Annotated in this window: 54 protein-coding genes (2 of these 54 running past the window's edge); 21 read left to right on the top strand and 33 right to left on the bottom strand. The window is 68.3% G+C overall.

What is annotated here, in order from left to right:
• A protein-coding gene (locus ACZK1G_RS16530; RefSeq protein ID WP_101765906.1) for an FAD-dependent oxidoreductase crosses the window boundary here: on the top strand, positions 1–124 show its 3' portion. It extends 1,145 nt beyond the left edge of the window; only the last 124 of its 1,269 coding nucleotides appear in the window; its start codon lies off the left edge, out of view; its stop codon occupies positions 122–124.
• A 180-nt stretch (positions 125–304) separates the two neighbouring features.
• Positions 305–574 (top strand): hypothetical protein, encoded by a 270-nt coding sequence (locus tag ACZK1G_RS16525; protein ID WP_014038076.1) that lies wholly within the window; start codon positions 305–307, stop codon positions 572–574.
• 1 nt (position 575) lies between these two features.
• On the opposite strand, the gene pdeM is transcribed toward ACZK1G_RS16525, so the two are convergent.
• From pdeM to ACZK1G_RS16505, 4 genes are read right to left on the bottom strand one after another with little or no spacing between them, the layout of a single operon-like run.
• Entirely contained in the window at positions 576–1,220 is a 645-nt protein-coding gene (gene pdeM, locus ACZK1G_RS16520) for a ligase-associated DNA damage response endonuclease PdeM (RefSeq protein ID WP_101765905.1), read from the bottom strand.
• Entirely contained in the window at positions 1,210–3,669 is a 2,460-nt protein-coding gene (locus tag ACZK1G_RS16515; RefSeq protein WP_101765904.1) for a ligase-associated DNA damage response DEXH box helicase, read from the bottom strand. The genes pdeM and ACZK1G_RS16515 overlap by 11 nt, the downstream gene beginning before the upstream one ends.
• Positions 3,666–5,273, bottom strand: a complete 1,608-nt coding sequence (locus tag ACZK1G_RS16510) for an ATP-dependent DNA ligase (RefSeq protein ID WP_049447092.1) — start codon at positions 5,271–5,273, stop codon at positions 3,666–3,668. Before ACZK1G_RS16510 ends, ACZK1G_RS16515 begins: the two co-directional genes overlap by 4 nt.
• The gene (locus tag ACZK1G_RS16505) at positions 5,270–6,268 is read right to left on the bottom strand and encodes a ligase-associated DNA damage response exonuclease (protein ID WP_197622205.1); all 999 of its coding nucleotides are present in this window, start codon (positions 6,266–6,268) and stop codon (positions 5,270–5,272) included. Before ACZK1G_RS16505 ends, ACZK1G_RS16510 begins: the two co-directional genes overlap by 4 nt.
• Before the next feature lie 113 nt (positions 6,269–6,381).
• On the opposite strand from ACZK1G_RS16505, the gene ACZK1G_RS16500 reads away from it, so the two are divergent.
• Positions 6,382–8,019 (top strand): acyl-CoA dehydrogenase family protein, encoded by a 1,638-nt coding sequence (locus ACZK1G_RS16500; protein WP_101765902.1) that lies wholly within the window; start codon positions 6,382–6,384, stop codon positions 8,017–8,019.
• 288 nt (positions 8,020–8,307) lie between these two features.
• Here the strand turns inward: ACZK1G_RS16500 and ACZK1G_RS16495 are convergent, their stop codons facing one another.
• From ACZK1G_RS16495 to ACZK1G_RS16485, 3 genes are all read right to left on the bottom strand, one after another.
• Positions 8,308–8,718, bottom strand: a complete 411-nt coding sequence (locus tag ACZK1G_RS16495; protein ID WP_049447096.1) for a hypothetical protein — start codon at positions 8,716–8,718, stop codon at positions 8,308–8,310.
• A gap of 156 nt (positions 8,719–8,874) precedes the next feature.
• Positions 8,875–9,216, bottom strand: coding sequence for a hypothetical protein (locus tag ACZK1G_RS16490; protein WP_014038070.1), 342 nt, complete (start codon positions 9,214–9,216; stop codon positions 8,875–8,877).
• A 124-nt stretch (positions 9,217–9,340) separates the two neighbouring features.
• Positions 9,341–10,516, bottom strand: coding sequence for a thiolase family protein (locus tag ACZK1G_RS16485; protein WP_049447097.1), 1,176 nt, complete (start codon positions 10,514–10,516; stop codon positions 9,341–9,343).
• Positions 10,517–10,698: 182 nt separating this feature from the next.
• Here ACZK1G_RS16485 and ACZK1G_RS16480 point away from each other — a divergent pair, with 182 nt between their 5' ends.
• Positions 10,699–13,542, top strand: coding sequence for a S8 family serine peptidase (locus ACZK1G_RS16480; RefSeq protein ID WP_101765901.1), 2,844 nt, complete (start codon positions 10,699–10,701; stop codon positions 13,540–13,542).
• 46 nt (positions 13,543–13,588) lie between these two features.
• Here ACZK1G_RS16480 and ACZK1G_RS16475 read toward each other — a convergent pair whose 3' ends face one another.
• Entirely contained in the window at positions 13,589–14,686 is a 1,098-nt protein-coding gene (locus ACZK1G_RS16475) for a Glu/Leu/Phe/Val dehydrogenase dimerization domain-containing protein (RefSeq protein ID WP_008264553.1), read from the bottom strand.
• A 278-nt stretch (positions 14,687–14,964) separates the two neighbouring features.
• Between ACZK1G_RS16475 and ACZK1G_RS16470 the strand changes: the two genes are divergently transcribed.
• Positions 14,965–16,041 carry an HDOD domain-containing protein gene (locus ACZK1G_RS16470; protein WP_049447102.1) on the top strand — a complete coding sequence of 359 codons (1,077 nt, stop codon included), beginning with the start codon at positions 14,965–14,967 and terminating at the stop codon, positions 16,039–16,041.
• A 3-nt stretch (positions 16,042–16,044) separates the two neighbouring features.
• On the opposite strand, the gene ACZK1G_RS16465 is transcribed toward ACZK1G_RS16470, so the two are convergent.
• The 3 genes from ACZK1G_RS16465 to ACZK1G_RS16455 all read right to left on the bottom strand — a co-directional run bounded on the left by ACZK1G_RS16465 (position 16,045) and on the right by ACZK1G_RS16455 (position 18,986).
• Positions 16,045–17,634 carry a phospholipase D family protein gene (locus tag ACZK1G_RS16465; RefSeq protein ID WP_101766435.1) on the bottom strand — a complete coding sequence of 530 codons (1,590 nt, stop codon included), beginning with the start codon at positions 17,632–17,634 and terminating at the stop codon, positions 16,045–16,047.
• Positions 17,635–17,739: 105 nt separating this feature from the next.
• Entirely contained in the window at positions 17,740–18,438 is a 699-nt protein-coding gene (locus ACZK1G_RS16460; RefSeq protein ID WP_014038065.1) for an RNA pseudouridine synthase, read from the bottom strand.
• A 47-nt stretch (positions 18,439–18,485) separates the two neighbouring features.
• Positions 18,486–18,986 carry a M48 metallopeptidase family protein gene (locus ACZK1G_RS16455; RefSeq protein WP_043035443.1) on the bottom strand — a complete coding sequence of 167 codons (501 nt, stop codon included), beginning with the start codon at positions 18,984–18,986 and terminating at the stop codon, positions 18,486–18,488.
• Between the two features lie 63 nt (positions 18,987–19,049).
• Here ACZK1G_RS16455 and ACZK1G_RS16450 point away from each other — a divergent pair, with 63 nt between their 5' ends.
• The gene (locus ACZK1G_RS16450; RefSeq protein ID WP_101765900.1) at positions 19,050–19,607 is read left to right on the top strand and encodes a DUF2058 domain-containing protein; all 558 of its coding nucleotides are present in this window, start codon (positions 19,050–19,052) and stop codon (positions 19,605–19,607) included.
• A gap of 170 nt (positions 19,608–19,777) precedes the next feature.
• Positions 19,778–20,044: a DksA/TraR family C4-type zinc finger protein gene (locus ACZK1G_RS16445; protein WP_010482865.1), complete on the top strand. Its 267-nt coding sequence runs from the start codon at positions 19,778–19,780 to the stop codon at positions 20,042–20,044.
• A 560-nt stretch (positions 20,045–20,604) separates the two neighbouring features.
• Here ACZK1G_RS16445 and ACZK1G_RS16440 read toward each other — a convergent pair.
• Together ACZK1G_RS16440 and ACZK1G_RS16435 are read right to left on the bottom strand one after the other, a co-directional pair.
• Complete coding sequence (locus tag ACZK1G_RS16440; protein WP_014038061.1) at positions 20,605–21,198, bottom strand: mechanosensitive ion channel domain-containing protein; 594 nt, start codon at positions 21,196–21,198, stop codon at positions 20,605–20,607.
• A 34-nt stretch (positions 21,199–21,232) separates the two neighbouring features.
• Entirely contained in the window at positions 21,233–21,412 is a 180-nt protein-coding gene (locus ACZK1G_RS16435) for a hypothetical protein (RefSeq protein ID WP_049447107.1), read from the bottom strand.
• 126 nt (positions 21,413–21,538) lie between these two features.
• Between ACZK1G_RS16435 and ACZK1G_RS16430 the strand changes: the two genes are divergently transcribed.
• From ACZK1G_RS16430 to ACZK1G_RS16420, 3 genes are read left to right on the top strand one after another with little or no spacing between them, the layout of a single operon-like run.
• Positions 21,539–22,117, top strand: a complete 579-nt coding sequence (locus ACZK1G_RS16430) for an RNA polymerase sigma factor (protein ID WP_014038059.1) — start codon at positions 21,539–21,541, stop codon at positions 22,115–22,117.
• Positions 22,114–22,647, top strand: a complete 534-nt coding sequence (locus ACZK1G_RS16425; RefSeq protein ID WP_101765899.1) for a hypothetical protein — start codon at positions 22,114–22,116, stop codon at positions 22,645–22,647. The genes ACZK1G_RS16430 and ACZK1G_RS16425 overlap by 4 nt, the downstream gene beginning before the upstream one ends.
• Before the next feature lie 11 nt (positions 22,648–22,658).
• On the top strand, positions 22,659–23,540 hold the full coding sequence (locus tag ACZK1G_RS16420; RefSeq protein ID WP_101765898.1) for a DUF4097 family beta strand repeat-containing protein: 882 nt from the start codon (positions 22,659–22,661) through the stop codon (positions 23,538–23,540).
• A 49-nt stretch (positions 23,541–23,589) separates the two neighbouring features.
• Here the strand turns inward: ACZK1G_RS16420 and ACZK1G_RS16415 are convergent, their stop codons facing one another.
• The 3 genes from ACZK1G_RS16415 to ACZK1G_RS16405 form a co-directional block, all read right to left on the bottom strand.
• On the bottom strand, positions 23,590–23,772 hold the full coding sequence (locus ACZK1G_RS16415) for a hypothetical protein (protein WP_005410566.1): 183 nt from the start codon (positions 23,770–23,772) through the stop codon (positions 23,590–23,592).
• Between the two features lie 11 nt (positions 23,773–23,783).
• On the bottom strand, positions 23,784–24,035 hold the full coding sequence (locus ACZK1G_RS16410; RefSeq protein ID WP_005410565.1) for a YkgJ family cysteine cluster protein: 252 nt from the start codon (positions 24,033–24,035) through the stop codon (positions 23,784–23,786).
• A 271-nt stretch (positions 24,036–24,306) separates the two neighbouring features.
• Complete coding sequence (locus ACZK1G_RS16405) at positions 24,307–25,668, bottom strand: Hsp70 family protein (RefSeq protein WP_049447114.1); 1,362 nt, start codon at positions 25,666–25,668, stop codon at positions 24,307–24,309.
• A gap of 192 nt (positions 25,669–25,860) precedes the next feature.
• Between ACZK1G_RS16405 and ACZK1G_RS16400 the strand changes: the two genes are divergently transcribed.
• Positions 25,861–26,196 carry a zinc ribbon domain-containing protein YjdM gene (locus ACZK1G_RS16400; RefSeq protein ID WP_014038055.1) on the top strand — a complete coding sequence of 112 codons (336 nt, stop codon included), beginning with the start codon at positions 25,861–25,863 and terminating at the stop codon, positions 26,194–26,196.
• 7 nt (positions 26,197–26,203) lie between these two features.
• Here ACZK1G_RS16400 and ACZK1G_RS16395 read toward each other — a convergent pair whose 3' ends face one another.
• Positions 26,204–27,355 (bottom strand): tetratricopeptide repeat protein, encoded by a 1,152-nt coding sequence (locus ACZK1G_RS16395; protein ID WP_101765897.1) that lies wholly within the window; start codon positions 27,353–27,355, stop codon positions 26,204–26,206.
• A 229-nt stretch (positions 27,356–27,584) separates the two neighbouring features.
• On the opposite strand from ACZK1G_RS16395, the gene ACZK1G_RS16390 reads away from it, so the two are divergent.
• From ACZK1G_RS16390 to ACZK1G_RS16375, 4 genes are all read left to right on the top strand, one after another.
• On the top strand, positions 27,585–28,187 hold the full coding sequence (locus ACZK1G_RS16390) for an HD domain-containing protein (protein ID WP_101765896.1): 603 nt from the start codon (positions 27,585–27,587) through the stop codon (positions 28,185–28,187).
• Positions 28,188–28,266: 79 nt separating this feature from the next.
• Positions 28,267–28,410: an oxidoreductase-like domain-containing protein gene (locus ACZK1G_RS16385; protein WP_087923267.1), complete on the top strand. Its 144-nt coding sequence runs from the start codon at positions 28,267–28,269 to the stop codon at positions 28,408–28,410.
• Positions 28,407–29,024, top strand: coding sequence for a DUF998 domain-containing protein (locus ACZK1G_RS16380; protein ID WP_101765895.1), 618 nt, complete (start codon positions 28,407–28,409; stop codon positions 29,022–29,024). Before ACZK1G_RS16385 ends, ACZK1G_RS16380 begins: the two co-directional genes overlap by 4 nt.
• A gap of 78 nt (positions 29,025–29,102) precedes the next feature.
• Positions 29,103–30,449, top strand: a complete 1,347-nt coding sequence (locus tag ACZK1G_RS16375; protein ID WP_310648410.1) for a virulence factor family protein — start codon at positions 29,103–29,105, stop codon at positions 30,447–30,449.
• Between the two features lie 83 nt (positions 30,450–30,532).
• Here the strand turns inward: ACZK1G_RS16375 and mprF are convergent, their stop codons facing one another.
• Positions 30,533–33,097 (bottom strand): bifunctional lysylphosphatidylglycerol flippase/synthetase MprF, encoded by a 2,565-nt coding sequence (mprF, locus tag ACZK1G_RS16370; RefSeq protein ID WP_101765894.1) that lies wholly within the window; start codon positions 33,095–33,097, stop codon positions 30,533–30,535.
• A gap of 193 nt (positions 33,098–33,290) precedes the next feature.
• Between mprF and ACZK1G_RS16365 the strand changes: the two genes are divergently transcribed.
• Positions 33,291–33,638, top strand: a complete 348-nt coding sequence (locus ACZK1G_RS16365; protein ID WP_005418155.1) for a RidA family protein — start codon at positions 33,291–33,293, stop codon at positions 33,636–33,638.
• A 52-nt stretch (positions 33,639–33,690) separates the two neighbouring features.
• Here the strand turns inward: ACZK1G_RS16365 and rnfB are convergent, their stop codons facing one another.
• The 9 genes from rnfB to ACZK1G_RS16320 form a co-directional block, all read right to left on the bottom strand.
• On the bottom strand, positions 33,691–34,104 hold the full coding sequence (rnfB, locus tag ACZK1G_RS16360) for an Rnf electron transport complex subunit RnfB (protein WP_101765893.1): 414 nt from the start codon (positions 34,102–34,104) through the stop codon (positions 33,691–33,693).
• Positions 34,105–34,129: 25 nt separating this feature from the next.
• Positions 34,130–34,720, bottom strand: a complete 591-nt coding sequence (locus tag ACZK1G_RS16355) for an HAD family hydrolase (RefSeq protein WP_049447126.1) — start codon at positions 34,718–34,720, stop codon at positions 34,130–34,132.
• A gap of 78 nt (positions 34,721–34,798) precedes the next feature.
• Positions 34,799–36,880 carry a methionine--tRNA ligase gene (gene metG, locus ACZK1G_RS16350; protein WP_101765892.1) on the bottom strand — a complete coding sequence of 694 codons (2,082 nt, stop codon included), beginning with the start codon at positions 36,878–36,880 and terminating at the stop codon, positions 34,799–34,801.
• 102 nt (positions 36,881–36,982) lie between these two features.
• Positions 36,983–37,426 carry a DUF2147 domain-containing protein gene (locus ACZK1G_RS16345; RefSeq protein WP_014038046.1) on the bottom strand — a complete coding sequence of 148 codons (444 nt, stop codon included), beginning with the start codon at positions 37,424–37,426 and terminating at the stop codon, positions 36,983–36,985.
• 413 nt (positions 37,427–37,839) lie between these two features.
• Positions 37,840–38,244 carry an SMU1112c/YaeR family gloxylase I-like metalloprotein gene (gene gloA2 / locus ACZK1G_RS16340; protein ID WP_049447129.1) on the bottom strand — a complete coding sequence of 135 codons (405 nt, stop codon included), beginning with the start codon at positions 38,242–38,244 and terminating at the stop codon, positions 37,840–37,842.
• Entirely contained in the window at positions 38,241–39,311 is a 1,071-nt protein-coding gene (locus tag ACZK1G_RS16335) for a serine hydrolase domain-containing protein (protein ID WP_049447132.1), read from the bottom strand. The genes gloA2 and ACZK1G_RS16335 overlap by 4 nt, the downstream gene beginning before the upstream one ends.
• 16 nt (positions 39,312–39,327) lie before the next feature.
• The gene (locus ACZK1G_RS16330; RefSeq protein ID WP_101765891.1) at positions 39,328–41,268 is read right to left on the bottom strand and encodes a DUF885 domain-containing protein; all 1,941 of its coding nucleotides are present in this window, start codon (positions 41,266–41,268) and stop codon (positions 39,328–39,330) included.
• 94 nt (positions 41,269–41,362) lie between these two features.
• Complete coding sequence (locus ACZK1G_RS16325; protein ID WP_014038042.1) at positions 41,363–42,148, bottom strand: queuosine precursor transporter; 786 nt, start codon at positions 42,146–42,148, stop codon at positions 41,363–41,365.
• Positions 42,145–42,828 (bottom strand): DUF502 domain-containing protein, encoded by a 684-nt coding sequence (locus ACZK1G_RS16320; protein ID WP_014038041.1) that lies wholly within the window; start codon positions 42,826–42,828, stop codon positions 42,145–42,147. Before ACZK1G_RS16320 ends, ACZK1G_RS16325 begins: the two co-directional genes overlap by 4 nt.
• A gap of 76 nt (positions 42,829–42,904) precedes the next feature.
• Here ACZK1G_RS16320 and ACZK1G_RS16315 point away from each other — a divergent pair, with 76 nt between their 5' ends.
• The gene (locus ACZK1G_RS16315) at positions 42,905–44,221 is read left to right on the top strand and encodes a hypothetical protein (RefSeq protein ID WP_101765890.1); all 1,317 of its coding nucleotides are present in this window, start codon (positions 42,905–42,907) and stop codon (positions 44,219–44,221) included.
• Between the two features lie 8 nt (positions 44,222–44,229).
• On the opposite strand, the gene ACZK1G_RS16310 is transcribed toward ACZK1G_RS16315, so the two are convergent.
• The 6 genes from ACZK1G_RS16310 to ACZK1G_RS16285 all read right to left on the bottom strand — a co-directional run bounded on the left by ACZK1G_RS16310 (position 44,230) and on the right by ACZK1G_RS16285 (position 50,179).
• Positions 44,230–44,946 (bottom strand): hypothetical protein, encoded by a 717-nt coding sequence (locus ACZK1G_RS16310; protein ID WP_049447240.1) that lies wholly within the window; start codon positions 44,944–44,946, stop codon positions 44,230–44,232.
• A gap of 47 nt (positions 44,947–44,993) precedes the next feature.
• Positions 44,994–45,446 carry a DUF4442 domain-containing protein gene (locus ACZK1G_RS16305; protein ID WP_049447139.1) on the bottom strand — a complete coding sequence of 151 codons (453 nt, stop codon included), beginning with the start codon at positions 45,444–45,446 and terminating at the stop codon, positions 44,994–44,996.
• Between the two features lie 66 nt (positions 45,447–45,512).
• Positions 45,513–47,138 (bottom strand): CHASE2 domain-containing protein, encoded by a 1,626-nt coding sequence (locus tag ACZK1G_RS16300; RefSeq protein ID WP_049447142.1) that lies wholly within the window; start codon positions 47,136–47,138, stop codon positions 45,513–45,515.
• The gene (locus ACZK1G_RS16295) at positions 47,135–48,835 is read right to left on the bottom strand and encodes a FecR family protein (RefSeq protein WP_049447144.1); all 1,701 of its coding nucleotides are present in this window, start codon (positions 48,833–48,835) and stop codon (positions 47,135–47,137) included. Before ACZK1G_RS16295 ends, ACZK1G_RS16300 begins: the two co-directional genes overlap by 4 nt.
• Before the next feature lie 107 nt (positions 48,836–48,942).
• The gene (gene trxA, locus ACZK1G_RS16290; protein WP_014038035.1) at positions 48,943–49,800 is read right to left on the bottom strand and encodes a thioredoxin; all 858 of its coding nucleotides are present in this window, start codon (positions 49,798–49,800) and stop codon (positions 48,943–48,945) included.
• 127 nt (positions 49,801–49,927) lie between these two features.
• Complete coding sequence (locus tag ACZK1G_RS16285; RefSeq protein ID WP_049447147.1) at positions 49,928–50,179, bottom strand: hypothetical protein; 252 nt, start codon at positions 50,177–50,179, stop codon at positions 49,928–49,930.
• 156 nt (positions 50,180–50,335) lie between these two features.
• Here ACZK1G_RS16285 and ACZK1G_RS16280 point away from each other — a divergent pair, with 156 nt between their 5' ends.
• From ACZK1G_RS16280 to holA, 4 genes are all read left to right on the top strand, one after another.
• Positions 50,336–50,935, top strand: coding sequence for a DUF998 domain-containing protein (locus tag ACZK1G_RS16280; protein ID WP_101765889.1), 600 nt, complete (start codon positions 50,336–50,338; stop codon positions 50,933–50,935).
• 105 nt (positions 50,936–51,040) lie between these two features.
• Positions 51,041–53,683 (top strand): leucine--tRNA ligase, encoded by a 2,643-nt coding sequence (leuS, locus tag ACZK1G_RS16275; RefSeq protein WP_101766434.1) that lies wholly within the window; start codon positions 51,041–51,043, stop codon positions 53,681–53,683.
• A 137-nt stretch (positions 53,684–53,820) separates the two neighbouring features.
• On the top strand, positions 53,821–54,405 hold the full coding sequence (locus ACZK1G_RS16270) for an LPS-assembly lipoprotein LptE (protein ID WP_014038032.1): 585 nt from the start codon (positions 53,821–53,823) through the stop codon (positions 54,403–54,405).
• Between the two features lie 12 nt (positions 54,406–54,417).
• A protein-coding gene (gene holA / locus ACZK1G_RS16265; RefSeq protein ID WP_049447154.1) for a DNA polymerase III subunit delta crosses the window boundary here: on the top strand, positions 54,418–54,589 show its start. The gene runs 866 nt beyond the window's last position; only the first 172 of its 1,038 coding nucleotides appear in the window; the start codon lies at positions 54,418–54,420; its stop codon lies beyond the right edge, outside the window.

The raw sequence follows: 54,589 nt of genomic DNA, 5'->3' as shown, positions 1-54,589 counted from the left end.
GCGCGTGCTCAGCGGTACCCAGCATGGCTGGTTCGGTTCGCTTGTGCTGGATCCGGCCTTCATCGATGCGCTGGCCACTGCGGCCGAACCGCCTCGCGCACACGTGGCTGCGGCAACGGCGTGAAGTACGCCGTCACGTGAATTAACGGTTGCCTCACCGCGGATATGCGAGAAGTAGGTTGCACGCGATTGCGCGTCGCCCGTTTTCCTTTCCGTGATCAATATCGCGCGTGGCCCGGGAGGCGCTGCCGTTGCGGCCTGTTGCGGCCCGGACGTGCCGCCTGTCGTTGAAGAGGAGGACGCCATGTTGTTCGCGGTCGAGGAGCTGGAATCGGAAATCTGCAAGCTGCGCGGACTGTTGCAGATGTTGCACGAGGACCAGCCCGACGTACTGGAGGATGTGTTCGAGTTCCATGTCGGCAGCCTGATCAGTCATGCGCCAGCGGAGCACCACGCACGCATCCGCACCTGCGCGCAGGAAATGCTGGCGGCGGTCCAGGCATTGCCGCGACGACGTGAAGATGACACGCCTGAGTTCCAGTTGATGCCGCAGCTGGGCGTTCGTCCGGCTTGATTCAAGCCACCGGCAGTTCCACCAGGCCGTTTTCCACGCAGGCGACCATCTGTTCGCCACCGTTGGGAACAGGCACGAGTCCGGCGGTGAACGCGGAAAAGGCCGGCAGCACCGTCATCCTGTCACGCAGCCAGAATGCGGGGAAGCGCCTTCGCAATGGCGTCAAGGCGACCTGCGGATGCAGATGTCCGGCGATCACATGCAGGTCTGCATCGGGTATCGGCTCATGGCGGAGCAGGAACGGCTGCAGCCGTACTTCGTCGTGGATCTGTACCTGCAGCTGGGCATGCGGCAGCTGCAGGTCATGATTTCCGCGCAGGACATGCACGTCCAGTGCGATGTTGCGTTCGCGCCAGCCGAGCCATTGCTGGTACCAGCAGGCGGCGCGATGCGCCGGCCCATGCAGGATGTCGCCCAGGATCCACAGCTCGCGGCAGGCATGCCTGTCCAGCAGACCCTGCAGGCGGTGCAGGTCTTCGCCGGTGCCGCCGGCGGGCAGCGCGATGCCGGCGCGGCGGAATACATCGGCTTTGCCCAGGTGCAGGTCGGCGATCAACAACGCCTGCCGCGCGGGCCAGTAAAGTGCACGCGCGCCAAGCAGAATCAGCGATTCGCCCGCGCGCAGCAGCGGCAGTTCATCGGCCATGGCGACGCTCCAGCTGCAGGGCCGCGCGTTGCACGCGGGTACGCCAGTCCTCGTTGCTGAACTGCCCACGCAGGCGTTCGGCCCACAACGGGAAGCCCAGTGGCGTGAGTGACGATGGACGCTGCATCGAGAGAATCCGTGTGCCGATCCTTGCCAGTACCTGCTGTAGTCCGGCCAGATCGAGGCTGTCGTGCAGCACCTCGCGTTCGGCCAGCGCCAGCAGAAGATGGTCAGGATCGTGCTCGCGCAGTACGTCGAAGAGCAGGCCTGCCGAGGCCTGCAACTGGCGCAGTGATCGCGGCATGCCGCCGGGCAGGCTGGGCACCAGCAGGCCCGCTACGCGTGCGATGCCACGGAACTGGCGCCGCGCCAGCTCGCCCAGGTTCACTGCGGCACGCAGGTCGTCCAGCAGCTGATCGGTGGTGAACAGCGCCCTCCATTCCGCCGCATCCAGATCAATCGCCTGCGCCGGTGCCAGCACCAGGCCATGATCGTTCACTGCGTAGCCGATGCTGTTGCGCTGCCGGCGGGTACAGCGCAGTGCCAGCAAGGCGGCCAGCGCCTCGTGCACGTGACGGCCGGCAAAAGGGTAGACGAACAGGAACTGGCCTTCGCGGCGCCGCACCTCTTCGACCAGCAGATGCTCTGGGCCGGGAAGCGCCGACAACTGCTGCTGCAGTGCCAGCAAGGGGGACAACCAGCGTGATTCGGCACTGTCGTCGGCGCCGGACAGGACCCACTCCAGCTCGCGGCCGAGCGGCATCGACAGCGGCAACTGGCCTCCCTGCCAGCGTGGCACCACACCATCACCGCGCCCTCGTGCCAGCCGCACGAAGGCGGTCATGTCGCGTAGTTGCACCAGCTCCAGCAGGCGCCCGGCGAACTGGAAGCGATCGCCACGGCGCAGGCGGCTGGCGAACTGTTCTTCTACGGCGCCCAGGCTGCCGCCGCGCAGGAACTGCACGCGCACGCTGCCATCGCTGCTGATGGTGCCGATCGACAGCCGATGACGCAGCGCCTGGCGACGGTCGTGCATGCGGTACCGGCCATCGGCATCACGCACGACCTTGTGGAAATCGGGGTACTGGGCCAGCGCCTGGCCGCCCTGCACGATGAACGTGAGCACGGCCTGCCATTGATCGTCGCCGAGAGACGCGAAGGCATGGGTACGCCGTACCTGCGCCAGCAGCGCGGCGCTGTCGAAGCCGCCCGCCAGCGCGCGGCTGACCGCATGCTGGGCCAGCACATCCAGCGGCAGCGTCGGCGGCCTGCGTGCTTCGACCACGCCTTCGGCCAACGCACGGCGTACCGAGGCGTATTCGGCCAGCTCCAGTGCATGGCTGGGCACGCACAGGATGGAACCGCTGGCGCCCGGGCGGTGACGTGCACGTCCAGCGCGTTGGCGCAGGCGGGCCACGCCCTTCGGGCTGCCCAGCTGCAGTACCTGCTCAACCTCTGGGAAGTCCACGCCGAGGTCGAGGCTGGAGGTGGCAACCACGCAGCGCAGCGTGCCCGCGCGCAGTCCGTCTTCCACCTGTTGGCGCAGCGCCGGATCCAGCGAGCCGTGGTGCAGCGCAAGCGTGCCCTGGTCTTCCGGCCAGACCGCGGCAAGCGCCTGATGCCATAGTTCTGCCTGCGCACGGGTGTTGGTGAACAGCAGGCTGCTGCGCGCCCGCATCAACGCATCCAGCACGCGCGGCAGCTGCGCCAGTCCCAGGTGCCCCGCCCAGGGGAAACGTTCGCCAGGGTCCGGCAGCAGGCTGCGCACGCTGATCGCGCGCGGGCGCACGCCCTGCACGATCGCCGCGTCGGGCTGTCCGGGCAGCAGCACGTCGCGCGCCTCATCCAGATTGCCCAGCGTGGCCGACAGCCCCCACAGCTGCACTGCAGGCGCGGCATCGCGTAGCACGGCCAGATTCAACTGCAGCAGCACACCGCGCTTGTTTCCCAGCAGCTCATGCCATTCGTCCACCACCACGCAGCGCAGCTGGCGCATGCGCGGCAACGTATCCGCATAGCTCAGCAGCAGCGCCAGTGATTCCGGCGTGGTGACCAGTACGTCGATGCGGCCCTCGCGCGCCTGCCGTCGTTCGCGGTTGCTGGCGTCACCACTGCGCAGGCCGACACGCCATCCAAGCCCGAGCCCATCGACCACGGCCTGCAGTGCGCGCGCGGTGTCGCTGGCCAATGCGCGCAAGGGCGTCACCCACAGCACCTGCAGCGGGCGTACCGCACTGGCGCGGCGGGGCGAAGGCGGAGGGTCGATCATGGCCTGCAGCAGCGGTCCCCCGAACATCGCCAGTGTCTTGCCGCTGCCCGTGGGGGTGTGCAGCAACCCGGATCCGCCGGCGAGATAGCGCCGCCACATCGCGCGCTGGAACGGTAACGAGCGCCAGCCTTTCGACGCGAACCAGTCTTCCAGCCGGCGTAGTGCCTGGCTGCGGTTCATCGCGCCAGCGCCTGCAGGGTAGCCAGCTGATCGGCCTCGCTGGCCGGCTTGTCGTGGCGCCAGCGCAGGATGCGTGGAAAGCGTACGGCGATACCGGACTTGTGCCGGCTGCTGCGGTTGACCGCCTCGAAGCCCAGTTCAAAGACATGTTCGGCGCGGACGCTGCGCACCGGGCCGAAGCGCTCGCGGGTGTTGGCGCGGATCCAGCGATCGAGCGCGAGGATTTCCTTGTCATCCAGGCCCGAATAGGCCTTGGCTACCGGTACCAGCGTGTCGCCGTCCCAGACGCCGAAGGTGTAGTCGGTATACAGCGTGCTGCGCCGCCCATGGCCGGCCTGCGCGTACAGGAGTACCGCATCGATGGTGAGCGGATCGACCTTCCATTTCCACCAGTCACCGCGGCGTCGCCCGGCCTGGTAGGGCGAGGCACGACGTTTCAGCATCAGCCCTTCCACGCCGCGGTCGCGTGCCATGTCACGCATCGCTGCCGCCTGCGGCCAGTCTTCGGCGGCAACGCCGGGTGAGAGCTGGATCCGTGCATCACCCAGGGCACCGACGATGTCGGCAAGCCGTGCACGCCGTTCCCGCAACGGCAGCTCACGCAGGTCCGCGCCATCGTGTTCCAGCAGGTCATAGGCGAGCACGCGCACCGGCGTGTTGCGCAGGGTGGCCGCACCGGGCTTGCGGCGCTGGATGCGGGTCTGGAGCGCGGTGAAGGCACGCGGCAGGTCCGTGGCTTCGTCCCAGGCCAGCAGCTCTCCGTCCAGCACGCAGCCATCGGGAAGCGCCATCGCCGCCTGTTCGATTTCGGGGAAGCGGCCATCCAGCCGCTCTTCGCCGCGCGACCACAATGCGACCTCGCCGCGCCGGCGCAGCAGCTGCAGGCGGATGCCATCCCACTTCCATTCCAGCAGCCACTCTTCGACAGGGCCGAGGCGTTCGGCAGGGTCGCCTTCCAGGGGGGAGGCGAGGAAGAACGGGTAGGGTTGCTGCCGGTCCAGTGGTAGTTCATCCGGCGACAGCAGCTGGCCCAGCAGTCCGGGCGAGGGCACCCACTCGCCCAGCATGCGCTGGGCGATGCGCGCGATGTCCAGGCCGGACCACTCCGCCAGTGCCTGCTGCACCAGCCGCTGCGAGACGCCAACGCGCAGGGCGCCGGTCAGCAGCTTGTTGAACACCAGGCGTTCGCTGTTGTACAGCTGCTGCCAGCCCGCGACGACCGCCGCGCGGCGCACTGCTTCGGGCTGGTTGGCCACCGCCAGCAGATGCTGTTCGATCCATTCGGCCAATGGGCGGTCGGGCGAAGGCTGCGGTGGATCATCCAGCAGCAGGGTCAGTGTCTCGGCGAGGTCACCGACCTGCGCATAGCTGTCTTCCACCAGCCATGGCGGCAAGCCGGATTCTTCAGCAATCCAGGCGCGCAGTTCGCCGCTGGCGGCGATCTTGCGGCGTGCGCCGCCCACCTTGCCACCGCTGAGCAGGTACAGCGCCCACGCCGCATCATGCGCGCCTGCCTGGCGGAAGTAATCGATCAGCGCTGCGCGCTTGTCCAGCGTGGCGGTGCTGCGATCCAGCCGCTGGTAGAGCGCCGCGAAGGCCTTCATTCCCCGCTCCCGAAATCGGTACGGAAGGCTTCAGCCGCTACGCCGCGCTCGCGCAGGAAGGGAATCAACGCATCGGTATTGCCATGGGTGGCGATCACCCGCTGCGCGCCGGTCTGTTCGATGGTCTGCAGCAGTGCGGGCCAATCGGCGTGATCGGAAATGACGAAACCGCGATCGACGTTGCGGCGCCGCCGGTTGCCGCGCAGCTGCATCCAACCGGATGCAAAGCCCAGCTGGTGGCGACCGAAGCGGCGCATCCACGGTGTGCCGGCGGCCGAGGGCGGGGCGAGGATCAACTGGCCGGCGGCATCCGGCTGGCGACCCTGCTCGGCCACCGCCAGCGTCTCCAGCATTGGTACGTTGGCCTGCCGGTACACCTCCACACCATTGGCGATGGCACCGTGCAGCCAGGCCGGGCGGTCCTCCAGCGGCAGCAGTTCGGCCAGCACCCGTTGCGCCTTGCCCAGTGCATAGCACAGCAGGATGGCAGCTTCGCCGCGCTGTTCGCATTCGCGGCGCCACGCCACGATCTCCGCAGCGACGGCGGGCGTGTCCGGCCATCGGTAGATCGGCAGGGCGAAGGTGGCCTCGGTGATGAAGGTATCGCAGGACACCACTTCGAATGGCGCACAGGTTGGGTCAGCTTGGCGCTTGTAGTCGCCGGACGCCACCCAGACCTGCCGCCCGTCGTCGATGCGCACCTGCGAAGACCCCAGCACATGGCCGGCGGGATGCAGCGACACCTGCACCTGGCCCAGGCGGAACGGTACGCCCTCGGCATGCGCCTGCACCGGCACATCGCCCAGGCGCCAGCGCAGGATCGGCAGGCTGCCGTCACTGCAGTGGTATTCACCCATGCCGGGGCGTGCGTGATCGCCGTGGCCATGGGTGATGACCGCGCGCGCTACCGGTCGCCAGGGATCGATGTGGAAATCACCGGCGGCGCAGTACAGCCCTTCCGGGCGCAGGACCACCAGATCGTCGTTGACTGCCATTCGGTCACTGTGGCCGGCCGCTCGTGCACAGGGTGAGAATCGGCCTGAACACGGGCTTGGCAGGCGATGCGGCACAATCGAACCGCACACCTCTTGCCGCCAGGACGGACCGGATGAGTGGACCCAGCTTCAGCAGCAGCGCGCCGTACGAAACCCACGTGGTGCTGAACCAGCCGCCGCCATTCGCGGGGCGCCAGTTGTGGACCGATGACGTGGCGCTGATGGAGGCGGTGCAGCGCGAAGGTGCTGGCAGCTTCGCGCCGCGGCTGGCGGTCTATGGCGGGCTGGCGGGTGACGAGCTGTACCGGCTCGGCTTCGATGCCAACCGCGATCGGCCGCGCCTGCGCACGCATGATGCGCAGGGCCATCGCATCGATACGGTGGAGTTCCATCCGGCCTATCACCAGTTGATGGGCACGGCGAAATCGCACGGCGTCGCCGGGTTGTCCTGGCACGAGCCGCAACCCGGCGCGCATGTCGCGCGTGCGGTGTTGAGCTACCTGCACCACCAGGCCGAGGCCGGCACCAGTTGCCCGTTGACGATGACCCATGCGGCAGTAGCGGTGCTGCACACGCAGCCACACCTGGCCGAGTGGGCACGCAAGGCCGCAGCACCGGTCTATGACCCGCGCGATGTGCCGGTGGCGGACAAGGCCGGCATCACGTTGGGCATGGGCATGACCGAAAAGCAGGGAGGCTCGGATGTGCGCGCCAACAGCACGCGCGCCGAACCGATCGATGGCGAGCGCTATCGCCTGGTCGGTCACAAGTGGTTCTTTTCCGCACCGATGTGCGATGGCTTCCTGGTACTGGCGCAGGCGCCGGGAGGACTGACCTGCCTGTTGATGCCGCGCCGGCTGGCCGACGGTGACCGCAACGCCTTCCGGTTGATGCGCTTGAAGGACAAGCTCGGCGATTGGGCCAATGCCTCCAGCGAAGTCGAGTTCTGCGGGGCGCAGGCGTGGCGCGTGGGTGAGGAAGGACGCGGCGTGGCCACCATCATCGGCATGGTGATGATGACCCGCCTGGACTGCATGCTGGGTGCGGCGGCGGAAATGCGCATGGCGCTTGCGCAGGCGCTGCATCACGCACGGCATCGCCGCACGTTCGGCAAGCTGCTGGTCGAGCATCCGTTGATGACCAATGTGCTGGCCGACCTGGCACTGGAGTCGGAAGCGGCCACGGTGCTGTCGATGCGCATCGCGCGTGCGGTGGACCGGGCCGGCGTGGATGCCAACGAAGCTGCATTGGCACGGGTGGGGACGGCGCTGGGCAAGTACTGGCTGTGCAAGCGCGCGCCGGCCTTCGTCAATGAAGCACAGGAATGCCTGGGCGGTGCGGGCTATGTGGAGGAATCGATGCTGCCACGGCTGTACCGGCAGGCACCGTTGAATTCGATCTGGGAAGGAAGCGGCAACATCCAGTGCCTGGACGTGCTGCGCGCGCTGGCGCGCGAACCGGAGACGCTGGCGGCGCTGCGCGCTGAGCTGGCGGCGGTGGCTGATCGTGATGCGCGCTACGCAGCGGCTTTGCAGCGTTGGGCAGCGGCGCCGCCACCGGATGAGTCGCAGGCGCGGCTGTTCTGCGAGCGCACTGCGCTGTTGTTGCAGGCCGCGCTGCTGTTGCGTGCGCGGAGTCCGATGGCAGAGGCGTTCGTGCGCAGCCGGCTGCAAGGGGAGCATGGGCTGGTGTTCGGGACCCTGCCGATGGGCGTGGATCTGTCGGCGATGCTGGTGCGCGCGATGCCGTAGGAGGCGGCCAACGGCGGAGCCCCTCGTGGTGGGCGGCGCGGCGTCTGCTTCGTGAGCGGGCCGCGCGGGTGGGTTGCGCAGGGGGCGCTGCAAGTACGTCCATGTAAGCTCGGTCGCCGCATCCATGCGGCTCACGCCCCTGCGCAACCCACCCGCGCGGCCTTGGACGGTTTCCGTGCCGTCCAACACGGAATCAACACAAAGAGCGGAGAGCGAAATGCAGAAAAGCCGCGGCAGTGCCGCGGCTTTTCCTGTAGCGCCGGGCTCATGCCCGGCTGCCGGTACGCCTTAGTGCTTGGCTTCTTCCTTGGCCGCGTTCGCCTTCGCGTCATTGGCGACGTCGCGGGCCTTGTCGGCCACCTTTTGCGCGGCGTTGGCGGTGGCGTCGCTGGCGTGAGCAGCGGCGTCGGTCGCGGCGACCTTGGCCTTGTCAGCGGCGTTGGCGGTGGCGTCTGCGGCCTTGTCCAGTGCCTGCTGGGTATCGGCGGCGGCCTGCTCGGAGGCTGCAGCGGTCTTGTCGGCGGCGTCGCGGGTGGCTTCCGCTGCCTTGTCGACGGCATCGCGGGCAGCCGCGCCGGCGCTGTCGGCAGCCTGCTGCGCGTCCTGCTTGGCCTGTTCGGCTTCCGGGCCCTTGCAGGCGGCCAGGGCCAGCAGCAGGGAGGCGGCCAGCAGCGTGGTGGTGATCGGGCGAATCTTCATGGCGGTCTCCAGTACTGCAATGGATGGGGACGCCAGCCTATTCATGCCGTTGTGAAGACGGGGTCGCGATGCCTGCGCTGTGCGGTGGCATCGGCGCAAAGAAAAAGCCGCTGGCGAACCAGCGGCTTTTCCAGAACAGCGTGAAGAAAGAAGTTATTACTTCTTGGCTTCTTCAGCAGCGTCCTTGGCCTTCTCGGCGGTGCCTTCGGCAGCCTTGGCAGCGTCGGCAGCAGCGCCGGCAGCAGCGTCGGTGGCAGCAGCAGCGGTGTTGGCAGCAGCGTCGGTCGCAGCGTCAGCAGCGGTGGCGGCGGTGTTGGCAGCCTGCTGGGCAGCGTCGGCGGTCTGGGCGCCGGCAGCAGCGGCCTGGTCGGCAGCAGCCTGGGCTTCGGTGGCGGCTTCGTTGGCCGAAGCAGCGGCGTCCTGGGCAGCTTCCTGCTTCGAGCAGGCGGCCAGGGCCAGAGCCAGGGACATCGCGACCAGCAGCTTGTTGATGCTCATTGTGTAAATCCTCGTCGTTAGAATTAGGCAACGCGCATGCTGCGCGCCGACAACATGATGACAAGCCAAGATTGGGTGTCAAGCGATCCCGCATTCATTTTTGCGAAATCATCGTTAAATCTTTTTAAATCAATTCGATGGCGATTGCCGTTGCTTCGCCGCCACCGATGCACAGGGTGGCAATGCCGCGCTTGCCACCGCGCGTGCGCAGCGCGTTGACCAGGGTCACCACCAGACGTGCACCGGAGGCACCGATGGGATGACCCAGCGCGCAGGCACCGCCATTCACGTTGAGCTTGTCGTGCGGGATGCCCAGCTCACGCATCGGCGCCATTGCCACCACGGCAAAGGCTTCGTTGATTTCGAACAGGTCGATCTGGTCCAGCGACCAGCCGGTCTTGGCCAGCAGCGCGTGGATCGCGCCGATCGGGGCGGTGGTGAACCACTCCGGTTCCTGCGAATGGGTGGCGTGGCCGACGATGCGGGCCAGCGGGGTGATGCCACGTGCGGCCGCGTCTTCCTCGGTCAGCAGGACTACCGCGGCGGCGCCGTCGGAGATGCTGGAGGAACTGGCGGCGGTGACGCTGCCGTCCTTCTTGAAGGCCGGGCGCAGGGTCGGGATCTTGGCAATGTCGGAGCGGCCGGGCTGCTCGTCGGTGGCGACCTCGACCTCGCCCTTGCGGGTGGCGACCTTCACCGCGACGATCTCGTCGGCGAACGCACCGTTGGCCTGTGCCGCCTGCGCGCGCTTGACCGATTCGATCGCGTAGGCGTCCTGCTCCTCGCGGCTGAACTGGTACTTGTCCACGGCGCATTCGGCGAATTCACCCATGGCCTTGCCGTCGTAGGCGTTGATCAGGCCGTCGTGGGCCATGTGGTCGATCGCCTGGAAGTTGCCGAAGCGGTTGCCCGTACGCGAGTTCGGCAGCAGGTGCGGGGCGTTGGACATCGATTCCATGCCACCGGCGACCACGATGCTGGCCGAACCGGCCTTGATCAGGTCATGGCCGAGCATGATGGTCTTCATGCCCGAGCCGCACACCTTGTTGAGGGTGGTGGCACCGGTCGACACCGGAATGCCGGCGGCGATCGCCGCCTGGCGGGCGGGCGCCTGGCCGAGGTTGGCCGGCAGCACGCAGCCCATGAGGACCTCGGAGACGTCGCTGGCCGGCACGCCCGACTGTTCCAGGGCGGCAGCGATGGCGGCCGCGCCGAGGGTGGGGGTCGGCACGCCGTTGAACTGGCCGAGGAAGGAGCCGATGGCGGTGCGCTTGGCGGCGGCGATGACGATGTTGGACATGGCAATCTCGTTGATGCGTAAGCAATGTTCGGAAAGGAGACCGAGGACGTTGGAAGCGCCCCGGTTTCCCGGCAGACTGCGTGGGGGTCGGCCCAAGTATAGAGGGTCGGGGAGGGCCGCCGCTGGGCGGCACCGCACGCCTGCCGGGATGTAGGCAGGCCAACGTTCATGGGAAGGAATCGATGGAACGCACGATGATGGTGAGGTCCGCGCTGGCAACGGCGCTGGCGATGGCAATGACGGCATGTGGCGGCGGCGGAGGCGGCGGCAATGTCCGCATCGATCCCCCTCCGACAACCCCGACACCCCCGACCACGCCCCCTCCGACGCCGCCGCCGCAGGCCAAGCCGCAGGAACCGGCCTTTGACGCGCACCTGTCAGTGACCAATGCGCGTGCCGCACAGGCCGCCGGCCTGACCGGGCAGGGCGTGCGCATCGGCATCGTCGATTCGGGCGTGCAGCGCAACGCCGCGGCGTTGAACGGGCGGGTGGTGGGCAACCTCAACTACATCGATCCGGCGCGCAACAACCTGCTGGTGGACGACGTGGTGGGCCACGGCACGGCGGTCGCCAGCCTGGCTGCCGGCGCGTCGGTGGGATCCTGGCCGGGCGGCATCGCCCCCGGTGCGCAGATCGTCTCGGCGCGGATCATCGCCGACAAGCCGCCCGTCGATGACGGCAGCGGCAAGGGCAATTCCTTCAGCGGCCCGCTGGGTGTGGCGCAGGTCCACCAGGACCTGATCAGCTACAACGTGAAGGTGATGAACAATTCGTGGGGCGGCCTGTACTGGACCGACCTGCCGACCACCGCGCAGGTGGCGGCCGAATATCGTCCGTTCGTCATCAACCATGGCGGCCTGGTGGTGTTCGCGGCCGGCAACGACGCGCGCACCGAACCGAGCAGCCTGGCCGCGCTGCCCAGCCAGCAGGGCGTTGCCGGCTCGTTGCCGGCGGCCGACCTGGAGCGCGGCTGGCTTGTGGCGACCGCGGTGGATCCCTATGCACCGGGCACGCTGGCCAGCTATGCCAATGCCTGCGGCCAGGCGGCGCGCTACTGCCTGGCGGCGCCGGGCAGCGCGGTCTATCCCGATGCCAACGGCAGCACCTACTACTGGAACTACGGGACGTCCTTCGCCGCCCCGTTGATCTCCGGCGCCGCTGCGCTGGTCTGGCAGCGCTACCCGTACTTCGACAACAACCTGGTGCGGCAGACCCTGCTGGGCACCGCCAAGGACATCGGCGCGCCCGGCGTGGATGCGGTGTTCGGCTACGGCCTGCTCGACATCTCGCGGGCGATCAAGGGCCCGGGCCGCTTCGACTGGGGCGATGTGGTGGCCAATGTCGATGCGCCATCGAGTGGTTCGCTGTGGAGCAACGACATCGTCGGCAGCGGTGGCCTGGTCAAGCAGGGCGGGGGCACCCTGGTGCTCGCGGGCAACAACAGCTACAGCGGCGCCACCCGCATCGAGCGCGGCATCCTGTCGCTGCAGAACGGCGGTGTCATCCGTTCCAACGTGACCATCCTCGGCCAGCCCGATCCGGATTCGACCGGCCTGCAGTTCAATGGTGGCACGCCGCGTGTGATCGGCAACGTGGTCAACGGCAGCAGCGTGTTCCTGACCACCGGCAACACCACCGGCACCATCGAGGGCAACTACACCCAGCAGGCCGGCGCACAGCTGATGATCGCGCTCGGGGCCAATGCGCTGCAGGTGACCGGCACCGCCTCGATCAATGGTGGCGTGCGCGTGCACGGCTTCGTCTCCGGCTATGTGCCGCAGAACGGCAGCCGCCAGGACCTGATCCACGCCGGCGGTGGCCTGAGCGGCACCTTCAGCAGCCCGGCCACCTCCAGCGGCCTGCAGGGCCTGTCGCTGCTGCAGAGCAGCTATGGCTATGACAGCAACAACGCGTGGTTGAACCTGACCCAGGTCAGCGTCACGGCGGCGGCGAGCGGGCTCACGGCCTCGGCGCAGTCCGCTGCGCAACGACTGGAAGGTGCGTTCAGCGCGCTCGATGGCAGTCCCGCCCTGCAGGGCTCGGCCTTCGGTACGGCGGCCGGTGCGCTGCAGTGGACCGGCGGTGGCAGCGAGGGCCTGGCAGCCAGCCTGCAGAGCCTGTCCGGGCAGGCGCATGCGCGGGCCGAGTCGGCCACCTTCGACAGCATCGACATGTCACGCCGTGCCATTGCCGAGCGTTTCGATCGCGTGCAGGCGGCGCCGCGCCTGCGCGGGGCCTGGCAGAGCGCGCTCGGTGAGGCCGGGCAGGGCAGTTTTGCAGGCAATGCCGCCGACAGCCGCGGTTGGATGGCCGGTCAGGACCTGCCGCTGGGCAGCAATGGGCTGATGGGCGTGGCCTTTGGCGAGACCCGCAGCAATGGTGGCAGCAGCTTCGGCGGTGATCGCGGGCGTGATCGCCAGGCGCAGGCGCAGCTGTACGCCGGCTGGAACCTGGGCCGGGGCTATGCGCTGGCGCAGGTCGGCAGCGGCCAGTTCACCCGTGCGCTGGATCGCCAGTTGCTGCTGGGCGCAGGTGCCTACGGTGTTTCCGCACGTTACGGCGGACGCTTCAGCAGTGCCAGCGTCGAAGGCGGCTATCGTTTCGGCCGCGCGGGCGCGTCGTTGACGCCGTACCTGGGCGCCAGCACCACGCGCGTGGATACCGATGCCTTCAACGAGCTGGGTGGTTTCGGTTTCGGCCTGCGTGGCGATGCCAACCGCGTACAGCGCAGCCAGATGCTGGCCGGTATCCGCGGCGAACGCGGTTGGGGGCGCTGGACCCTGCGTGGGCATGCCGAGTGGCAGCAGCGGCTCGATGGTGCCGATGCGGATTGGCAGGCCAGTTTCGTCGGTGTCGATGCCTGGGCGCCGCTGGCGGGCTGGAACGCGCCGCGCGGCAGTGCGCTGTTCGGCGTGGCGCTGGAGTCGTGGTGGGGCCGTAATGGCCGCCTGAGCCTGGGCTTCGACCAGCGCGTCGGTGGCGAGGACGCGCGCCAGGCGGCGCTGCGCTACAGCACCGGGTTCTGAGGGGTTGGTCGCGCCGGGACGTCAGCCCCGGCGCGACATCGCAGGCTCAGCCGCCGCGCAGGTTGCCCAGGCGCGGGGTACTGCGGCCCAGCGGCATCTTCAGCTTGCCGATCGACAGGATGCGGCTTTCGGCGATGCGGTCGGCCGCACGCTGCGGCGCGATGTTCTCGCGCTGCGACAGTTCGAAGATGCGGGTGAGGTTGTGATAGATGCTGCGGATCAGGCGCATCGCACGTTCGCGGTTGTAGCCATCGATCTCCAGCGACACGTTCATCACGCCACCGGCGTTGACCGCATAGTCCGGTGCATACAGGATGCCGCGCGCGTGCAGTTCATCGCCGATTTCCAGGCTCGACAGCTGGTTGTTGGCGGTACCGCAGATGATCTTCGCCTTGATCCGCGGCAGGGTGTCGGCGTTGATGGCGCCTTCCAGCGCGCACGGTGCGAACACGTCGGCGTTCACTTCGTGGATCTCGTCCGGCTTGACCGCTTCGGCGCCGAAATCGCTGACCGCGCGATCAACCAGCGCGCTGTCCAGGTCGGTGACATACAGCTTGGCACCGCGGTCGCGCAGCAGCTTCACCAGCTCCATGCCGATGTGGCCCAGGCCCTGCACCGCGATGCTGGTCTTGCCCACTTCCTCATGGCCGAACTTGAAGCGCATCGCTGCCATCAGCGCCTGCAGCGCACCGTAGGCGGTGAACGGGGCCGGATCGCCTGAGCCGCCATGGACCTGGTGCACGCCGGTCACGAACTGGCTCTCCAGGTAGATGTTCTCCATGTCGTTGACGTCGGTGCCGACGTCTTCGGCGGTGATGTAGCGGCCGCCCAGCGAGTCGACGTAACGGCCGAAGGCGCGGAACAGCACCTCGGTCTTGTCCACCTTCGGGTCGCCGATGATCACCGCCTTGCCGCCACCGACGTTGAGGCCGGCCAGCGCATTCTTGTAGGTCATCGTCCGGCTCAGCCGCAGCACGTCGGCCAGTGCTTCGTCGGTGCTGGCGTAGGGGCGCATGCGCACGCCGCCCAGGGCCGGGCCAAGGGTGGTGTTGTGGATGGCGATGATCGCCTTCAGGCCGGCATCGTGGTTGTGGCAGAACACCACTTGTTCGTGGCCGGTGGTGGCGAGGGTTTCGAATAGCATGGCGTCTCCGATGGCGCGAACAGCGGCGAACTGCAGCGAACGGCCAGTGAACGGTAGGGTCCCAAAACAAAAAAAGCGACGTCGTCATGGCTGGGGGACGGGTCGCGCGGCGCCATTCTAGTCCATTCCCCCGGCCGGTGCCGTCGACGTTGGCGGCCGTCCGGTTAAAGAAGATGAAAGTGCGGCCGATGCTGCGACGACGGCGGGTGGCCGGATGGGCGTGAAGAGGCAGGGCGGTCAGTGACGGCAAGGGCATCACAACGACAGGACGGGCGGCGATGACAGCGGCCTGGTGGCGCTCGCTGCGCGGCTGGCTGACACGTTCGACCGGGACGGCACCGGCGCGGCTGGTTGCCGCGTCCCGCCAGGCGGTGGCCGCCGCTGCCGCAAGCCTGCAGGGCGAGGCGCTGCCCTCGGCGGAGATCGCCGCTCACCTGCAACGCGGGCTGCATGCGCTCGCCCTGTACCCGAGGCTGGCCGGCGAGCCGACGCCGGTGCAGGACCCGGGCCTGGGCGAGGCGGTGGCACGCGCGCTGCAGGATCGCGACTGGGCGGCCAGGCAGCTGCCCCGCCGGCCGCAGCTGTTGCCGCAGCTGATCCAGACCGTCAACGACGATGCCGCCTCGGCCCGCGTGATGGCCGCGATCATCGGCCAGGACCCGGTGCTGACCGGCAACCTGCTGCGCATCGCCAACAGCCCGGCCTACAAGGTCCACGAGCGCCCGGTAGAGAGCCTGCAGCGGGCGGTGACCCTGGTCGGCACCGAGGGCGTGCGGCAGATCATCAGTGCGGTACTGGTGCAGCCGGTGATGCAGGTGCAATGCGAGGTATTCCCGCAGTTCAGCACGATCATCTGGGAGCACGCGCTGCTGGCATCGCGTGCAGCGGCCGACCACGCACGCACGGTCACCTTCGGCGATGCCTTCGCCGCGCAGTGGCTGGGCCTGGTGCAGGGGCTCGGTGCGGCACTGGTGATGCGCCAGCTGCTGCAGGAGGCACAGGCCCGTGGCGAGGCCGTGGAGCCGGCCCTGGCCCTGCAGCTGCTGCAGCAGTGGTCGTTGCCGTTGGCGCAGCGGGTCGCCGCCGCATGGGAGTTGCCTGAGCCGGTTCACCAGGCCTTGGCAGTGGATGCGGAAGGACCATTGGCCGACAGCCTGCGCCTGGCCAGCGCGGCCGCAGCGGCCAGCCTGTTGTGCCGCCATGGGCATGCCAGCCAGAGCCGCATGCTGGCCCTGCTGGAGCAGCTGCCTTCGGCACCGCCGCATGCATTGCGCTGGATCTGGCGGCGCCTGCATGGGCGTAACGTGGAAACGCTGGATGAGGCCGGGCAGGACGAGGCCAGTCCGGCGGCCTGAGCGCTACAGCTGCGATTCCACCGGCAGCCAGCTGATCACCCGCGCGGTCCAACGCTTGCCCAGGCTCGCCCCGGGTTCGGCCTCCACCCAATGCGGTGGCGGCTGCCGCTGCAGCCAGCGCAGCCCATCATCGCGCCCCAGGGCCAGCCACCAGCTGTGGTCCGGACTGGCCAGGCGCAGGTACTCGTCGCGCAGCTGCGCGCCCAGCACCGGATCGTCGAACAGCACGCCCATCTCGGTGTTGAGGTAGGCCGAGCGCGGGTCGAGGTTGAACGAGCCGACGAAGCCACGGCGACCATCGACCACGAACGCCTTGGTGTGCAGGCTGGCGCCACTGCTGCCGAACAGGCTGGTATCCAGCTGGCCGTGCGCCTTCAGTTCGTACAGCTGCACACCGGCCTTCAGCAGTGGAACGCGGTAACCCATGTAGCCGCCGTGCACTGCCGCCACGTCGTTGGCGGCCAGTGAGTTGGTCACCACCCCGACCTGCGCACCGCGCGCGGCCAGCGCCGACAGGCCTTCAACGCCTTCGCTGCCAGGGACGAAGTAGGGCGAGATCAGCAGTGCGCTGTGACGGGAGGTTGCCAGCTCGTCGCTGAGCGTGTTGACCAGCCAGTTGCGGCGATCATCGTCGCGGTGCTTCATCGGCGGATCGGAGGCGATGCGCACGTTCGCGCTCCAGTGCAGCGGCTCCGGGCTGGAGCGTTGCAGGCGGCGCGAATCTGCCACGCGCTGCAGGTAGGGCTGCGCCTTGGCATGCATCGCATCCAGGTCCGACTGCCGCACGAGTTGCCGCAGCTGTTCATCGCTGTACGAAGCCAGCGCGGAGATCGGGATCGCCGCGCTGCTGTTCCAGTAGTCGTCGAAGATCCGGTTGGCCTGCTGCACGGCGGGGCCGGCCACCACCAGGTCGAGGTCCTGGAAGTTCACATCGTTGCGCGCGCTGAAGTACTCCTCGCCGATGTTGCGGCCACCGACGATCGCAACGCGGCCATCGGCGATCCAGCTCTTGTTGTGCATGCGGTGGTTCACGCTGAAGGCGCGTTGCACCAGTTCCAGCGTGCGTGCGATGCCGCTGCGGTTGCGGAACGGGTTGTACAGGCGGATCTCGATGTTCGGGTGCGCATCGAGTGCCATCATCAACGCGTCCTTGTCCTTGGCGTTCATGTCGTCGAGCAGGATGCGCACGCGCACACCGCGCTCGGCGGCGTCATACAGCGCCTTGGCCATCAGGTGGCCGATCAGGTCGTCGTGCCAGATGTAGTACTGCAGGTCCAGGCTGCGGCCGGCGTGGGTGGTGATCAGCGCGCGCGCGGCGAACGCATCCATGCCATCGCTGAGGAACGCCACGCCCGACTGGCCGGGATGGGCCTCCTGCAACGGCACGATCTGCTGGTCGATACGGGTCTGCGCGGGTTGTAGTGGCAGCACCTGCGAGGGCGCGCCGTGCGCCTGCGGCGTGAGGTGGTCGGCCAGCAGCAGGCCGGACAGGACCAGCAGCAACAATGCGGCGATGACGATCGCAGCGACGCGCAGCAGGCGTCGCCACAAGGGTGTGGGCAGGCTCATGCCCCGATGGTAGATCCACGCCATGCGTGGATGAAAGCCGACAGACCCATTGCTGTGGATGCGCGCCATGCATGGATGGGGTCAGAGCCCTTTCCCGCGGAAAGGGATCCGCCCCCGAGGGATGAAGGGTCAGAACCGCTCGTCGCTGCCCAGATAACGCCACTGCGCCGGCGGCAGCGGCCCCAGCGCCACGCGCCCGATACGCAGGCGGCGCACGGCCGTGACCTGCAGGCCGGCGGCGCTGACCGCTACACGCAGCCCCTTGGCTGTCAGCCCCTTGCCGGCAAAGCGCAGGCGCTGCTCGCTCTGCCAGCTGACCTTGGCACCGCCCGATTCCTGCTGCAGCCGCGCCATCAGCCAGGGGCCGCGCTCGGGACCGCCTTCGGCCACTTCGATCAGGTATTCCTGCTCGGTGCGGCCCAGGTTGCGCTGCAGGTGGGCCAGCGTGGCCGGATCCTGGCTGACCACCACCAGCCCGCTGTCGCTGGCCGGAAGCGAAGCGGCCAGCTGCAGGCCGTGGAAGTGACGCTGCAGCGGGCGGATGTCGCTGGCATCAAGTTCGCTGCGGCTGTCACTGCTGACCAGGGCACACAGGGTTTCAGCGGCGACACCGGCCGGCTTGTGCAGCAGCATGCTGACCCGCTCGGCCTTTTCATCGCTGGCCTGTTCGGCCACCACGATCACCGCGCTGTCATCGACCGGGCGCTGCGGCTGTTCCACCACTTCGCCGTTGACCGTGACCCAGCCGCCTTCGATGTAGCGCCGCGCTTCGCCGCGCGGGATGCCGAGCAGGGCGGACAGGCGTTTGTCGAGACGGATCGGTTCCATGGCAGGCAGGTCGGGCAGGGGGCGCGCAGTGTAGCTGCTGCGGCCGGTCAGCGCTGGCCGCGGTTGGCCAGCTCGGTCAGGTACAGGCGGGTATCGAACTCCAGCTGCAGGTAATCGGGTTCCATGTGTTGGCACAGCTGGTAGAAGGCCTTGTTGTGGTCGGCTTCCTTCAGGTGGGCGAGCTCATGCACCACGATCATGCGCAGGAACGCCGCTGGCGCCTGGCGGAACACAGTAGCGATGCGGATCTCGCGGCTGGCCTTCAGGCGGCCGCCGTGCACGCGGGAAATGGCGGTATGGGTGCCCAGCGCGTGCTTGATCACTTCCAGCGTGTTGTCGTAGCAGACCTTGTTGAGCGGCACCGACTTGCGCAGGTAACGGTCCTTCAGCTCCTGGGTGTAGTCGTACAGCTGGCGGTCGCTGCGCACCTCATGCGGGTCCGGGTAGCGCTGTTGCAGCCAGGGGCCCAGCTTGCCCTGCGCCAGCAGTTCGCTGACCTGGGCGACCAGGGGTTCGGGATAGCCGGTGAGGTACTTCAGGACTGCCATGCAGGGGCGGCGGGGCGTCGGTAGAATGGGGACATCCAAGATTACACGCGGTACGCACCGACCATGGCAAAGCCCAACGCGCTGCAGGAACAATTGCTCAAGGCCGGCCTGGCCAAGAAGTCGCAGGCCAGCGCTGCCGCGAGCGCGCAGGCCAAGGCCCGCCAGGGCAAGGCCGAATCGACCTCGGCCGAGGTCCAGCGCGAGGCTGAACGTGCCCGCGCCGAGAAGGTCGAGCGCGACCGCGCACTGGCCGCCGAACGCAATGCCCAGGCCAGGCAGGCTGAACAGAAGGCCCAGGCCAGGCAGATCATCACGGCCCACGCCGTACCCCACAAAGGCGACGACGAGTACCGCTTCAGCGACGGCGCGGCGATCCGTACCCTGCTGATCGACCCCAAGCTGCGCAAGGCGCTGTCGGTGGGCGTGCTGGTCATCGTTGCCCATGGCGAGGGCTACGCCCTGCTGCCGCGTGCTGTCGCCGAGAAGGTGCGTGAGCGCGCGCCGGAGGCGATCATCGTCGATCACGGCCAGCCGGGCTCGACCGCCGAGATCTCCACCGGCAACGCCGAGGACGACGCCTATTACGCGCAGTTCCAGGTGCCGGACGACCTGGTCTGGTAAGCAAAAAGGGGACGGAGGGGATTAAGCCGCAATCGGCCTGATCGGATCCGTCCACTTCCTGCTCGGCTTGCTGAAGGCTCGCCGGGCATGGCTCGGCTCAACCCAGATCTGCTCCTTTGGGCGCGGGTGTATCGTCCCCATATCAGGCGACACACCTGCGGAGGATGGCCATGGCCACCGGTTGGGCGGGAGACGGCGCGGTCCAGGACCAGATCGACGCCACCGTCGACGATGCGATCGCCCGCGCGCGGCGCCAGCTGCGCGAGGGCCCGGGTCTGGAACACTGTGAGGAATGCGACGCGCCGATCCCGTTGGCGCGGCGCCAGGCCGTGCCGGGTGTTCGGCTGTGCGTGGCGTGCCAGCAGGCACATGACGACGAAGAGCAGGCGCATGCCGGTTACAACCGGCGCGGCAGCAAGGACAGCCAGTTGAGGTGAAGGTTGCTCGGCAGGGCTGCGCCCTGCACCTGCAGAGGCTTCAAGCCAAGGCAACATCAACAGCAAAAGCAAAAGCTGGCATTCCGCGGGATGGCGGGGCGGTGTCGGAGCGCGGGGACGCCGTAAACCCGTCCATGTAGGCTCGGTCGCCGCATCCATGCCGCGGACACCCCGCACTCCGACACCGCCCCACCTTCGACGGGTTCACGCGGCTGTTGGAGCGCGCGGCTGTTGGTAGGTGTCGACCTTGGTCGACACGATTTTGCTGCCAGATATCGAATGAATCATCCACGCATGGCGAGGCTCTACTGTGTCGACCAAGGTCGACACCCACCAGAGCGGAACGCCGTTCCGGCAGATCGCGGGAAACTGTCGAAGGCGGGGTGGGTCCGGTGGCGGGAGTGTCCGCGGCATGGATGCGGCGACCGAGCCTACATGGACGTATTTACGGCGCCCCCCTCAACCGGACCCACCCCGCCATCCCACGGAATGCCAGTTCTTGATGTTGAAGTTGACGTTGTTTCGGCAGGTGCAGGGCGCAGCCCTGCCGAAAACCACCCTCAGCCGTCGCCCTGGATGCCGCCGGGGGCCTGCGCCGGGTCGCGCCAGCGGCGCACCGTGCGCTGGAAGAACAGGTTGTTCGGCAGCTGCAGCACCGTGCCCTCGTGGCCGTCGCCGGTCTCCTGCAGCGTGGTGTAGATCAGGTTCACGTCGATCACCCGGCCCTTCAGGCCTGGCTTCTCGCCGTTCTCCAGCACCTCGATGTAGTCGTGCAGGCGGAACGGACGGGTGGTGAAAATCAGCAGCGTGCAGAAGATGTTGGACAGCACGCTCCAGGCGGCGAAGAAGGCCACCGCGCCCACGGCCGCGAAGCCGGTGAAGGCGGTCCACAGGACCGATGGCGATGCGCCGAGCAGGCTGAGGATGTACAGCAGGGCACTGAAATAGACCACGAAACTGGTGATCCGGCGCGCGCCCATCGCCATCTCCGGTGGCAGCGTGTAGTGCTCGGCGAAGCGGCGGATCAGGCGCCGTGCCAGCACCCGCAGCAGCCAGGCCGCCAGCAGGGTCAGCAGGATCTTCACGGCGATGCCCACGTCATTCAGCCAGGGGTGGGTCCAAGGCGGCAGGTGATCCTTCAGTGACAACATCATGGAGTGACTACGGAGGGGGAAACGGCCCCCGATGTTACCCGGCGTGTGATCCGGTTTCGACCGCCGGTACCCAGGCCAGGCAGACCAGCTCCTGGCGATGCTGCTGCAGGCAGGCGCGGCCGTTGTCGGGGTGCAGGTGCAGCGACAGGCCCAGCGCCTGCAGCACGACACAGGCGGCGATCACCAGCAGGGCGGCGCAGGATGGGCTGGACATGCAGGGACTCCTGGACGGCAATTTCGCGAAGGACCTTCCATGGATGCAGCAGCCATCAAAAAGGTTGCACGGCAGTGATCGTCGTCCGGCTCTAAACCTTTTCCCGGGCCGCCGCATCCAAGCGATATGCTCGACACCACCATGCCCGCTCCGCCTGCCGCCCACGACGCCGTCGATGAACCCGCCCTGGTGCGGGCGGCGGCCGCCGGCGATACCTCGGCCTATGAACTGCTGTACCGGCGACATGCGCCGCGCGTGTTCGCCGTGCTGTGGCGCCTGTGCGGGGGCCAGCAGGCGCGTGCCGAAGATGCCTTGCAGGAAGCCTTCCTGCAGGCGTGGAAGGCGCTGCCCGGGTTCCGTTTCGAGAGCAGCCTGTCGACCTGGCTGCATCGCCTGGGCGTCAACGCTGCGCTGATGGAACTGCGTGGGCGCGCCGCCGGGCAGGACCACGACAGTCTTGAGGATGTGGACGGAGGACTGCAGGAGCTGGCGGTGCATGACAGTTGTGCTGGCACCGAACGCGACCTCGAACGGGCGCTGTCGACGCTGCCACCACGGGCGCGCGCGGTACTGGTGCTGCATGACATCGAAGGCTGGAAACACCACGAGATCGCCGAGCAGCTGCAGATGGCCGTCGGCAGTTCCAAGGCACAGTTGCATCGTGCGCGCGGCCTGTTGCGCGCACGGCTGGGAGACATGACATGAGTACACACGAACACGATTCCGACCACGATCTGGCGGCCCGACTGCGCGCGCTGCCGCCCGAACGCAGCCTGCCCGCCGATGGCTGGGCGCGGTTGGCGGCGCAGCTGCCGCCGCGTGAACCACAGGCGGCGCCTGCGCCGGCCGACAACGTTGTGGCGATGCCTGCACGTTCGCGCCGGCGCTGGTGGTTGCCGGTGGGGGCCGCACTGGCCGCAAGCCTGGCGCTCTACGCGGTGGCGCCGTGGCGCCATGCGCAGCCGGACGCGTCGGTGCCCTCTGCCCTGCAGCTGCAGGCCGCGGCGATGACCGCGCAGTACCAGCAGGCAGTGGCCTCGTTGCCCGCAGGCCGGGCGCCGGAATGGCAGCCGGCGCTGCACGAACTCGATGAAAGCGCGGCACAGATCCAGGCCGCGCTGGCGCAGGATCCGCGTGCGCCGCATCTGCTTGGCCAGCTCAAGCGCACCTACGCGCTGCGGCTGGAATTGACCCGGCAGGCGGCTTATGCCGCCGAGTCCGGCCTGACGACCTGAGGAGACCCCTGATGACACGATTCCTGATGACCTGCTGCGCCGCGCTGTTGCTGCTGCCGGCGGTGGCCCTGGCTGACACCCAGATCGACGAGCGCCACAACCTGGCCGCCGGTGGCCGCATCGAACTGAGCAACGTGGCCGGCAAAGTGACCGTGCGTGGCTGGGACCGCAATGACGTGCAGCTCACCGGTACGCTCAGCGATGGCCTGCAGCTGCGCCAGGAGAAGAGTGCCAACCGCGTGCGCTGGGAGATCGAGTACCCGCGTCGCAACAACAACGGTGGCGCCACCCTGGTGCTGAACGTGCCGCGCTCGGTGGAACTGCTGCTGAGCACGGTCAGTGCCAGCCAGGACATCAGCGGCATCGATGTGCGCCGCCTGCAGTCCGACACGGTCAGCGGCAGCCTGAGCGCCTCCGGTCGCAGCGGCGACAGCAAGCTCAATACGGTCAGCGGCGCTGTCATCGCGCGCCTGCAGACGCCGAAGCTGGACGTGAACACGGTCAGTGGCCGCATCGAAGCCGGTGGCGGCGTGTCCGGTGACATCGGTGCACAGACGGTATCCGGCCGGGTCGAGGTCGATGCCGGGCGGGTGCAGCGGCTGGCGGTGGAAACCGTGTCGGGCAGCATCGACCTGTCGGCGGCCGGGCTGGCACCGGGTGGCCGTATCAATGTCGAATCGGTGAGTGCGTCGGTCAACCTGCGGCTGCCGCGCACGGTCTCGGCGCAGCTGTCGGTGAACAGCTTCAGCGGGTCGATCAACAGCGACGCCGGCCAGGTGGAGCGGCCGCGCTATGGCCCCGGCAGCCATCTCGATACACGGCTCGGCAATGGCGACGGTGACATCCGCATCCAGTCGCATTCGGGTAGTGTCCGGGTACGCCTGGATCGCTGAGCGCGATCCGGCAGGCCGCGGCGGCAGCGCCGCCGCGGTCGGAGCTGGGTCAGCTGGCTTTCTTCAGCGCCCAGGTAGTGCCGAGGACTTCGATCTTGCCACCGGCCTTGCGGAACGCTGCCAGGTCCGAAGCGATGGAATCGCTGCTGACCACGGTGCTGGCGGCCGCGCCCTTGCGTTCGCTGCGGATGCTGTTGCTGGCCTTCGCGGGGGTCTTTGCCTTGCGGGGCATGGTTGCTCCTGTCAGGTGGAAGGGGAGGAAAGCGCCCAGGCATCGGCCTGGCGCAGGTAGTCCTGCCGCTCGCGGCGGCAGTCATCGCCGCCCATCGAAAACTGGCGGCAGATCGCCGGGCGCTGCGAATAGATCGTGCAGCGCAGGTGATAGGGATCGATCGCCGCGCACCAGCCTTCCTCGTTGCGCGCCATCACGGCACGGCCGTGGGTGTCGCGTGACAGGAACTGGCCGGGCACGTGGTCGCCGGGCTGCAGCAGCACGGGCAACCGGCAACAGACCGCGTCACAACGGCGGCAGTCGATGGGTGCAGGTGCTGCGTCAGGTTGTAAGGCCTCAGGGGCCTGGCGGGTGCCCAAAGCGGGTCTCGATGGCGGCTCAGGTGCTGCGCGGACCATGAACGAGCCAGGAAGGCATGGCCGCTAGGCCCGCTGGGCGGGCCAGGCTGCACCGTGGACACACACCGCCGTGGACGGTGGAAGGTGCAGCAGGGTTCTAGCCGACCAAGAGTAACTTAGACCGCGTAACGTTTTGTTAATCCTGGCTGGCTGCCGCCAGCGCAAGGCCCTGGACCACGCCCAGCGAGGGCTCGCCGTGGACCATGCGGGCGCCCGGGAAGGCTGCCGCTACCGCCTGGCGCAGGTAGCCGGCGCGGGACATGCCGCCAGTCAGGAACACCGCATCCGGGTCGCCGCCGATGTCGCTGCGGACCTGGGCCAGCAGCTCCCGGATCTGCTCCAGGTAGCCATGGGCGGCGGCGGCCAGGCCGTCGGCGCTGCTGTCGGCATGCAGGTCGCGGGCGATGTAGTCCAGCGTGCTGCGGTGCTCGCTGGCAGCGCTGAGGGCGATCTTGGCGCGTTCGACATCGCGGTACAGGCGGGCGGTGTTGCCGGTGTCCTGCAGGGCCTGCAGGCGGTCGCCCCAGGGCGCGTCCACATGGTCGTACTTGTGCAGGCGGAAGTCGCGCTGGCGGGTCATGTCCTGCACCGTGGCCGCTTCCACGTAGTGATGGGCGGGCACGCGGGTGATGCCGCGGCCGAACAGCGGCATGTAGCTGGACAGGCTCAGCGCCAGGTCGATATCGGTACCGCCGCGGGCGATACCCCAGGCGCGGTGGATGCGCGGGGCGTCGTCGCCGCCGACCTCGGCATGGGCGATGTCGGTGGTGCCGCCGCCGATATCGACGATCACCGCCTGGTGCCGCTCGCGGCTTTCGGCGTGGTAGTGCATGGCCGCCGCGGCCGGTTCCTCGAGGAAATCGATCTGGTCGAAGCCGGCCTGGGTGGCTGCTTCGCGCAGGATGTCCAGCGCCTGGTCGTTGCCGGCTGCGCCGATCGAACTGCGGAACTGCACCGGACGCCCGAGCAGGGCGGCGCGCAGTGGCTGACCGAGCTGGGCGCTGGCGGTCAGGCGGATGTGTTCGAGGATGTGCGCGGCGATGCCGGTGATGGTCTGCTTCGCGCGCGGGTGCAGGTTGTAGCCGAGCATCGACTTCGGGCTCTGCACCAGGTTGCCTTCGTGTTCCTCGAAATAGGCTTCCAGCGCTTCGTCGCCGTAGACCGCGTTCTGCAGCAGGTCGTTGGCGCTGCGTTCCTTGCCGGCGCGGGCTTCCATCCATTCCCGGCGCAGCGCGCGCAGGGCTTCGCGGCGCAGCGCCTGCGGCGTGCGTTCCTGGCCGGCGGCACGCGCCGCGCGCGCGGCGCTGTCGATCATCTGCTGCAGCTGGTGTTCCTGGCCGTCGTCGAGCTGGAAGTCGTCCGGGTCGGGCACCACGCCGGGGAAATACACGCTGGTGCGGAACTGCTCGGCGTCGCCGAAGCGGATCGGCAGCAGTTTCCCCTCATGCACGATGGCGGCGGCGGAATTGCTGGTACCGAAGTCGATGCCGAGGCGCATGGGGAGTTCCGGGGGCGATCAGGGGCCGCGCACTCTGCTGCAGTTCGCCGCCGACTGCAAGTTCCTGCGGCCTCCCGTTCCGGATCGGGGTTCCGGATCGGGTCATGCGGTCCGCCGGGCGCCGCCCGGAAAAGGGCAGGGGAGCCGGGCGGTTACAATGGCGGCTGTTGATTCACTTTGAGGTACTTGCTGATGTCTTCTGCCCCCGCCTGCCCGCAGTGCACCCTGGAAAACACCTATGCCGATGGCGCGCTGTGGATCTGCGCCGACTGCGGCTTCGAATGGACCGCCGAGGAAGGGGCCGGTTCGACCCTGGTCGTGCGTGACAGCAACGGCAACACCCTGCAGGCCGGTGACACCGTCACCGTGATCAAGGACCTGAAGGTGAAGGGTTCCTCGATCCCCCTCAAGCAGGGCACCGTGATCCGCAACATCCGCCTGGTCGAGGACGATGCCGAGCACATCGAAGGCAACTCGGACAAGATCAAGGGCCTGGTCCTGAAGACCTGCTTCCTCAAGAAGGCCTGAGCGGCTTTCAGCGCCTGGCCTGCTGCTGTGCGCGCCAGCGGGCCAGGCTGTCCAGCTTGGCCTGGTAGCGCGCCTGCTGCGGGGCACCGCCCAGCTCCTGCGCGCGCAGCAGTTCACGATCGGCGCGCTTGAGCTGGCCGGCCAGGAAATAGGCCCGCGCCAGCCCGAAGTGGAACTGGTGTGCGGTGTCGTACAGGCGCACGGCCTGCCGGTAATAGCGGATCGCCTGATCCAGTTGGCCGGCGCGTTCGGCTTCGGCGCCGAGCATGTACTGCGCGAACGGATCCTCGCGCTGCACTGACTGCAGCCGCTGCTCCAGCGCCTGCGCCTGCACGACCATGCCCAGCTTTCGGTACAACGCGCTGGCGTTGGTCAGTGCAGCGTCCTGGCGGCCGTCCAGCCGCAGCGCCGTTTCCAGTGCCCGGCGCGCGGCGGCGGCATCGCCCGTACGGTTTTCCAGCACGCCCAGATTGTTCCAGGTGGCGGCGAAGCTGTTGTCCTGTGCCAGCGCGGCATTGAAGAAGGTGCGTGCACCCACCAGGTCGCCGCTGGCCATGCGTTCGGCGCCGCGGTTGTTGTAGAAGTGTGCCAATGCCCGTGCCTGGCTGATCGGCAGCGGCCCGCGGCGGTCGTACAGCACGTTGCGATCCAGATCGACGGTGGCGAAGCGGCCGGCGAAGCCGACCCCGGCATTGACGTGGCCGACGCTGTAGACCAGGCCCTGGGCCTGGTCCTGGTACCACGACACCACCTGGCCGACTTCCTGCACGCGCGCCTGGATGCCGGCTTCGCGTGCCAGCGCGACGAACATCAGGGTGAAGGCCAGGCAGTTGGCGCGCCGCTGCTGCCAGATTTCGCTGACGGTGAGGGTCGCGTCGGCGTCGTACTGCAGGTCCAGGCCGTGGCGGTCGAAGATCATTTCCACCAGCGCCTGCAGGCGCTGCTCGCGCGAGTAGCTGCGATTGATCACCTGCGTGCGCAGCATGTCGCGCATCGCCGTTGGAATCGCGAACACCTGCTGCGGCGTCGGAATCGTCGGCGCGGCGGTGCTGGCAACCACCGTGGGGGCTTCGGTCGCGGCAGGGTTCAGTGCGATCGCGGACGGTGCGGCCAGTGCGGCCAGTGCCAGCAGAACGGATCGGGCGGCAGGACGGTACATGACGGCTCCCGGCAGCGGCGGGCGCTCCCGCCTGAGGCGAGTGTAGACCTGTGCGCGCACCGCTGCAGTGACCGCTGGTCGGTCCGCGCGTTCATCCACAGCCGGTGTGGACCAGCGCTCGACAAAGCTGTGGACAACCGCGTTGCGTCCCCGTGGAAAGGGCGTTGTGAGGGGGTGGTGAAAAAACCGCCAGCTTGCCCGCCACAGGCGCAGGCGGGATGATCCAGGCATGGACTTCTCCCCGCTGACGCTTGCTCCGGCGCAGTGGCAGGCGCTGCAGCACAGCTATGCAACGCCGCCACGGGCCTACCACCACTTCGGCCACGTGCGCGCGGTGCTGCAGCACTGCCAGGAGGTTGCCGACGGCCCCGGCTGGCAGCAGCCGGCCGAGGTCTACCTGGCCGTGCTCTACCACGATGCGATCTACGTGGCGGGGCGAAAGGACAACGAGGCGCGTTCGGCGCAGCTGGCCCTGCAGGCGATCGCGCAGGCGCCGGAACTCGTCGCCGTCGATGCCGCCCGGGTCGAGCAGCTGATCCTGCTGACCGCCCGCCATGGCGCGCTCGGCCCGGACGATGTCGATGCCGAGGCCGCGTTGTTCCTGGACTGCGACATGGCGATCCTGGCCGCGCCGGAACCGGTGTTCGCCGCGTATGACCGTGGCGTGGCCGAGGAGTACAAGGGCGTGGTGCCGGGCTTCCTGTATCGCGCCGGTCGCCGCCGTTTCCTGCAGGGCCTGCTGCGCGCACCGCGCATCTTCCTCAGCGAATTCTTCCACCAGCGCCTCGACGCGGCCGCGCGCGACAACCTGCGCCGCCAGCTGGACCACTGAGCCGGCCCGGTACACTGGTGCCCGTTTCCATCGATCGCCGCTTCCAATCGTGTCCGTCCCTGATCCCGATCCCCGTCCGATGCCGCCCGAAGAGCCCGGTCCCAACGAATGCTGCGGCAGCGGTTGCCCGCTGTGCGTGCTGGATCTGTATGCCGATGAGCTGCAGCGCTATCGCAAGGCGTTGGCCGAATGGCAGGCGCGGCACCCGGAGGCGTCCGCATGAGCCGCGCGCGTCCGGCGGCGCTGCTGGCGCTGGTGGCGCTGCTGCTATTCGTGGCCACCGCGCTGTGGACCCAGTTCGCGCGCACCGATCTGGATTGGGTGCGTGCCACGCTCAGCCTCTACCTGCACGGGCCGTGGGGGCTGGCGTTGCGCGCGGCCTACTGCCTGTTGGCGCTGGCGATTGCCCTGCTCGGCATCGCCCTTTATCGCTGTAGCATCGGCCCGCGGCGCAGCGCGGCGGCGCCGCTGCTGTTCACGGTCTCGGCACTGGGCCTGGCCACGGTCGCCATCGGCGACAGCTGGCTGCCCGAAGCCACGCCGCTGCTGGCACCGTTCATCCATGGGCTGGCGGCCAACACCGCGTTCCTGTGCGCCAGCGTCGGCATGCTGCTGCAGGCCTGGTACCTGCGCCGCGAACCGGGCTGGCAATCCGCCGCTGGCCTGCTCTGGGGCTGGGCCTGGCTGGCCTTCGTGCTGCTGTGGCTGCACGTGCTGTGGCGTGGCGGGCCGCCGCGCGGGCTGGGGCAGAAAGTGGTGATCGTGGTGATCGTGGGCTGGCTGTTGTATCTGGCACTGGCGCTGTATCGACGCAGTCGTCGCGCCGCGGCCTGCTGAAAGCCCAACGGCCTGCACCGGTACGTGCCGTGCACGTGGAGGCAGCGTATCGTGTGCGCATTCCATCGGGGCTGCGATATGAAGCGTGCAGGGCTGGTCAGGGTAATGGGTGTGGTGCTGGCGCTGGCCGCACTGCCGGCAACCGCGGCAGCGACCGTGCAGCAGTTCAGCCACGGACGGTTCGAACAGATTCCGGTGCACATGCCATCGGGAACGCCGCAGCGGGTGGTGATCTGGTTCCATGAACCTTCCGCCGGTGGCGATACCAGCCGTCTGCCGATCGAGGCCCTGCGTGCCGATGGTGCGATGGTCGCAGCCGTGGACATCGCGCACCTGCGCGGGGTGCTCAAGCGTGAGGGCGACCCCACCTGTTCGTTCGGCTCCGGCGACGTCGAGAACTTCTCGCGCTGGCTGCAGGCCTCCCTGCATCTGCCCGGCTACCACCTGCCGCTGGTCGGCGGCGATGGTGAAGGTGCAGAAATGGCCTACTCACTGGCCGCGCAGGCCGACACCCAGGTGTTCGCCGGCCTGCTCACCACCGGCTTCTGCCCGGACCACAACCACGAGCGCATGGTCTGCGGCGATGGTGTGAAGCGCAACACGCTGCAACCCGCCGAACTGAACTTCCCGTGGTTGAGTGCAGCGGGTGATCACGGTTGCAAGGTGGGTGAGGCCAGCGGGTTCGTGCAGCAGGTCGCGATGGCGCGCGAGTTCAAGCGCACCGCGCGTGGTGATGCCTCACCGGGCCTGGTGGCTGCCGCGCGGGTGATGGGTGCGCAGGCGGGCGTCAGCCTGGCACCGCCGCCGGCCGCGCTGAAGGGCCTGCCGGTGGTGGAAGTACCGGCGACCGGCAACGGCGACACGCTGGCCGTGTTCGTTTCCGGCGATGGTGGCTGGGCCGGCCTGGACAAGGACGTGGCATCGTCGCTCAACGAGCATGGCGTGGCCGTGGTCGGCATCGACTCGCTGCGCTACTTCTGGAGCGAGCGCACGCCGAAGGGCTTCGCTGCTGACCTGCAGAAGATCATCGACCACTACCGCCAGCAGTGGCACCGCGACAAGGTGATGCTGATCGGTTTCTCGCAGGGCGCCGACGTGCTGCCGGCGACCATCAACCAGCTCGACGCCGATACCCGTGCGGCGCTGGACCGTATCGTGCTGCTGTCGGTAGGCAAGAAGGCCGACTTCGAATTCCACGTCAGCAACTGGCTGGGCGGTGGCGGCGACGGCCTGCCGATCGCGCCGGAAGTGGCCAGACTCCCGACTGGCAAGACGCTGTGCGTGTACGGCCAGGACGACGATGACGCGCTGTGCCCCGGCCTGCCGGCCAACGACGGCGTGCAGAAGGTGAAGCTGCCTGGCGACCACCACTTCAATGGTGATTACGACCGCCTGGCCGAAGTGATCCTCAAGGGCGGGGCGTGAACCGGAGAGCGTGCGAACCAACGGTTCGCACCCACCAGAACGAGCCGCGGTAGCGTCGAGCCATGCCCGACGCTACCGCGGCCTCAGTTGCGCCGCGGGTCCAGCGAGATCAGGCGGGTGGCATCGAGCAGCGCCGCTGGCAGGTGCATGCCACCCGGCGCAGCGAGATAGCGTGGCCGCCACTGCGGGTCGAACTTCGACTTGAAGCGGCGCAGGCCACTGAACCCGTAGAAGCGTTCGCCATGCCGCGCCAGCAGGCCGGCCAGGCGGTTCCAGCGGCCGGCCAGGCGATGCTGTGCCAGCCCGGACAGTGGCGCCATGCCCAGCGAGAAGCGTGCATAGCCCTGCGCGCGGCCCCACAGGAACAGTTCGATGAAGAGGAAGTCCATCGTGCCCTTTGGCGCCTCGTTGACGTGTCGCATCAGGTCCACCGACAGCTCGGCACCGGCCGGTGCCTGCCACAGGTTGGCGAACGCCACGATCTGGCCTTCGGCCTCGACCAGCGCCACCGGGAAGCGCACCAGGTAGTCCGGGTCGTAGCTGCCCAGCGAGAAGCCCTTTTCGTCGCCGGCCTTGTCTTCCAGCCACGCGTTGGAGATCGCGTGCAGGCGTGGCAGCAGGCTGGGAATTTCTTCCACCTGTGCCACGCGGAACGACAGGCCGCTGCGCTTGCCGCGGTTCCAAGCCTGGCGCAGGTCGGCGCGTTCGCGGCCTTCCAGGCCGAAGTCGTGCAGCGGCACCATCGCTTCTTCGCCGAGCTTGACCAGACCCAGGCCGAGGTCAAGGTAGGTCTGCCAGTAGGTCTCGCCGACCTGGTAGAACACCGGGCGCAGGCCGAGCCGGTCGGCTTCCTCGCGGAAGCGCCAGATCAATGCGCGGGCGACGTCCGGCGGGCCGACCGGATCGCCCATCGCGATCAGCGAACCGCCGTAGCGCTGCATCATCACGAAGCCCTGCTTTGCATCATCGCGTAGCACCGCCTTGTCGGCGGTCAGCACCAGGCAGGCCTGGGTATCGGTGGCACCGGCCAGTACCGGCGCCAGCGATTGCAGCGTGGCTTCGTCGGCGGGTTGCAGCGGGCTGCGCGTGCTGTGCAGCAACCGCGCCAGGCCGAACATCACCAGCGCGATGGCCACCACCAGCAGTGCACGCAACGCGCGCGGTGCGTTGCCCGACACCGCGAACTGCCACCACAACTCGTTCTGGTATTCGACATGGCTGTAGGTGAAGAACAGCAGCCAGGTCACCGCCACCAGCACCAGGCCGAGGTTGCGCAGCCACGGCCACGACCAGGCTTCATCCAGCAGTGCGCCCTGGCGGTAGAACTCGCGGCGCGCGGCCCACAGCGCCATCGCCGCCAGCACTGCGGAAACTGCGATCAGCCATTGGCCGCCACGCAGCCACAGCGGCAGCGGGGTGATCACGCACACCGCCATCGCCAGCATCCACGCGGCGTGGCTGCGCCGGGCCAGGCCCTGGCCGATCAGCAGCAGCGCGACGCCACTGAGGCTGCCGATCAGGTGCGAGGTTTCCAGGATCGGCAGCGAGGCGTTCACCAGGTGACGGCGTGGCGTCGGCAGCGTGCCGTCGATGACCAGCGCCGCGCCGATGCTGAACACCGCCAGCGCGATGATCTGCGGCAGCCATGGGCGCAACGCGTTCCAGCCGGCGCGGGTCGCCCCGGCACTGGCCTGCAGCGGCTGCCGCAGGGCAGGCGCAAGTGCGAGCAGGGTGGCCAGCACCAGCGGCAGCACGTAGTAGGTAACGCGGTAGATCAGCGCCGCCGCCAGCACCGCCGCCGGTGCCACCTGTGGAAGCAGCTTCAACAGGCTCCACTCGAACACGCCCAGGCCGGCCGGCACGGTCGAGACCAGGCCGGCCAGCACCGCCACCAGGTACAGGCCGACGAAGCCGGGCAGGCCGGTCGGCGTGGAGTCCGGCAGCAGCACGTAGAAGGCGGCACTGGCCAGCACCAGCTCGATCACGCTGAGCACGGTGACGCCGATCATGGTGCGGCGGTCGGGCAGCCACAACGCATGGCCGAACACGCTGAACTGCCGGCCATCGCGGCCGACCAGCAGCACGGTACCCAGATAGGCGAGCAGGGCGACGATGCCGACGATGCGCACGGCATCGGGATTCAATGGCAATGCCAACGCCGCCGCCGCCGGTTCCATGCACAACGCCACGCTGATCAGCAGCCACGCACCGAACACGAAGCCGAGCGTGCTCATCAGCACCACCTGGCCGATCTGCGCCAGGTCGAGACCGGCGCTGCGATAGCCGCGCAGGCGCACTGCGCCACCGGTCAACGCGGCAAAGCCCACGGTCTGGCCCAGCGTGTGCGCGAGGAAGGCGGTGATGCCGATGCGCGCCGGATGCACGCGGATGCCGCTGCGGCGCAGGCCGATGGCATCGAAGCCGATCAGGCAGGCGTAGCTGGCCAGGCCGAGTGCCACGGTGAGCGCAATCTGGGCGCCGCTGAGATGGCGGAACGCCTGGCGGATGGCACGGTAGCCGTGCTCATCGAATTCACTGGCCAGGCCATGCAGGGCCAGCGAGAGGATCAGCAGGGGAACGACAATGGTGAGGACCCGCTTCCATGCCGGGGGGGAGGAAGCGGTGGCGGGGTCGGTGGCTGGGGTCATCGGCGCAAGGGTGCGTCAGGAGGGGCGAGGGCAGTGTCAACGCGGGGCGTGGCGCATCGTGCGCCTGTCGCGGTCATTTGACCAGCAGGTGTGTCGGAGCCCGGTAGTGATGTTGCGCGAAGGTTCCCCCTGCACCCACCGTTGACCGGTTTGGAGGACAATGCAGGCCTGATCACCCGCAGGAGCCACGCCCATGATGGAGCGTTACGACGTCGGACCGCGCATGTCCGAAATGACCGTGTACAACAAGGTCGCCTATCTCTCCGGCCAGATTCCGGAAGACACCAGCCAGGACATCACCGGGCAGACCCGACAGGTGCTGGCCGAGATCGACAAGCTGCTGGCGCTGGTCGCCAGTGATCGCCAGCACGTGCTGCGCGCCGAAGTGTTCCTGGCCGACATCGCCGACTTCGACGGCATGAACAAGGCATGGGACGAGTGGGTGGTCGAGGGTGCGACCCCGGCCCGCGCAACGTTCGAAGCCAAGCTGGCCCACGCCGAGTGGAAGGTCGAGATCGTGGTGACGGCCGCGGTGCCGTAATCATTGAACGGGGTCAGATCCCTTTCCCGTCGGAAAAGGGATCTGACCCCGGCTATGCCGGCACCATCTCGATGCAATCCACCGGGCACGGTGGAATGCACAGCTCGCAACCGGTGCACAGATCGGCAATGACCGTGTGCATGTACTTGGCGCCGCCGATGATGGCGTCCACCGGGCAGGCCTGGATGCACTTGGTGCAGCCGATGCAGTCGGCTTCCACGATCAGCGCCACCTGCGGCGCCTTGTGTTCGCCACGCGAACGATCAAACGGAACGGCGGGTACGCCCAGTACCTGCGCCAGTGCGCGCGCGCCGGCATCGCCGCCCGGCGGGCAGCGGTCCACGCCCGCCTCGCCGCGCGCCATCGCCTGCGCGTACGGGCGGCAGCCGTCGTAGCCGCATTGCCCGCATTGGGTCTGCGGCAGCAGGCGGTCGAGGCGTTCGGTCAGGGGCGGGATCAGGCTCATGCGTGGCGAAGGCTGCGCGTTGGGATTACTTCAGGGGTTTGCCACGGAACCAGCGCTCGTGCGCCAGCGCCAGCATCGGCTTGTCTTCTGAACTGTCACCGTAGGCATGGATGCGCACGTAGCGCGACAGATCGAACTGGCGGCGGATGTGCTCGACCTTGCGCGGGCCGCAGTCGCCGCCGGCATAGCGACCGGTCAGGCGGCCGTCCTGGCTTTCCAGCCGGTTGCAGATCAGCTGCAGGCCCAGCTGCTCGCACCACGGCCGCAGGTACAGGTCCAGCGAGCCGGACACGATCACCACGGTGTGCTGCTGTTCCTTGTGCCAGCGGATCTGTTCCAGCATCTCCGGGCGCACAACCTCGGGCAGGAACTCACGCGAGAAGCCGGCCGCCAGCGTGGCGATGTCATCGCTGTGGCGGTCGCTGAAGGTCAGGCGGGTGACGCGTGCACGGATGCGTTCGGCCGAGATCAGTTTCAGCTTGTACGCGGCCAGCCACGGGCCGACCTTCCACCACGCCTGCGCCAGCTGTTCGGCCGTGGCCACGCGGCGCAGGAAACGGCCATAGGTATCGCAGGTGGTCACGGTGTGGTCGAAGTCGAACAGCGCCAGTTCCATTCCGTTGCTTCCCATCGCGTTGCGTCCGGTGGCCGGTGCTGCCGGCGGGCGCGGCGGTGGCCACGCCCGCCGCGGGCATCAGCGGACCGGCATGCCCGGCTGTGCGCCGCTGTCGGCGTCCAGCAGCGCCAGCGCGCCGCCGTCGAAACCGGCCGACAGGATCATGCCTTCGCTCAGGCCGAAGCGCATCTTGCGCGGGGCCAGGTTGGCGATGAACACCACGCTGCGGCCGACCAGGGCTTCCGGCTCGCCGTAGCTGCCACGGATGCCGGAGAAGATCTGGCGCTTGCCCAGTTCGCCGGCGTCCAGTTCGAAGCGCAGCAGCTTGTCCGAGCCTTCCACGAACTCGCACACCAGCACCTTGCCGATGCGCAGGTCGAGCTTGGCGAAATCGTCGATGCCGATGTAGGCCGGGGCGTCGGTGCTCTTGGCTTCTTCCTTGGCCGGTGCCGGTGCGGCCGGCTTGACCGCATCGGTCTTGGCGGCGGGGGCGGCAGCGGCGGCCGGCTGCAGGGTGTCCTTGGAGGCGTCGATCATGGCGTCAATCTTCTTCGGGTCGATACGGGTGAACAGCGGGGTGTAGTCAGTGATGCGGTGGCCCAGCAGCGGCTGCACCAGGTCGGTCCAGTCGTTTGCCGGCGCGGCCAGGAAGGCCTCGGCCTGCGCGGCGGTGGCCGGCAGCACCGGCTTCAGTGCGGTGACCAGCACGCGGAACAGGTTCAGGCCCTGGCTGCATACGGCCTGCAGCTGTGCGTCGGCACCTTCCTGCTTGGCGATGACCCACGGCTTGACGTCGTCGATGTAGCGGTTGGCTTCGTCAGCCAGGGTCATGGTCAGGCGGATCGCCGCGGCCGGGTCATTGCGCTCGTAGGCTTCACGGATCGGCGCCAGGCCATCGACGAAGCGCTGGTATTGCGCCGCATCGGGCAGCTGCGCGGCCAACAGGCCGTCGAAGCGCTTGCTGATGAAGCCGGCGCAGCGGCTGGCCAGGTTGACGAACTTGCCGACCAGATCGGCGTTGACGCGGGCGATGAAGTCACCCAGGTTCAGGTCGAGATCGTCGACGCCGCCGCCGGACTTGGCGGCGTAGTAATAGCGCAGCGCTTCCGGCTCCAGGCCGGCATCGAGGAAGGTACGGGCCATCACGAAGGTGCCACGCGACTTGCTCATCTTGGCGCCGTCCACGGTCAGGTAGCCGTTGACGTGCAGGCGGGTCGGCGCGCGGTGGCCGGTACCGTGCAGCACCGCCGGCCAGAACAGGCCGTGGAAGTTGACGATGTCCTTGCCGATGAAGTGGTGCAGCTCGGTGCTGGTGCCGGCACGCAGGTGCGCTTCGAAGTCCTCGCCGAGCTTGCCGCACAGGGTCTGGAAGCTGGACAGGTAGCCGATGGGCGCATCCAGCCAGACGTAGAAGTACTTGCCCGGCTGGCCGGGAATCTGGAAACCGAAGTACGGTGCATCGCGCGAGATGTCCCACGCGCGCAGGCCACCTTCGGCATTGAGCCACTCACCGAGCTTGGCCTTCACGCCCGGCAGGGCGACATCGCCGGCCAGCCATTCGCGCAGGAACGCATCGAAGTGGCCCACCTCGAAGAAGAAGTGCTCCGAATCGCGCATTTCCGGCGTGGCACCGGAGATGACCGAACGCGGCTCCTTCAGGTCGGTCGGCGCATAGGTGGCGCCGCAGACTTCGCAGTTGTCGCCGTACTGGTCGGGGCTGCCGCAGTTCGGGCAGATGCCCTTGACGTAGCGGTCGGGCAGGAACATGCCCTTGGCCGGGTCGTAGAACTGCGCGACCGAACGGCGGCTGATGTGGCCGGCCGCCTCCAGCTTCAGGTAGAACTGCTCGGTCAGCGCCTGGTTGGCCGCCGAGTTGGTCGAGTCGTAATGGTCGAACGCCACGCCGAAGGCGGCGAAGTCACGTTCGTGGCTGGCCTGGATGTTGGCGATGAAGGTTTCCGGGGTAACCCCGGCCTTTTCCGCAGCCAGCATGATCGGCGTGCCGTGGGTGTCGTCGGCGCAGACGAACCAGGCCTTGCCGCCGCTCATTCGCCGCGCACGCACCCAGATGTCGGCCTGGATGTAGCCGACCAGGTGGCCCAGATGCAGCGGGCCGTTGGCGTAGGGCAGGGCGGTGGTGACGAGCGCGGTACGGGTCATGGTCGCGGGGTGAAGCCGAGGGGAACCGCAGAGTATCGCATGCCCGCAACGAGGTGACCCGGCCGGGGCCGGGTCACGGGGATGAAGCGGGAACGGGGGCGCTTATTCGCGCTGCCAGGTCTGCGCGCGGCAGATGAAGGCGATGCAGCCGGACACGTCCAGCTTGGTGCCACCCGGCTGCAGCTCCATCTTCGACTTGTAGGTCTTGCCGTTGGCCGGGTCGAGGATGGTGCCGCCGGACCACTTGTTGGCGCCGTCGGCCTTCAGGTTCCAGAGGATGGTCATGCCCTTCACCGGCTTGTTCTTGTTGGCGCCTTCACATCCATCGCAGACCGGGTTGGGGCCCTTGTCCGAGTGCAGGATGTCGACCACCTTGCCGGTCAGCGTGCCGTTGGCGGCCTCGGTGATCTCGACGATCGACTTCACCTTGCCGGTCTTGTCGTCGATGGTCTTCCAGCGGCCGGCGGCGCCGTCGGCGGCCTGGGCCGACAGGGCGGCCAGGCACAGCGGCAGTGCCAGCAGCAGGGTCTTGAAGGTGTTGCGCATGGTCCCCTCCCAGGGTTCATTCCGGCACGCTGCCGGCATGGGTCGACTGTATACCCATTCGGCGGGGTATGGGGAAGGGGGGCTTTGCAGGGCTGCGCCCTGCACCCGCGGTAGTGCCGGCCGCTGGCCGGCAACCTCAACAGCAACAGCCAGCATTCCGCGGTATGGCGGGGTGGGTCCGGTTGCGGGGGACGCCGTGAACCCGTCCCTGGGGGCTTGGCCGCGGCATCCATGCCGCGGACACCCCCGCAACCGGACCCACCCCGCCTTCGACAGGTTCCGTGTGCTGTGGGTAGGTGTCGACCTTGGTCGACACGGTAGATCCACGCCATGCGTGGATGGGACTTTCCGTGGCGGCGGCGGGGTCAGATCCCTTTTCCATTGGAAAAGGGATCTGACCCCGAATCACACGCTCAACCGACCTCGTACAGCTCCAGCGGCAGGTCGTCGGGGTCGGCGAAGAAGGTGAAGCGGCGGCCGGTGTATTCGTCCACGCGGATCGGCTCGCACGCCACGCCATGCGCGGCCAGGCGCTGGATGAATGGCTCCAGCGCGGCCACGCGGAACGCGAGGTGGCGCAGGCCCTGGGCTTCCGGGCGGCTGGGCCGGGGCGGCGGGGAGGGGAAGGAGAACAGTTCCAGCTGCCCGCCGTCGGGCAGGGCCAGGTCCAGCTTCCAGGAATCGCGCGCGCTGCGGTGGTTCTCGGCCAGCACGCGCAGGCCGAGGATGCGCACGTAGAAGTCCTTCGAGCGTGCGTAGTCGCTGCAGATCAGTGCGGCGTGGTGGATGCCCAGCAGGGCGTCGGCATCGCGGGTCATTGCAGGGTGTCCAGCCAGCGCTGGGCGATCTTCAGCGCCAGCGGATAGGGTTCGGGGTCGTTGCGGTTGGTCAGCACGATCACGGTCAGGTGCTTCTCCGGGTGGCGCACGATCACGTTGCGGAAGCCGATGCTCTCGCCGCTGTGCCATTGCACCGGGCCATTCAGGCGCCAGCCGAAGCCGTAGTGCGGTACGTCCGGTTCGGGTGTTGCCGTGGCCGGGCTGAACATCGCGCGGCGCGAGGCCTTCGACAGCAGGCGGTCGTCGTACAGCGCCGCATCCCAGCGGGCCAGGTCGTCCAGCGAGGAATAGATGCCGCCATCGCCGAGCACGGCGCTGGTGGTGCTCTGGTCCGTGCGTTGCCAACGGCCATCGATCCAGCTGTAGCCATAGGCGCGTGCGGCGATGGTATCGACGCCGTCCTGGTGGGCCACGGTGTGCGCCATGCCCAGTGGGCGGAAGATGCGCTGCTGCAGGAAGGCTGCGAAATCCTGGCCGGAGGCACGTCCGACGATCAGTGCCAGCAGCGCATAGCCGCTGTTGCTGTAGTGGTACTGCGTGCCGGGCGCGAAGTTCAGCCGGTCCTGGTGCGACAGCAGGGTCAGTACATCGGCGTCGTGCACCTGGCGGCTGTCGGCCGGGTCCATCAGGTCTTCGTAGTCGAGCAGGCCACCGGTGTGCGAGAGCAGCTGGCGGATGGTGATGGCGGCGGCAGCCGGTGGCAGTTCGGGCAGCCATTGCCGGGCAGGTTGATCCAGCCCGAGCCGGCCATCTTCCACCAGCAGCAGCACCGCCGCAGCGGTGAACTGCTTGCTGACCGAGGCCAGCCGGAAGTTGCTGGCCGCGGTGACCGCGGTGCCGTCCTCGACCACCGCCAGGCCATAGCCGCGGCGGAACACCGGCTTTCCGTCATGCAGCACCAGTACGGCGGCGCCGGGCACCTGGCCGTCGTAGGCCTGCATCAGGCCGTCGATGCCCGCATCCGGTGGGGTCAGCACCGGAGCGGCGGAGGTGGCCAGCGGCAGCAGGCCCAGCACGACGGCGAACAGGGCGACGGCAGGACGCATGGCGGCTCCGGAAGGGTCAGGGTGACGGGGCGGGCGTGGCGCTGGCGGGCTGAACCATCCAGCGCTCCATCTTGCGGTCCAGCACATCCAGCGGCATCGAGCCGTCCTTCAGCAGTTCGGCATGGAAGCGGCGCAGGTCGAAGGCGGCGCCCTGGCGTGCCTTGGCCTTGTCGCGCAGGGCAACAATGGTGGTCAGGCCAGCCACGTTGGACAGCGCCTGGCCGGGCTGGGCCATGATCCGCTCGACTTCGGCGTTGGCGTCGTCGCTGCTCATGTCCACGGTCTTCTGCAGGTAGGTGACGGCCTGCTGCTTGCTCCAGCCCTGTGCGTTCACGCCGGTATCGGCCACCACGCGGGCGGCGCGCAGCAGGCGCGAGTACAGGTAGCCGATGCGGTCGTAGGGATCGGTGTAGATGCCCAGGTCTTCGCCCAGCGTTTCGGCGTACAGGCCCCAGCCTTCGACGAAGGCAAGATCGCCACCGAGGCGGCGGAAGCGCGGCAGCTTGGCCAGCTCCTGCTGCAGGCCCAGCTGCACGTGGTGGCCTGGGATCGCTTCATGCAGGTACTGCACCGGCACGTTCCAGCGCTTGCGGCTGGGCAGGTCGCGGGTGTTCACGTACAGCACCGCGGATTGCCCGGGCAGTGCCGGCTGATAGGCCGCGGCAGCGGCGGTCAGTGCGCGCTCCGGTTCCACCGCGCGTACGTCCAGCGGCGCCTTCGGCATCGTATCCAGCACCTGCGGCAGGCGTGCGTTGACCTGCTGCTGCACCTGGCGGTAGCGGTTGATCAGCGCGTTGGCATCGCCGTACTGGAACTGGCGGTCGTTGCGCATGCTGCGCAGCAGCTTGGTGGGGGTGCCGCGCAGCTTGGCATCCTTCATCACCGTGGCGATCTGGGCCTGCAGTTCCTGCACGCGTTGTTCGCCCAGCGCGTGCAGCTGCGCGGCGGTCTGGTCGCTGGCGGTGGTCTGCACGATCAGGTTGGCGTACCAGGCCTGGCCATCGGGCAGTGCGCCCAGGCCGCTGCTGGCGCGGGTGGCGGGCAGGTATTCGGTGGCGATGAAGCCGCGCAGGGCGCGGTAGGCCGGCATGATGCGCAGTTCGATCATGCGCTTGTACTCGGCGCTGATGCGCGCCTTGTCCTCGGCCGGGATGGTGTTCGGCATGGTGCGGATCGGCGACCAGAAGATGCTTTCCTCGGCGGTCGGCTTGATCACTGCATCCAGCTGCGGCAGCACTTTTTCCATCAGGTCGCGCGGCTGTACCACGCCGGCCTTCATGCCCTGGCGCATGTTGTCGATGGCCTGGTCGAACAGCTCGGGAATGCCCAGCGAACGGCGCGACCAGGTGTCGTAGTCCTGCACGGTGTTGAACGGCTGCGCGCCGGCGCCGGCACCGAGGATCGCCATGATGCTGCCGATGTTGTAGTACTGGCTGATCGGCATCATCCAGCTCGGGTAGCGCTCGGCGGCCAGCGAAGCGCGCGCGTCGCGCACGAAGATCTCGTAGCTGAGCAGGTCCTGGCCCTGCAGGCCGTCGCTGCCGAGTTTCTCGACCTTGCCCAGCCACTCGGTGGTGAAGTCGTGCGACTGCTGGCGCCAGGCGGCGGACAGTATGTTGGGCAGCTGGTCGTTGTAGCGGGGTTCGCCCTGGAAGGTGGCCTGCAGCGGGTTCAACCGCATCGAGGCATCCCAGTATTCGTCGTACAGGCGTTCCAGCTGTACCTGCTTGGGTACGGCACGGGCCGGTGCGACCGGGCGCGGCGCGGCGCGGCGTGCCGAGCTGCCACGCGCCGGCGCGGTGGCGCGGGCGGGCTTGGCCTTGGGCTTGGCAGCCTGGCGGGTCTGCGCGGCGGCAGGGCGGCTGGCCTTCTTCTTCGCTGCTTCGGCCGACGGCACGGCACTGAACAGGAACAACGCGGCGATGGCGGCGGCCAGGGCGCGGGTGGGATGCGGCATCAGGAGCTTCCGTGGAACACAGACCGTGGAGCTTGCACGATCCGGCCGCGTACGGCCAGCGTGAAGGCGCAGTCAGCTTGCCGCCGCTGGGGCTTCAGTCAGCCGCCGCAGCAGCGCGCAACGCAGCGGCCCTGTCTGCGCCCAGATAGCGGGTGATCGCGCGCCGCATCAGGTACAGCAGCGGAATCAAGGCAATCGCAAAGCCCATCTTGTAGATGTAGTTGACGCTGCTGACGGCCAGGAACAGCGAGGTCGGCCAGTGCTGCGGGCCGAGCACGAAGGCAATCCAGATCACCACGAAGCTGTCCACCACCTGCGAGATCGCGGTGGACCCGGTCGCACGCAACCACACGTGGCGCTCGCCGGTGGCTTGGCGGATGCGATGGAATACCGCCACGTCGATCAACTGGCCGAGCAGGAAGGCCACCAGTGAACCGGCGATGGTCCACATGCCCTGGCCGAACACCGCTGCGAATGCGGCCTGGTAGTCCGGCACGCCGTGGCCGTCCATCGAGGTGACCCACCAGCTGGCCGGCGCCAGCGATATCGCCGCGAAGGCGAACAGGAAGCCATAGGCGATCAGCACCACGGCCAGCCACGAGATGAAGCGCACGCCGCGCTTGCCGAAAAACTCGTTGATGGTGTCGGTCATGATGAACACCACCGGCCACAGCAGGGTGCCGGCGGTGAAGCTGAGCGAGCCGGTCTGGCCGAACAGGTTCCAGTTCAACGGATCGATGCCCAGGGTGTCTTCCAGCGCGAAGATCTTCACCCCGATCAGTTCGGCCAGCACCGCGTTGCCGCAGAAGAACGCGGCCAACACGATGAACAGCAGGACCGCGCGGTCCTGCAGCGGGCGCTCGATCGGCGCCGCGGTCATTCGCTGCGATCGCCGGCGCGCGTGAACGGAACGCTGGACGGCGCGACGGCGCCGCCGGAAATGATGAAGCTCATGGCCTGGTCGACGGTCCAGTCGGTCGGGGTCAGCAGCTCCACCGGCACGATTTCCAGGTAACCCGAAGTCGGGTTCGGCGTGGTTGGCACGTACACCGCGGCCAGTTCACGGTCGGTGCCGTGTTCCTTGATCACGCGGGTGACCAGCCCGACCGACTTCATGTCGCGGTGCGGGAAGTCGATCAGCACCACGCGCTGGGTGCTGCCCGGTTCGGTCTGCAACATGTCCAGCAGTTTCTTGGCGCTGTCGTAGATGATGCTGGCCAGCGGAATGCGCTTGATGACCGCGCCCACCCAGCGCAGCAGGCGCTGGCCCAGCACGCGGCGGCTGGCCACGCCCACCGCCAGGATCACCAGCAGGGTGGCCAGCAGGGCGATGGTGTCCTGGATCCACTCGGCACGGACCCAGCCGAGGTAATGCGGGAAGCTTGTCGCGATCTGCTCGGAAAGCGGCACCACCAACGGGCTGGAGATGCCCGACAGCAGCACGAACACGAACTTGACCACGACCCAGGTCAGCCAGATCGGCAGCAGGGTGAGCAGGCCGGTCAGGAACAGGCGCTGCAGGGAGGGGCGGGGGACCAGGGCGGGGGCTTCGAGCGACATGTGCGCATTGTAGCGGTCACGGCCGGTCGATTACGCTGGGGAATCGACTGCGGCAACGGCACATGGAAGGGAAGCTGTGTTGAAGATTCTGCGCGGACTGGGTTGGACCCTGGCAGGCCTGCTGGTGCTGGCCATCGTGGTGTGGTGCGCCTCGCGCATGTGGCCGGTGCCGGAATCGCGGCTGCAGGCCCAGCAGCGCTTGCAGGCCCGCCTGCCCGTCCACGGCCACAACGGCTTCGCGCTGCTGTGGACGCTCGCGTTCGACGATCTCGACACACGCCAGCGCGAACAGGCGTTGGCCCGCGATGTGCAGCGTTGGGAGGCGGATCCGCGCGGCAATGGCGGCGCGGGACCGCAGCTGGCGGAGGACCATGACGAGCTGCGATCACGACCGGCGGCCAGCTGCGGACCGACCGCCAGCGACTGCCTGGGCCAGGTGCGCGCCGATCCGCAGCGCTTCATTGATGCCCACGCTGGCCACCAGCAGCTGCATGCGCGCCTGGACCAGCTGGCCGATGCAGACCACTTCGCATCGCCGTTCCGGCCCAAGGGCGATGGCATCCTGGTGCCGCTGCCGACCTATGGCCTGATGATCGATGCCACCAGCGCGCGCGCGCTGGCCTATGTGCAGGGCGATATCGATGGCGCGTTGCGTGGCAGCTGCCGTGGGCTGCAACTGGGCCGCCGGCTGGTGACGGGCGGCAGTTACCTGGTGGAGAGCATCATCGGTACCAGCCTGGTGCAGGCCAATGCCCAGCTGCTGGCCGACATGCTGGTCGAGCTGCCGGCCGACCATCCGCTGCCAGCGGAATGCGAGCAGGCGATGCAGCCGATGCTGGCTGCCGAACAGAGCCTGTGCCGTGCGATGCAGGGTGAGTACGCGATGAGCCGGGCCGCGATCGAAACCTCGGCGCAGGAATTCGGCGGGGTGCTGGTACTCGATCGCAGCAGCACCCTGGCGCGCGCGGCGGGCAATCTGGGCTGGGCATGCGGCGCGGCGGCGATGGCCGCGCTGGAAGCGGATCGCCCGCTGCCGGTTCCGGCACCGCCGCAGCATGACTTCGGCTGCCTGTCGAACATCATGGGGTGCGTGCTGACCGATATCGCCCGCCCGGTCTATCCCGCCTATTCGTCAAGGACCCAGGATGCCGCCGCGATGGTGCGGCTGATCGGCGCGCAGCGCTGGTTGCGGCAGCAGGCGGAGGACCCGGTGGATGCGCTGCAGCGCCTGCCTGCCCAGTTCCGCTCGCCGGTGCGGGCACCGCAGCTGTCGGCCGATGGTCGCCGCCTGCAGGTGCCGCGGCGTTCACCGTCGCGCAGCAGCGACGAGAGCCCATGGCTGTCGGTGCCGCTGGTGATGGAGAACGCCCCGGGCGCTGCTGCGCGCGACTGATCAGCGGCTCAGTCGCTGCCCGCCAGCGGATCGAATGCCCAGCCATCACCGATGGTCTGCAGTGTCCAGCGGCGACGGCTGTGCAGGGGCTCCCAGCGCACGCTGTCCTTGTCGTTCTCGATGCTGCCTTCGCTCCGCTTTACCTTGCGGGTGGAGAAGTTCACGCTCACCGATTCGGTCTGCCCGGAATTGCGCATCACCGAATTCTGGTCGTAGCCGATCAGCGCAAAGGCATCGTCCTGCCAGCGGAAGGTGAAGGCGGTCGTGCCCATTGACCAGCTTCCCGCGCTGGCGAATGAAAACAGCGCGACCTTCAGGGTGCCGCGCTGGATGCTGACGCTGCCGTCTTCGAGCGGGTCGCTCATCACCGGATTGTCCGGGCGCGGTATCAGCTGGTGGTCCTGCACCGCCAGCACATAGCCGGAGGGGCGCGACCACGCCACGGCGAGAATGCGCGGGTTGCTGTCGTACGGCGAGGGTCCGAATCCATCGTGCTCGATGACGTTGCGCGGCTCCTGCTGGCGCAGCACCAGCACCAGGTCCGCGCGGCCATCCTGGTCGAGATCGCCTTCGACACTCGATTCAAGCGTCCAGCCCTGGGGTACGAAACCGGCGGCATTGGCCGCCTGTGCCGGCAGCGTCGGATACCGCACCGGCGGCAGGTCCAAGGCGTGGGCGGCGAAGGGCAGGGTGGTCAGCAGTGTGGCGAGAGCATACGGGCGCATCGGAGCCTCCATGGCAGGGAGGCAGAGGATAGCGCCCGCGTACTGGATCAGCGTGCGTGCGGCTTCAACCGCAGGTAGACCTGCTTGCGTACCTGGGCGACCACCTCGCCGCTTTCGTCGACGACATCGTTGCTGAACCAGCGCAGCACCTTCTCACCGCCAGCCGCTTCGGCACGCAGCTCAGCCAGCAGTGCATCGTCGATGCGGAACGAAGTGCGCACCGTGCCCCGGCCAGGCTTGAGGAAATCGATCGCACCGGCCCGGTCCCACACATAGTAGTCACGGCCCAGGATGTGCAGCAGGCCAAGCATCCAGAACGGATCGGTCATCGCGAACAGGCTGCCGCCGAAATGCGTGCCCACGTAATTGCGGTTCCAGGGCCGCATCCGCAGTGCCACGTCGATCTGCCGGTAATCGGGCGTGATCCGGGTGACGTGGATGCCGGTGAACAGGAACGGCGGCCAGAGGTTGATGCCGAAGCGGAACAGGCGGGCGTTCATGCGGGTCCGGGGCGCGAGGCGAGGCGCCCAGTCTAACCATTCGCATGCGTATGTTGCACCCCGGGGTCACGTCCCGCCGTCGATCATGTACCCGTCGCGGCCGTTGGCCTTGGCCTGGTACAGGGCGGTGTCGGCGCCCTCCACGAAATGGTGCGGTTGCAGGTCACCGTCGGGCACGCGGGTGAATACACCGATGGTGAGCGTGACGCCGTCATCGCTGCGATCGCCCGGCGCTGGCAGTGCACGCACGCAGGCAATCAGGTCCTCGATCACCCGGCGCGCGCCCTCGGCCGGCGTATCCGGCAGCACCAGTGCGAATTCGTCGCCACCGTAGCGCGCCGCCATGTCGCGCGGGCGACGGGCATGCGCGCCGATCAGGCGGGCGACATCACGCAGCACGCGGTCACCGACCTGGTGGCCATGGCGGTCGTTGTGGCGCTTGAAGTGGTCGACGTCGATCAGCGCCAGGCTCAATGGCTTGCCACTGCGCCGCGCGGCATCGCATTCCTGCTGCAGTGACTGCTCGAAGCGCAGGCGGTTGCCCAGGCCGGTGAGGGCATCGCGGTTGGCCAGGCGGTGCCAGGCCGAGATCCGCCACACCGCCCAGACCAGCAGTGCCAGCACCACGCCCAGCATCGCGCTGGCCGGTGCCCACCACAGGTCTCCGGTGCGCAGCAGCAGCCAGCTCAGCAGCGGTGGCATCGGCAATGAACACAGCGCGGCGAGCCAGGGCAGGCGCAGGCCGAGCAGGATCACGCACAGCGCCACCAGCACGCCACTGATGGCGTGCTGCCACGCGTGCGGCAGCACATCGATCTGCTTGTGCTGCAGCAGCATCGAGGTGATGTTGGCCTGGTACTCGCTGCCGCTCATCCAGAATTCGCGGGTGGTCGGGGTCAGCAGGCGAGGGGCGATGCCGCTCGCCGTCATGCCGACCACGATGCGGCGGCCGTGCAGCATCGCCATGTCCACGTGGCCATCGAGCACGTCCGCATAGGACACCTGCGGCAGCCGCTCGGGTGGGCCGGCGTAGCGCACGCGGACGTAATCGTCGCGACGCCATTGATAGGGCGAGCCCAGCGCCGGGTCGGGGTCGGGCAGGCCGCGTACCGCACCCGCAGGCAGGTCGGCCAGTGCCAGGCCCAGTGCCGGCCAATGCGGCTGGCCGATGCCGGCGTGCAGATAGACGCCGCGGGCGACGCCGTCGCCATCCACCTCGACATCGGTGTGGCCGATCGCGGCGGCACTGGCGGCGATCTGCGGGATCGGCAGCATTTCCTCGGCCATGCGGTCGCCGGCCGCCGGTGCCGCCAGCACCGGCAGCACCACCCGGCCATTGCGTCGGATCGCGGCCGCCAGCTCGTCATCCTGGCGGCTGTCGCGACGGTCGGGTTCGGACAGCATCAGGTCCAGCGCAACGCGTTCGGCGCCGGCATCGGTCAGGCGGTCCAGCAGGCGGGCATGCACCGAGCGCGGCCAGGGCCACTGGCCGATACGCTGCAGGCTGCCTTCGTCGATGGCCACGATCAGCACGCTGGGGTCGGGGCGGTAGTCCCAGTTGCCGACCAGCGCGTCATAGGCCGCCTCGTCCTGCCGCCACAGCCATTGGCCTTGGCTGGCCACGATGGTCAGCACGCCGGCCAGCAGGGCCAGCAGGATCCGCTTCGACCATGGCAGCGGCGAGCGCCTCACAACAACAACCAGAGCAGCAGCGCACCGCCACCGGCGCCGTAGCACAGGCGGCATGGCAACGGGATCTGTTGGGCCGGGGAGAACTCGCCGGCGTGGCCGTCGTCGTCGACGTACTGCACGCGTACGTGCAGGGTGCCGCTCCACGGGCGCTTGAAGCTCACCTGCGGCTGGGCCACGGTCTCGTCGACCAGCGGCGCCTTGAAGTCACCGCGGCGATCCACCTGCACCCGGTAGCGCTGGCCTTCGCTGCCGGCCTGCCAGCGCAGGGTGAGCTCGCCATGCGCGGCCTCGGGCGGCTGCAGGGCCGGGTCCACCGGTTCATTGCTCAGCTGCAGCGGCAGCGCCTGGCCGTAGCGGCCCTGGTGGCCTCCGGCATCGCGCGAGGCCACGCGCCAGTAGTACTGGCCGGGCGGCAGCGGTTGCGCCAGGCGCAGGTCGGTCGCATGGGTGGCCTGCTCCTGCAATGGCTGCTGGAAGCCGGGTTCGGCGGCGATCTGCAGCACGCTGCTGCGCGCACCGGGGGCCTGGCTCCAGCGGAAACGCGGGCGGTCGCTGTTGATCGTCTGCCCATGCAGCGGCGATACCGTCAGCGGTGGCGGTGGCTGGTCACCGAGCTCGAAATCGGCGCTGGCATCCAGGCCTTCGACGCCCTGTGCGTCAACCGCGCGCAACAGGATGCGCAGCTGGCCGGGCGGCAGGTCGCCGATCGCCAGCCGGGTGTCGGCAGTGGTGGCGGCGAACAGCAGGATCTCCGGCGTTGCCGCCTGCACCACTTCCACCCGGTAGTGATCGGCGCCAGCGACCGGTTCCCAGGCAAGCAGGGTCGGCAGCGGCGCCAGGCGCAGCGCGTCATTGCGCAGTGCCGGCGCCGGCAGCAGTGCGGAGACTGCAGCGGGGGCCGCATCGGCGCTGCTGCTGCGGGTGGCCTGGCCCGGCCGGACCAGGCGCTGGCCATGGGGGTTGCCGACCTGCACCTTGCCCTGCAGGACCTCGGTGGCACCGACGTGCCCGGTATCCCCGGCGCTGACCCGGAACACCGTGCCGCGCACGCTGCTGGTCGCGGTGGGCGCATCGATGATGTAACGCGAGGCCGGACCGCGCGCTGGCGTTACCCGGTTGCTGGCACGCCCCTGCTGCAGGCGCAGGCGGGTGTCGACCATGCCGGTGTGGCCGTAGCGGCTCAGCTGGTCCAGGCGCAGGCGCGAGTATTCGCGCAGCTGCAGGCGCGAGGCATCGGCGAATTCCAGGGTGATGCTGGAATCGCCTTCGGTTTCCACGGTGTCACCGATATGCAGCTGCTCGCCGGCCTGGATGGCACGGGTCGCGGTGCCATCGGCACCGGACAGCTCGACCTTGCCGCGCACGGACAGCACCCGGGCCGGCGCCGGTTCGGTGCGCAGCCAGCTGATCGGGAAGCGCAGCAGCTGGCCCGGCGGCAACTGGTAGGGGTTGTCGATGCGGTTGTGCTGCTGCAGCTGCTGCCAGCGTACCGAGGGTTTCAGGTACAGCCCACCCAGGTCCCACAGGGTGTCGCCGGGCCGGACCCGGTAGTTCCAGTCCTGGGCGCCGGCGATGGCAGGCAGCAGGAAGAGGGCGCAGAGCAGGGCGCCCGTTAAACGCATGGCGAACGACAGAGAGCGGACGACGGTCACAGTTTGCAATCCCGGCAATGCGGGGGTGCAGCTGCAAGACCCCATGGCCCCGACCTCATCCCCCCGAACGGATCGCGGCGACCGCAAGGCCGCCAGCGCGCGCATTATTGCCCGCGTTCAGTGCAGGGATTCTGAACGGAGCGGGCTCCCGTTCAGAACAGCAGCGACGCCATCCTGCGGCGGTACTGGCCCACCAGGTCCTCGTCGGAGATCACATTGAAGGCGTCGATCAGGGCTTTGCGTGGCAGGCCTTCCTCGAATCCACGGTCGATCCGCAGCATTTCCAGGAACTGCGCCAGTGCGGCCTCGTCATGGCCGCCGAGCAGCAGCTGCACGCCGCGCAGGTGGCGGGCCTTGAGATCCTTGCCATCGGCGGCGATGCGGGCTTCCAGCACCTCGGCCGCCGGGGCATCCTTCAGCGCGGCGGCGAAGGCCAGGCGGGCGCGGGCGCGCACGGCGCGGTCGTCGGTTGCCAGATTGGCCGGCAGGCCGTCGATCAGGGTGCCGGCCTCGTCCACGCCGCCGATCTGCAGCAGGGCCAGGGCCAGGTCGAGTTTCAGCTCATCCTTGTCCGGCTCGGCGGCGATCTGCGCGCGCAGTACGTCGACCTGCGCCTGCGGGTCCAGCGGGGCGTCATCTTCGGGGGCCGCATCGCCGACATCGGCCGGCACGATGCCGTGCTGGGCCAGGAACTCACGCAGCTGGCCTTCCGGAATGGCACCGGGGAAGCCATCCACCAGCTGGCCGCCCTTGACCAGGAACACGGTCGGCACCGAGCGGATCTGGAAGGCCGCAGCGATCTGCTGTTCCTTGTCGACATCGACCTTGGCCAGCTCGAAGGCACCGTTGTACTCGGCAGCCAGCTTTTCCAGCATCGGGCCCAGGGTCTTGCACGGCCCGCACCAGGTGGCCCAGAAGTCGACCAGCACCGGCGTCTGCAGCGACTTCTGCAGGACTTCGGCCTCGAAGGTCGCAGTGGTGGCGTCGAATACGTAGGTCGTCTCGGTCATGGGGGAGGCATCGCTTGGCATCTGGAGACCGATTCTATGGTGACGATCGATGTCGGTCTCAACCCTGCCATCACGGAGTACGCCCTCGAGGTGGTGTTGGCGGGCCCGCAGGCCCGCCGTGACACCCTCATGAGCGCGGCATGCAGTACAGCTCGTGGATCACCCACCTGCCCGCGCTGACCGGCTTGCTGGTCGAGGTGCGCCGGTGGTACTCGGCCTCGGCCGCCTGCAGGCCGCCGGCGCTGACGCTGCCCATCAGGATGCTGCTGTTCTGGCCGGCGCTGGGCGGGCCGACCCTGGCGAAGCAGCTGAACTCGGCTGCCTGGGCAGCACTGGCCAGGCCCAGGCTGAGCGCGGCGGCGAGGATGCGTCGGATCATGGGGGAATTCCCTGCATGGCAGAACTGCCACTCCGCGAGCATCGTTGGAGGAGGCGCGCGCGGATATCGAAATGATCTGAAATGCGCGGCGCTTGGCGCATCGCGTCGCTGCCGCGACAATGCGGTGATCCATTCCTTTCCGGGTGATTGCGCGCAATGTCCGTGGTCCGGCTTGATCGTTGGTTGGGGCTGCTTGCGGCCGTCGTATTCGTCCTGGCTGTGGCCGGCTTCGGTGCCGGCCTGGAGGGTTATGCGCAGGCCCGCCACCCGGTGGCGTTGCTGGGCGCGCGCGGTGTGCCGCATGCGCTGCCCTTCAATCTGCTGGGTTTCGTGCTGCCCGGCGTGCTAGCCGTGGTGGTGGCTGAGCGCCTGCGTCGCGGCCTGCCCACCACCGCCGGCTGGGCGCCGCGGGTCGGCAGCCAGATGCTGCTGCTGGCCGGTCTGGCCTTTGCTGCGATGGGGCTGCTGCCTCTGGACGTGGACGACCTGCATGGGCCGGCCAGCCAGTTGCATGCGAGCGCCTGGATGATCTGGGTGCTGGGTTTCGTCGCCGGCACCGTGCTGCTGGGAGTGTCCCATCTGCGCCAGGCGCATGGCCGGGCACTGGGCGCATTGGCCCTGGGCTGCGGCGTGCTGGCCGCGCTGGCGGCGTTTGCCCTGCAGGGCACGCTGCCGGCGCCGATGGCACAACGGCTCGCCTTCGCCTGCTGGCTGGTCTGGCTGGCGGCGGCCCTGCCGCTGTCGCGACCGCGCTGAGACGCCTCCCCGAGCGCCGCGGCGCCGGCGTCCGGCAGGCAGGATTGGAGCCATTTGCCGCACTGCGGTACGCTGTACCGCTTTGCCGCCGCATCCGCGTGTTCCATGACCAGCGCTGAAACCAACGCCTACGACCCGCAGCAGGTTGAATCCGCCGCCCAGCAGTACTGGGACGCCACCCGTGCCTTCGAGGTCGACGAGACTTCGGACAAGCCGAAGTACTACTGCCTGTCGATGCTTCCGTACCCGTCCGGTGCGCTGCACATGGGCCACGTGCGCAATTACACGATCGGCGACGTGATCAGCCGCTACAAGCGCATGACCGGCCACAACGTGCTGCAGCCGATGGGCTGGGACGCGTTCGGCCTGCCGGCGGAAAACGCTGCGATCAAGAACAAGACCGCGCCGGCGGCGTGGACCTACAAGAACATCGACCACATGCGCAGCCAGCTGAAGTCGCTGGGCTATGCCATCGACTGGTCGCGCGAGTTCGCCACCTGCCGCCCGGACTATTACGTCCACGAGCAGCGCATGTTCACCCGCCTGATGCGCAAGGGCCTGGCCTATCGCCGCAACGCGGTGGTGAACTGGGACCCGGTCGACCAGACCGTGCTGGCCAACGAGCAGGTCATCGACGGCCGCGGCTGGCGCTCCGGTGCGCTGGTGGAGAAGCGCGAGATCCCGCAGTGGTTCCTGCGCATCACCGACTACGCCCAGGAACTGCTGGACGGCCTGGATGAGCTGGAGGGCTGGCCGGAATCGGTCAAGACCATGCAGCGCAACTGGATCGGCCGTTCCGAAGGCCTGGAGATCCAGTTCGACGTGCGCGATGTCGATGGCAGCGCGCTGGACCCGCTGCGCGTGTTCACCACCCGCCCGGACACGGTGATGGGCGTGACCTTCGTGTCGATCGCCGCCGAGCATCCGCTGGCGCTGCATGCGGCGAAGAACAACCCGGAGCTGGCGGCGATGCTGGCCGACCTGAAGCAGGGCGGCGTGTCCGAGGCTGAACTGGAAACCCAGGAAAAGCGCGGCATGGACACCGGCCTGCGCGCGCTGCACCCGGTCACCGGCGAGCCGGTGCCGGTGTGGGTCGCCAACTTCGTGCTGATGGGCTACGGCACCGGCGCGGTGATGGCCGTTCCGGGCCATGACCAGCGCGACAATGAAGTGGCCAACAAGTACGGCCTGCCGATCAAGCAGGTCATCGCCCTGAAGGATGCGCGCACCGAAGAGGAGCGCAGCTGGGACGGCAGCCGCTGGCAGGACTGGTACAGCGACAAGAGCCGTGCCTTCGAGCTGGTGAATTCGGCCGAGTTCGACGGGCTGGATTTCCAGGGCGCTTTCGAAGCCCTGGCCGAACGTTTCGAGCGCAAGGCCCAGGGCCAGCGCCGCGTCAACTACCGCCTTCGCGACTGGGGTGTGAGCCGCCAGCGCTACTGGGGCTGCCCGATTCCGGTGATCTACTGCGCCAAGTGCGGCGCGGTGCCGGTGCCGGAAGAACAGCTGCCGGTGGTGCTGCCGGAAGACGTGGCCTTCGCCGGTACCGGCTCGCCGATCAAGACCGACCCGGAATGGCGCAAGACCACCTGCCCGGACTGCGGCGGCGCGGCCGAGCGCGAGACCGACACCTTCGACACCTTCATGGAGTCGAGCTGGTACTACGCCCGCTACACCTCGCCGGGTGCCCGTGATGCGGTCGACAAGCGCGGCAACTACTGGCTGCCGGTCGACCAGTACATCGGTGGCATCGAGCACGCGATCCTGCACCTGATGTATTTCCGCTTCTACCACAAGCTGCTGCGCGACGCGCGGATGGTGGACAGCAACGAGCCGGCGCGCAACCTGCTGTGCCAGGGCATGGTGATCGCCGAAACCTATTACCGCCCGAACCCGGACGGCTCGAAGGACTGGATCAACCCGGCCGATGTGGAAGTGCAGCGCGACGAGCGCGGCCGCATCACCGGCGCCACCCTGATCGCCGACGGCCAGCCGGTGGTGGTCGGTGGCACCGAGAAGATGTCCAAGTCGAAGAACAACGGCGTGGACCCGCAGGCGATGGTCGGCAAGTACGGCGCCGACACCGTGCGCCTGTTCTCGATGTTCGCCGCGCCGCCGGAACAGTCGCTGGAGTGGAACGAGGCCGGCGTGGACGGCATGGCCCGCTTCCTGCGCCGCCTGTGGGCCCAGGTGCAGAAGCACGCCGCCGACGGTGCCGCCCCGGCACTGGATGCCGCGGTTCTGGATGCCAACCAGAAGGCGCTGCGCCGCAAGACCCACGAAACCATCGGCAAGGTCGGTGACGACTATGGCCGCCGCCACAGCTTCAATACCGCGATCGCGGCGGTGATGGAGCTGATGAACGCGCTGGCCAAGTTCGAGGACGGCAGCGAGCAGGGCCGCGCGGTGCGCCAGGAAGCGCTGCAGGCCATCGTGCTGCTGCTCAACCCGATCACTCCGCATGTCAGCCACGCCCTGTGGCAGGTGCTGGGCCATGGCGAGACGCTGCTGGAAGACCAGCCGTTCCCGCAGGCCGACAGCAGCGCGCTGGTGCGCGATGCGCTGACCCTGGCGGTACAGGTCAACGGCAAGCTGCGTGGCACCATCGAGGTGGCGGCCGATGCCGCGCGCGAGCAGGTCGAGGCGCTGGCCCTGGCCGAGCCCAACGCGGCCAAGTTCATGGAAGGCCTGACGGTGCGCAAGATCATCATCGTCCCGGGCAAGATCGTGAACATCGTCGCTGCCTGATGTCCCCCGCACCGGTCACCCGCGCGGTGGCCGGTGCCTTTCCAGAAGCAGGGCCGGGTGCCTGATGGCCCTGCATTCACGCGGCTTCGGGCACGCTGTGTGTTGCCGTGATCGCCCGGCTCCGCCAGACTGTCTCCATGACCCGAATCCTGCTTGCCCTCGTTCTTGTCCTCGGCCTCGCCGGCTGCGGTTTCCATCTGCGCAACAAGCTGATGCTGCCGACCGACACCGCCCCGGTGAAGGTGGTCTCCACCGCTCCGTACAGTGAACTGGTCAAGCTGCTCAACCGCAGCCTGCTGGCCTCCGGTGCCAAGCTGGCCGATGAGGACAGCAAGGAACCCAGCGCCCAGCTGCAGGTGCTGTCCGAGCGCTGGGGTGACCTGCCGATCGCCATCGACTCGCAGGGCCGTGCACAGGAATACAGCCTGCGCTACGCCGTGATCTTCATCTTCCGCCGCGAGGATGGCAGCGAACTGGTGCCGCAGCAGGTGATCGAACTGTCGCGCGACTATGTGTCGCCGCCGACCGACGCCACCGGTACCACCACCGAACGCGAAATCCTGGCCACGGAGCTGCGCCGGGAAATGTCCGCCTCGATCATCCGCCGTATCGACAGCGTGGTCCGTGCTGAGATCGAGAAGGGTGGCAGCCTGTCCGCGCCGAAGGCCAAGCCGATCGAGGGTGCGGTGCCGGCCGCGCCGGCCGCTGCCGTCAAGCACTGAGCGGCAGCGACGATGGAACTGCGTCCGGAGCAGCTGGCCAGCCAGGGCGCTGATACCCCGTTGGCGCCGGTTTACCTGATCGCAGGCCCGGAAACGCTGCGCGTGCTGGAGGCGGCAGATGCCATCCGCGCGCGCGCGCGCGCCGCGGGCATCGGCGAACGCGAGGTGTTCGACGCCGACGGGC

It is taken from the genome of Stenotrophomonas sp. 109824_Sma (genome assembly GCF_056480025.1).
The sequence above is the reverse complement of the archived record's forward strand: the minus strand, read 5'-3'. Positions and strand labels throughout refer to the sequence as shown.

Excerpts from the sequence above, each read along its gene's own strand:
- ACZK1G_RS16525 (WP_014038076.1), top strand. The coding sequence starts at position 305 with ATGTTGTTCGCGGTCGAGGAGCTGGAATCGGAAATCTGCAAGCTGCGC.
- pdeM (WP_101765905.1), bottom strand. The coding sequence starts at position 1,220 with ATGGCCGATGAACTGCCGCTGCTGCGCGCGGGCGAATCGCTGATTCTG.
- ACZK1G_RS16515 (WP_101765904.1), bottom strand. The coding sequence starts at position 3,669 with ATGAACCGCAGCCAGGCACTACGCCGGCTGGAAGACTGGTTCGCGTCG.
- ACZK1G_RS16510 (WP_049447092.1), bottom strand. The coding sequence starts at position 5,273 with ATGAAGGCCTTCGCGGCGCTCTACCAGCGGCTGGATCGCAGCACCGCC.
- ACZK1G_RS16505 (WP_197622205.1), bottom strand. The coding sequence starts at position 6,268 with ATGGCAGTCAACGACGATCTGGTGGTCCTGCGCCCGGAAGGGCTGTAC.
- ACZK1G_RS16500 (WP_101765902.1), top strand. The coding sequence starts at position 6,382 with ATGAGTGGACCCAGCTTCAGCAGCAGCGCGCCGTACGAAACCCACGTG.
- ACZK1G_RS16495 (WP_049447096.1), bottom strand. The coding sequence starts at position 8,718 with ATGAAGATTCGCCCGATCACCACCACGCTGCTGGCCGCCTCCCTGCTG.
- ACZK1G_RS16490 (WP_014038070.1), bottom strand. The coding sequence starts at position 9,216 with ATGAGCATCAACAAGCTGCTGGTCGCGATGTCCCTGGCTCTGGCCCTG.
- ACZK1G_RS16485 (WP_049447097.1), bottom strand. The coding sequence starts at position 10,516 with ATGTCCAACATCGTCATCGCCGCCGCCAAGCGCACCGCCATCGGCTCC.
- ACZK1G_RS16480 (WP_101765901.1), top strand. The coding sequence starts at position 10,699 with ATGGAACGCACGATGATGGTGAGGTCCGCGCTGGCAACGGCGCTGGCG.
- ACZK1G_RS16475 (WP_008264553.1), bottom strand. The coding sequence starts at position 14,686 with ATGCTATTCGAAACCCTCGCCACCACCGGCCACGAACAAGTGGTGTTC.
- ACZK1G_RS16470 (WP_049447102.1), top strand. The coding sequence starts at position 14,965 with ATGACAGCGGCCTGGTGGCGCTCGCTGCGCGGCTGGCTGACACGTTCG.
- ACZK1G_RS16465 (WP_101766435.1), bottom strand. The coding sequence starts at position 17,634 with ATGGCGTGGATCTACCATCGGGGCATGAGCCTGCCCACACCCTTGTGG.
- ACZK1G_RS16460 (WP_014038065.1), bottom strand. The coding sequence starts at position 18,438 with ATGGAACCGATCCGTCTCGACAAACGCCTGTCCGCCCTGCTCGGCATC.
- ACZK1G_RS16455 (WP_043035443.1), bottom strand. The coding sequence starts at position 18,986 with ATGGCAGTCCTGAAGTACCTCACCGGCTATCCCGAACCCCTGGTCGCC.
- ACZK1G_RS16450 (WP_101765900.1), top strand. The coding sequence starts at position 19,050 with ATGGCAAAGCCCAACGCGCTGCAGGAACAATTGCTCAAGGCCGGCCTG.
- ACZK1G_RS16445 (WP_010482865.1), top strand. The coding sequence starts at position 19,778 with ATGGCCACCGGTTGGGCGGGAGACGGCGCGGTCCAGGACCAGATCGAC.
- ACZK1G_RS16440 (WP_014038061.1), bottom strand. The coding sequence starts at position 21,198 with ATGATGTTGTCACTGAAGGATCACCTGCCGCCTTGGACCCACCCCTGG.
- ACZK1G_RS16435 (WP_049447107.1), bottom strand. The coding sequence starts at position 21,412 with ATGTCCAGCCCATCCTGCGCCGCCCTGCTGGTGATCGCCGCCTGTGTC.
- ACZK1G_RS16430 (WP_014038059.1), top strand. The coding sequence starts at position 21,539 with ATGCTCGACACCACCATGCCCGCTCCGCCTGCCGCCCACGACGCCGTC.
- ACZK1G_RS16425 (WP_101765899.1), top strand. The coding sequence starts at position 22,114 with ATGAGTACACACGAACACGATTCCGACCACGATCTGGCGGCCCGACTG.
- ACZK1G_RS16420 (WP_101765898.1), top strand. The coding sequence starts at position 22,659 with ATGACACGATTCCTGATGACCTGCTGCGCCGCGCTGTTGCTGCTGCCG.
- ACZK1G_RS16415 (WP_005410566.1), bottom strand. The coding sequence starts at position 23,772 with ATGCCCCGCAAGGCAAAGACCCCCGCGAAGGCCAGCAACAGCATCCGC.
- ACZK1G_RS16405 (WP_049447114.1), bottom strand. The coding sequence starts at position 25,668 with ATGCGCCTCGGCATCGACTTCGGTACCAGCAATTCCGCCGCCGCCATC.
- ACZK1G_RS16400 (WP_014038055.1), top strand. The coding sequence starts at position 25,861 with ATGTCTTCTGCCCCCGCCTGCCCGCAGTGCACCCTGGAAAACACCTAT.
- ACZK1G_RS16395 (WP_101765897.1), bottom strand. The coding sequence starts at position 27,355 with ATGTACCGTCCTGCCGCCCGATCCGTTCTGCTGGCACTGGCCGCACTG.
- ACZK1G_RS16390 (WP_101765896.1), top strand. The coding sequence starts at position 27,585 with ATGGACTTCTCCCCGCTGACGCTTGCTCCGGCGCAGTGGCAGGCGCTG.
- ACZK1G_RS16385 (WP_087923267.1), top strand. The coding sequence starts at position 28,267 with ATGCCGCCCGAAGAGCCCGGTCCCAACGAATGCTGCGGCAGCGGTTGC.
- ACZK1G_RS16380 (WP_101765895.1), top strand. The coding sequence starts at position 28,407 with ATGAGCCGCGCGCGTCCGGCGGCGCTGCTGGCGCTGGTGGCGCTGCTG.
- ACZK1G_RS16375 (WP_310648410.1), top strand. The coding sequence starts at position 29,103 with ATGAAGCGTGCAGGGCTGGTCAGGGTAATGGGTGTGGTGCTGGCGCTG.
- mprF (WP_101765894.1), bottom strand. The coding sequence starts at position 33,097 with ATGACCCCAGCCACCGACCCCGCCACCGCTTCCTCCCCCCCGGCATGG.
- ACZK1G_RS16365 (WP_005418155.1), top strand. The coding sequence starts at position 33,291 with ATGATGGAGCGTTACGACGTCGGACCGCGCATGTCCGAAATGACCGTG.
- rnfB (WP_101765893.1), bottom strand. The coding sequence starts at position 34,104 with ATGAGCCTGATCCCGCCCCTGACCGAACGCCTCGACCGCCTGCTGCCG.
- ACZK1G_RS16355 (WP_049447126.1), bottom strand. The coding sequence starts at position 34,720 with ATGGAACTGGCGCTGTTCGACTTCGACCACACCGTGACCACCTGCGAT.
- metG (WP_101765892.1), bottom strand. The coding sequence starts at position 36,880 with ATGACCCGTACCGCGCTCGTCACCACCGCCCTGCCCTACGCCAACGGC.
- ACZK1G_RS16345 (WP_014038046.1), bottom strand. The coding sequence starts at position 37,426 with ATGCGCAACACCTTCAAGACCCTGCTGCTGGCACTGCCGCTGTGCCTG.
- gloA2 (WP_049447129.1), bottom strand. The coding sequence starts at position 38,244 with ATGACCCGCGATGCCGACGCCCTGCTGGGCATCCACCACGCCGCACTG.
- ACZK1G_RS16335 (WP_049447132.1), bottom strand. The coding sequence starts at position 39,311 with ATGCGTCCTGCCGTCGCCCTGTTCGCCGTCGTGCTGGGCCTGCTGCCG.
- ACZK1G_RS16330 (WP_101765891.1), bottom strand. The coding sequence starts at position 41,268 with ATGCCGCATCCCACCCGCGCCCTGGCCGCCGCCATCGCCGCGTTGTTC.
- ACZK1G_RS16325 (WP_014038042.1), bottom strand. The coding sequence starts at position 42,148 with ATGACCGCGGCGCCGATCGAGCGCCCGCTGCAGGACCGCGCGGTCCTG.
- ACZK1G_RS16320 (WP_014038041.1), bottom strand. The coding sequence starts at position 42,828 with ATGTCGCTCGAAGCCCCCGCCCTGGTCCCCCGCCCCTCCCTGCAGCGC.
- ACZK1G_RS16310 (WP_049447240.1), bottom strand. The coding sequence starts at position 44,946 with ATGCGCCCGTATGCTCTCGCCACACTGCTGACCACCCTGCCCTTCGCC.
- ACZK1G_RS16305 (WP_049447139.1), bottom strand. The coding sequence starts at position 45,446 with ATGAACGCCCGCCTGTTCCGCTTCGGCATCAACCTCTGGCCGCCGTTC.
- ACZK1G_RS16295 (WP_049447144.1), bottom strand. The coding sequence starts at position 48,835 with ATGGGGTCTTGCAGCTGCACCCCCGCATTGCCGGGATTGCAAACTGTG.
- trxA (WP_014038035.1), bottom strand. The coding sequence starts at position 49,800 with ATGACCGAGACGACCTACGTATTCGACGCCACCACTGCGACCTTCGAG.
- ACZK1G_RS16285 (WP_049447147.1), bottom strand. The coding sequence starts at position 50,179 with ATGATCCGACGCATCCTCGCCGCCGCGCTCAGCCTGGGCCTGGCCAGT.
- ACZK1G_RS16280 (WP_101765889.1), top strand. The coding sequence starts at position 50,336 with ATGTCCGTGGTCCGGCTTGATCGTTGGTTGGGGCTGCTTGCGGCCGTC.
- leuS (WP_101766434.1), top strand. The coding sequence starts at position 51,041 with ATGACCAGCGCTGAAACCAACGCCTACGACCCGCAGCAGGTTGAATCC.
- ACZK1G_RS16270 (WP_014038032.1), top strand. The coding sequence starts at position 53,821 with ATGACCCGAATCCTGCTTGCCCTCGTTCTTGTCCTCGGCCTCGCCGGC.